55 protein-coding genes (1 of these 55 running past the window's edge) are annotated in these 57,671 nt (G+C 64.2%); 20 read left to right on the top strand and 35 right to left on the bottom strand.

Annotated elements, in window-relative coordinates; all coding sequences use genetic code 11:
- Positions 1 to 501: the 3' portion of a Clp protease N-terminal domain-containing protein gene (locus CLV47_RS06685; protein ID WP_106348254.1), read on the top strand. It extends 228 nt beyond the left edge of the window; the window shows 501 of its 729 coding nt (coding positions 229-729); the start codon falls outside the window, past its left edge; it ends in the stop codon at positions 499 to 501.
- Positions 502 to 661: 160 nt separating this feature from the next.
- Here CLV47_RS06685 and CLV47_RS06680 read toward each other — a convergent pair whose 3' ends face one another.
- The 6 genes from CLV47_RS06680 to CLV47_RS06655 form a co-directional block, all read right to left on the bottom strand.
- Entirely contained in the window at positions 662 to 1,276 is a 615-nt protein-coding gene (locus CLV47_RS06680; RefSeq protein ID WP_106348253.1) for a recombinase family protein, read from the bottom strand.
- Positions 1,277 to 1,456: 180 nt separating this feature from the next.
- A complete protein-coding gene (locus CLV47_RS06675; protein ID WP_106348252.1) occupies positions 1,457 to 1,885 on the bottom strand; it encodes a type II toxin-antitoxin system VapC family toxin in 429 nt (142 codons plus the stop codon).
- Positions 1,882 to 2,109, bottom strand: a complete 228-nt coding sequence (locus tag CLV47_RS06670; protein ID WP_106348251.1) for a FitA-like ribbon-helix-helix domain-containing protein — start codon at positions 2,107 to 2,109, stop codon at positions 1,882 to 1,884. Before CLV47_RS06670 ends, CLV47_RS06675 begins: the two co-directional genes overlap by 4 nt.
- Before the next feature lie 232 nt (positions 2,110 to 2,341).
- On the bottom strand, positions 2,342 to 3,244 hold the full coding sequence (locus tag CLV47_RS06665) for a hypothetical protein (RefSeq protein ID WP_106348250.1): 903 nt from the start codon (positions 3,242 to 3,244) through the stop codon (positions 2,342 to 2,344).
- Between the two features lie 318 nt (positions 3,245 to 3,562).
- Complete coding sequence (locus CLV47_RS06660) at positions 3,563 to 4,024, bottom strand: hypothetical protein (protein WP_106348249.1); 462 nt, start codon at positions 4,022 to 4,024, stop codon at positions 3,563 to 3,565.
- Positions 4,025 to 4,088: 64 nt separating this feature from the next.
- Positions 4,089 to 4,907: a MerR family transcriptional regulator gene (locus CLV47_RS06655; protein ID WP_106348248.1), complete on the bottom strand. Its 819-nt coding sequence runs from the start codon at positions 4,905 to 4,907 to the stop codon at positions 4,089 to 4,091.
- Positions 4,908 to 5,129: 222 nt separating this feature from the next.
- Between CLV47_RS06655 and CLV47_RS06650 the strand changes: the two genes are divergently transcribed.
- The gene (locus CLV47_RS06650) at positions 5,130 to 5,738 is read left to right on the top strand and encodes a hypothetical protein (RefSeq protein WP_106348247.1); all 609 of its coding nucleotides are present in this window, start codon (positions 5,130 to 5,132) and stop codon (positions 5,736 to 5,738) included.
- Positions 5,739 to 5,792: 54 nt separating this feature from the next.
- Here CLV47_RS06650 and CLV47_RS06645 read toward each other — a convergent pair whose 3' ends face one another.
- From CLV47_RS06645 to CLV47_RS06630, 4 genes are all read right to left on the bottom strand, one after another.
- Positions 5,793 to 6,413 (bottom strand): class I SAM-dependent methyltransferase, encoded by a 621-nt coding sequence (locus tag CLV47_RS06645; RefSeq protein ID WP_106348246.1) that lies wholly within the window; start codon positions 6,411 to 6,413, stop codon positions 5,793 to 5,795.
- Positions 6,414 to 6,474: 61 nt separating this feature from the next.
- Positions 6,475 to 7,626, bottom strand: coding sequence for an acyl-CoA dehydrogenase family protein (locus CLV47_RS06640; protein ID WP_106348245.1), 1,152 nt, complete (start codon positions 7,624 to 7,626; stop codon positions 6,475 to 6,477).
- A gap of 2 nt (positions 7,627 to 7,628) precedes the next feature.
- Positions 7,629 to 9,644 (bottom strand): acetyl/propionyl/methylcrotonyl-CoA carboxylase subunit alpha, encoded by a 2,016-nt coding sequence (locus CLV47_RS06635; RefSeq protein ID WP_238145260.1) that lies wholly within the window; start codon positions 9,642 to 9,644, stop codon positions 7,629 to 7,631.
- Positions 9,645 to 9,646: 2 nt separating this feature from the next.
- A complete protein-coding gene (locus CLV47_RS06630) occupies positions 9,647 to 11,251 on the bottom strand; it encodes a carboxyl transferase domain-containing protein (RefSeq protein WP_106348244.1) in 1,605 nt (534 codons plus the stop codon).
- Between the two features lie 202 nt (positions 11,252 to 11,453).
- Between CLV47_RS06630 and CLV47_RS06625 the strand changes: the two genes are divergently transcribed.
- Positions 11,454 to 12,098, top strand: a complete 645-nt coding sequence (locus CLV47_RS06625; RefSeq protein WP_106348243.1) for a TetR/AcrR family transcriptional regulator — start codon at positions 11,454 to 11,456, stop codon at positions 12,096 to 12,098.
- On the opposite strand, the gene CLV47_RS06620 is transcribed toward CLV47_RS06625, so the two are convergent.
- The 3 genes from CLV47_RS06620 to CLV47_RS06610 form a co-directional block, all read right to left on the bottom strand.
- The gene (locus CLV47_RS06620) at positions 12,095 to 12,715 is read right to left on the bottom strand and encodes a DUF4262 domain-containing protein (RefSeq protein WP_106348242.1); all 621 of its coding nucleotides are present in this window, start codon (positions 12,713 to 12,715) and stop codon (positions 12,095 to 12,097) included. The two genes, CLV47_RS06625 and CLV47_RS06620, sit on opposite strands and share 4 nt — an antisense overlap.
- 191 nt (positions 12,716 to 12,906) lie before the next feature.
- Positions 12,907 to 13,950, bottom strand: coding sequence for a methyltransferase (locus tag CLV47_RS06615; protein ID WP_106348241.1), 1,044 nt, complete (start codon positions 13,948 to 13,950; stop codon positions 12,907 to 12,909).
- Positions 13,951 to 13,982: 32 nt separating this feature from the next.
- Positions 13,983 to 14,480, bottom strand: coding sequence for a DUF5336 domain-containing protein (locus tag CLV47_RS06610; RefSeq protein ID WP_146135305.1), 498 nt, complete (start codon positions 14,478 to 14,480; stop codon positions 13,983 to 13,985).
- A gap of 230 nt (positions 14,481 to 14,710) precedes the next feature.
- Here CLV47_RS06610 and CLV47_RS06605 point away from each other — a divergent pair, with 230 nt between their 5' ends.
- Positions 14,711 to 15,757, top strand: a complete 1,047-nt coding sequence (locus tag CLV47_RS06605; protein ID WP_106348239.1) for an LLM class flavin-dependent oxidoreductase — start codon at positions 14,711 to 14,713, stop codon at positions 15,755 to 15,757.
- Positions 15,758 to 15,897: 140 nt separating this feature from the next.
- Positions 15,898 to 16,563 carry a DUF4232 domain-containing protein gene (locus CLV47_RS06600; RefSeq protein WP_170110985.1) on the top strand — a complete coding sequence of 222 codons (666 nt, stop codon included), beginning with the start codon at positions 15,898 to 15,900 and terminating at the stop codon, positions 16,561 to 16,563.
- 769 nt (positions 16,564 to 17,332) lie between these two features.
- Here CLV47_RS06600 and CLV47_RS06595 read toward each other — a convergent pair.
- The 6 genes from CLV47_RS06595 to dnaA all read right to left on the bottom strand — a co-directional run bounded on the left by CLV47_RS06595 (position 17,333) and on the right by dnaA (position 24,021).
- Positions 17,333 to 18,040, bottom strand: a complete 708-nt coding sequence (locus tag CLV47_RS06595; RefSeq protein WP_106348410.1) for a DUF3137 domain-containing protein — start codon at positions 18,038 to 18,040, stop codon at positions 17,333 to 17,335.
- A gap of 16 nt (positions 18,041 to 18,056) precedes the next feature.
- Entirely contained in the window at positions 18,057 to 18,971 is a 915-nt protein-coding gene (locus tag CLV47_RS06590; RefSeq protein WP_106348237.1) for a hypothetical protein, read from the bottom strand.
- 5 nt (positions 18,972 to 18,976) lie between these two features.
- Positions 18,977 to 19,534, bottom strand: coding sequence for a DciA family protein (locus tag CLV47_RS06585; protein ID WP_106348236.1), 558 nt, complete (start codon positions 19,532 to 19,534; stop codon positions 18,977 to 18,979).
- Between the two features lie 50 nt (positions 19,535 to 19,584).
- A complete protein-coding gene (gene recF / locus CLV47_RS06580) occupies positions 19,585 to 20,763 on the bottom strand; it encodes a DNA replication/repair protein RecF (RefSeq protein WP_106348235.1) in 1,179 nt (392 codons plus the stop codon).
- A 92-nt stretch (positions 20,764 to 20,855) separates the two neighbouring features.
- Positions 20,856 to 21,992 (bottom strand): DNA polymerase III subunit beta, encoded by a 1,137-nt coding sequence (gene dnaN / locus CLV47_RS06575; protein ID WP_106348234.1) that lies wholly within the window; start codon positions 21,990 to 21,992, stop codon positions 20,856 to 20,858.
- 376 nt (positions 21,993 to 22,368) lie between these two features.
- Positions 22,369 to 24,021, bottom strand: coding sequence for a chromosomal replication initiator protein DnaA (gene dnaA, locus CLV47_RS06570; protein ID WP_170110984.1), 1,653 nt, complete (start codon positions 24,019 to 24,021; stop codon positions 22,369 to 22,371).
- A 643-nt stretch (positions 24,022 to 24,664) separates the two neighbouring features.
- On the opposite strand from dnaA, the gene rpmH reads away from it, so the two are divergent.
- The 8 genes from rpmH (at position 24,665) to CLV47_RS06530 (ending at position 31,860) form a co-directional block, all read left to right on the top strand.
- On the top strand, positions 24,665 to 24,802 hold the full coding sequence (rpmH, locus tag CLV47_RS06565; RefSeq protein ID WP_106348233.1) for a 50S ribosomal protein L34: 138 nt from the start codon (positions 24,665 to 24,667) through the stop codon (positions 24,800 to 24,802).
- 24 nt (positions 24,803 to 24,826) lie between these two features.
- Entirely contained in the window at positions 24,827 to 25,183 is a 357-nt protein-coding gene (rnpA, locus tag CLV47_RS22755; protein ID WP_106348232.1) for a ribonuclease P protein component, read from the top strand.
- Entirely contained in the window at positions 25,173 to 25,466 is a 294-nt protein-coding gene (gene yidD, locus CLV47_RS06555; protein WP_106348231.1) for a membrane protein insertion efficiency factor YidD, read from the top strand. The genes rnpA and yidD overlap by 11 nt, the downstream gene beginning before the upstream one ends.
- A complete protein-coding gene (yidC, locus tag CLV47_RS06550; RefSeq protein ID WP_106348230.1) occupies positions 25,459 to 26,610 on the top strand; it encodes a membrane protein insertase YidC in 1,152 nt (383 codons plus the stop codon). The genes yidD and yidC overlap by 8 nt, the downstream gene beginning before the upstream one ends.
- 63 nt (positions 26,611 to 26,673) lie before the next feature.
- Entirely contained in the window at positions 26,674 to 27,339 is a 666-nt protein-coding gene (locus tag CLV47_RS22845; RefSeq protein WP_106348229.1) for a Jag family protein, read from the top strand.
- A gap of 17 nt (positions 27,340 to 27,356) precedes the next feature.
- A complete protein-coding gene (rsmG, locus tag CLV47_RS06540; RefSeq protein WP_106348228.1) occupies positions 27,357 to 28,088 on the top strand; it encodes a 16S rRNA (guanine(527)-N(7))-methyltransferase RsmG in 732 nt (243 codons plus the stop codon).
- Between the two features lie 1,193 nt (positions 28,089 to 29,281).
- Positions 29,282 to 30,439, top strand: a complete 1,158-nt coding sequence (locus tag CLV47_RS06535) for a ParA family protein (protein ID WP_337589560.1) — start codon at positions 29,282 to 29,284, stop codon at positions 30,437 to 30,439.
- 74 nt (positions 30,440 to 30,513) lie between these two features.
- Positions 30,514 to 31,860: a ParB/RepB/Spo0J family partition protein gene (locus tag CLV47_RS06530; RefSeq protein ID WP_106348227.1), complete on the top strand. Its 1,347-nt coding sequence runs from the start codon at positions 30,514 to 30,516 to the stop codon at positions 31,858 to 31,860.
- 12 nt (positions 31,861 to 31,872) lie between these two features.
- On the opposite strand, the gene CLV47_RS06525 is transcribed toward CLV47_RS06530, so the two are convergent.
- Positions 31,873 to 33,024, bottom strand: a complete 1,152-nt coding sequence (locus tag CLV47_RS06525) for an N-acetylmuramoyl-L-alanine amidase (RefSeq protein ID WP_106348226.1) — start codon at positions 33,022 to 33,024, stop codon at positions 31,873 to 31,875.
- Positions 33,025 to 33,263: 239 nt separating this feature from the next.
- Between CLV47_RS06525 and CLV47_RS06520 the strand changes: the two genes are divergently transcribed.
- Positions 33,264 to 33,539 (top strand): hypothetical protein, encoded by a 276-nt coding sequence (locus CLV47_RS06520; RefSeq protein WP_106348225.1) that lies wholly within the window; start codon positions 33,264 to 33,266, stop codon positions 33,537 to 33,539.
- Positions 33,540 to 34,030: 491 nt separating this feature from the next.
- Positions 34,031 to 34,759 (top strand): hypothetical protein, encoded by a 729-nt coding sequence (locus CLV47_RS06515; protein ID WP_106348224.1) that lies wholly within the window; start codon positions 34,031 to 34,033, stop codon positions 34,757 to 34,759.
- 111 nt (positions 34,760 to 34,870) lie between these two features.
- Here the strand turns inward: CLV47_RS06515 and CLV47_RS06510 are convergent, their stop codons facing one another.
- The gene (locus CLV47_RS06510) at positions 34,871 to 35,254 is read right to left on the bottom strand and encodes a hypothetical protein (RefSeq protein WP_106348223.1); all 384 of its coding nucleotides are present in this window, start codon (positions 35,252 to 35,254) and stop codon (positions 34,871 to 34,873) included.
- Between the two features lie 378 nt (positions 35,255 to 35,632).
- Positions 35,633 to 35,860, bottom strand: a complete 228-nt coding sequence (locus CLV47_RS06505; RefSeq protein WP_106348222.1) for a hypothetical protein — start codon at positions 35,858 to 35,860, stop codon at positions 35,633 to 35,635.
- 210 nt (positions 35,861 to 36,070) lie between these two features.
- On the opposite strand from CLV47_RS06505, the gene CLV47_RS22450 reads away from it, so the two are divergent.
- Positions 36,071 to 36,805, top strand: coding sequence for a GNAT family N-acetyltransferase (locus tag CLV47_RS22450; RefSeq protein ID WP_238145258.1), 735 nt, complete (start codon positions 36,071 to 36,073; stop codon positions 36,803 to 36,805).
- Between the two features lie 24 nt (positions 36,806 to 36,829).
- Here the strand turns inward: CLV47_RS22450 and CLV47_RS06495 are convergent, their stop codons facing one another.
- The 10 genes from CLV47_RS06495 to CLV47_RS22590 form a co-directional block, all read right to left on the bottom strand.
- Positions 36,830 to 37,522, bottom strand: a complete 693-nt coding sequence (locus CLV47_RS06495) for an HAD family hydrolase (RefSeq protein WP_106348221.1) — start codon at positions 37,520 to 37,522, stop codon at positions 36,830 to 36,832.
- Positions 37,523 to 37,946: 424 nt separating this feature from the next.
- On the bottom strand, positions 37,947 to 38,309 hold the full coding sequence (locus CLV47_RS06490) for a hypothetical protein (RefSeq protein ID WP_106348220.1): 363 nt from the start codon (positions 38,307 to 38,309) through the stop codon (positions 37,947 to 37,949).
- A gap of 125 nt (positions 38,310 to 38,434) precedes the next feature.
- Positions 38,435 to 38,764 carry a thioredoxin gene (trxA, locus tag CLV47_RS06485; RefSeq protein WP_106348219.1) on the bottom strand — a complete coding sequence of 110 codons (330 nt, stop codon included), beginning with the start codon at positions 38,762 to 38,764 and terminating at the stop codon, positions 38,435 to 38,437.
- Between the two features lie 180 nt (positions 38,765 to 38,944).
- Positions 38,945 to 39,898, bottom strand: a complete 954-nt coding sequence (gene trxB / locus CLV47_RS06480; protein WP_177557503.1) for a thioredoxin-disulfide reductase — start codon at positions 39,896 to 39,898, stop codon at positions 38,945 to 38,947.
- Positions 39,899 to 40,011: 113 nt separating this feature from the next.
- Entirely contained in the window at positions 40,012 to 40,983 is a 972-nt protein-coding gene (locus tag CLV47_RS06475; protein WP_106348217.1) for a hypothetical protein, read from the bottom strand.
- Positions 40,984 to 41,125: 142 nt separating this feature from the next.
- On the bottom strand, positions 41,126 to 41,695 hold the full coding sequence (gene sigM / locus CLV47_RS06470; RefSeq protein WP_238145257.1) for an RNA polymerase sigma factor SigM: 570 nt from the start codon (positions 41,693 to 41,695) through the stop codon (positions 41,126 to 41,128).
- Positions 41,696 to 41,789: 94 nt separating this feature from the next.
- Positions 41,790 to 43,472, bottom strand: coding sequence for a protein kinase family protein (locus CLV47_RS06465; RefSeq protein WP_146135304.1), 1,683 nt, complete (start codon positions 43,470 to 43,472; stop codon positions 41,790 to 41,792).
- A 213-nt stretch (positions 43,473 to 43,685) separates the two neighbouring features.
- On the bottom strand, positions 43,686 to 45,359 hold the full coding sequence (gene murJ / locus CLV47_RS06460) for a murein biosynthesis integral membrane protein MurJ (RefSeq protein ID WP_106348215.1): 1,674 nt from the start codon (positions 45,357 to 45,359) through the stop codon (positions 43,686 to 43,688).
- A gap of 2 nt (positions 45,360 to 45,361) precedes the next feature.
- Positions 45,362 to 47,836, bottom strand: coding sequence for a DUF6049 family protein (locus CLV47_RS06455; RefSeq protein ID WP_106348214.1), 2,475 nt, complete (start codon positions 47,834 to 47,836; stop codon positions 45,362 to 45,364).
- Positions 47,833 to 48,474, bottom strand: coding sequence for an NUDIX hydrolase (locus CLV47_RS22590; protein WP_202862430.1), 642 nt, complete (start codon positions 48,472 to 48,474; stop codon positions 47,833 to 47,835). The genes CLV47_RS06455 and CLV47_RS22590 overlap by 4 nt, the downstream gene beginning before the upstream one ends.
- Before the next feature lie 128 nt (positions 48,475 to 48,602).
- Between CLV47_RS22590 and CLV47_RS06445 the strand changes: the two genes are divergently transcribed.
- Positions 48,603 to 50,075 (top strand): CCA tRNA nucleotidyltransferase, encoded by a 1,473-nt coding sequence (locus CLV47_RS06445; RefSeq protein WP_106348213.1) that lies wholly within the window; start codon positions 48,603 to 48,605, stop codon positions 50,073 to 50,075.
- A gap of 293 nt (positions 50,076 to 50,368) precedes the next feature.
- Here the strand turns inward: CLV47_RS06445 and CLV47_RS06440 are convergent, their stop codons facing one another.
- The 3 genes from CLV47_RS06440 to CLV47_RS06430 all read right to left on the bottom strand — a co-directional run bounded on the left by CLV47_RS06440 (position 50,369) and on the right by CLV47_RS06430 (position 54,386).
- Positions 50,369 to 51,289 (bottom strand): hypothetical protein, encoded by a 921-nt coding sequence (locus CLV47_RS06440; protein ID WP_106348212.1) that lies wholly within the window; start codon positions 51,287 to 51,289, stop codon positions 50,369 to 50,371.
- Between the two features lie 242 nt (positions 51,290 to 51,531).
- Entirely contained in the window at positions 51,532 to 53,055 is a 1,524-nt protein-coding gene (locus tag CLV47_RS06435; protein ID WP_106348211.1) for an AMP-binding protein, read from the bottom strand.
- A 2-nt stretch (positions 53,056 to 53,057) separates the two neighbouring features.
- Positions 53,058 to 54,386: an MFS transporter gene (locus tag CLV47_RS06430; protein WP_146135302.1), complete on the bottom strand. Its 1,329-nt coding sequence runs from the start codon at positions 54,384 to 54,386 to the stop codon at positions 53,058 to 53,060.
- A 120-nt stretch (positions 54,387 to 54,506) separates the two neighbouring features.
- Here CLV47_RS06430 and CLV47_RS06425 point away from each other — a divergent pair, with 120 nt between their 5' ends.
- The 3 genes from CLV47_RS06425 (at position 54,507) to CLV47_RS06415 (ending at position 57,654) form a co-directional block, all read left to right on the top strand.
- A complete protein-coding gene (locus CLV47_RS06425) occupies positions 54,507 to 55,805 on the top strand; it encodes an AI-2E family transporter (RefSeq protein WP_106348209.1) in 1,299 nt (432 codons plus the stop codon).
- Between the two features lie 9 nt (positions 55,806 to 55,814).
- Positions 55,815 to 56,243, top strand: coding sequence for a PPOX class F420-dependent oxidoreductase (locus CLV47_RS06420; RefSeq protein ID WP_106348208.1), 429 nt, complete (start codon positions 55,815 to 55,817; stop codon positions 56,241 to 56,243).
- Positions 56,244 to 56,469: 226 nt separating this feature from the next.
- On the top strand, positions 56,470 to 57,654 hold the full coding sequence (locus CLV47_RS06415) for a DUF222 domain-containing protein (protein ID WP_170110982.1): 1,185 nt from the start codon (positions 56,470 to 56,472) through the stop codon (positions 57,652 to 57,654).
- The last annotated feature ends 17 nt before the right edge of the window (positions 57,655 to 57,671 follow it).

The raw sequence follows: 57,671 nt of genomic DNA, 5'->3' as shown, positions 1-57,671 counted from the left end.
CGCTACGCCGCCCCGGAGATCGATCGCGGCGGTAAGCACCCCGGGTACTTCGACCGGATGGTTCCCGCGGGGAAGCACACCATCGTGATCGCTCAAGAACAGGCGCGGCACCGCCACGCACGTCGCATCGACACCGAGCACCTGCTGCTTGGCCTGTGCGGCAAACCTGATGCCACCGGCGCACTAGCCCTTGCCCGCTGTGACGCGCCCCCGGACACGATCACCGCCGCCATCAACGGTCGGATCGGCCTACCTAGCGCCGAGAAGGAGACCGAGAAGCTGCCATTCAGCCCCGCCGGCCAGCGGGTCCTGCAACACGCACTACGGGAGGCCCTACGCCTCGACCACGACTATGTGGGCACCGGCCACCTAGCGCTGGGCTGCCTCACCGTTACCGAAGGAATCGCCTCCGAGGTCCTGGTCAACCTCGGCGTCACCTACGACGCACTACGCGACGCAATCAAAGACCTCTCTGCGACCGAACACCGCCCCGCCAGCTAGCAGCACCAACCGCGCCACTACCACGCTTCACGATGCGAAGGCCACAACGGACGTCCTGTAAGCCGAACCCCAATCGAACGTCACCAGCGAGCAGGCAGGCCGGGGAACGCCGACGTCCCGGAGGGGTGCCGGATACGGGACAGCCGGCGTCGTGGCCGGGTCAGCGCCTTGAAGACGCCTCAGCGGGGCCAGCCTTCGCCGCGACTCTTTGGCGTTCGATGGCTCGGTAGACCGTCGAGCGGCCAACGCTGAAGAGTTCCGCTACCTCGAGGGTGCTGTACTCGCCACTGTGCACCAGCGAGACCAGGTGAGCTTCCTGCTTCCGATTGAGCTTGGGCTGCTTGCCGCGCAGCCGACCCTTGGCCTTGGCGACCTTCATGCCCTCGACTGTGCGAAGCCTGATGAGGTCGGACTCGAACTCAGCGACCATCGCGAGAACGTTGAATAGCAGCCGTCCCACGGCGTCGGTTGGGTCGTAGACCGAGCCGCCGAGCGATAGGCTGATCTGTCGGGTGGTGAGCTCGTCGGCGATCGCCCGGGCGTCAGGCAGTGACCTGGCCAGACGGTCGAGCTTGGTGACCACCAGGGTGTCTCCGGCTCGGCATGCGGCGAGGGCTTCACGGAGTCCGGGTCGTTCCCGGTTGGTGCCGGTCAGCCCGTGGTCGACGTAGACGCGCTCCGGCGCCACGCCGAGCATGGTCAGTCCGTCGCGTTGGGCGGTCAGGTCTTGTTGGTCGGTGGAGCATCGGGCGTACCCGACAAGTAGCGCGCTCATGGCGCACCTCCAAGGGTGGGCCCGGTCGGGCCACGGCCTGTGGCCGGCTCGGGCGTCGGGCAACGCCCGACTGCACCAGCCAGCGCCGAGCTCGCCTCCTGGCGCAAGGCCAGGTACGCGACCTCATCGGCGTGGACCCCTCTCGTGGCCGCAATCGCCGCCCAACCCTCTGGGGATGGCTCAGTCTCTGGGCGTGGTCGTGTCCCATGGATTGAGGCAAGGGACGCCGAGGGGTTCGAAGTGTTTGGTGTTCCGCGTCGCGATGGTCATCTCTGCAGACTCCGCGACGGCGGCGATGAGGGCGTCGTCGAACGGTGCGTGCTCGGGGACCCGATAGGCTGCGAGGATCCGGGCCGCCGACAGGTCGAACGGCAGCACCCGGCCTGCGAACGTGGGCAAAACGTTCTCCTCGAACCAGCGACGCAGGACGACTCCTTGCTCAGCGTCGGATCGCTCCTTGGCAATCACTGCGCGCTCGATTTCCGCGATGGTGAATGCTGAGACGAACTGGTCACCGACGGAAACCGACGCTGCCCACAATTCGACAATCCGGTTGCGCCCTGTGACCCGCATTGCGGACACCACGTTGGTGTCCAAGAGGTACCTCACAGTTGCGCTGAGCGAGCCGTCAGGCCCAGGCGCTCGGGTTCGAACTCGATGTCGGCACCGTCGTCGGTGCCCAGGAGGTCAACGATAGTGACGGGCTCATCCGCCAGAGCCTTGGCGAGCATCTCGCGCGCCTCCGCCTCAACAGACCGGTGACGCTGCTTGGCACGCGCGCGCAGCGCGGCTTTGGTCCCCGCGGGAAGGTTGCGGATCAGGATCTGTTCCATAACGACCACCTTCGATATCACCCCAACGATATCACTATCAGATTCGAGCGTCACGGCAACCGCGGCGCGACCTCCCAGTGGCGACCGGACTCGGCAGCACCTGCCTCAGTTCCCGGGCGATCCCGTGTGCGGATCGATTTACGGGAACCTGACCGCGTCACTCGCGGCGGAATGACGCAGTCGCGGACTCGAGAGTTTGACGTCTCTATGCATTGGAGGCCACGCCTGTCGATCAGCGCGAGTGCTGCTGCGGGTGTGGTTTAGCGGTTATTTGTTGGTTCCGTCGGCGAGGGCGACTCCGAGCGTCCGGAGCGGGCCGGTAGCACCGGCGTAGGGGTCGGTAACAGTGGTGCGGGTCGGCCTTACGGAGGACCTCGCATGCAGTCTCCAGTGCGCCCGCACCGAGGTGGCCCGCCATCTCGAGCGTGCGGGCGATGGCGAAGACGCGTCTTGCCGCGTTGGCTTGTTCGGTCCCTGGGCTGGTGACCAGTTGTTCGAACAGGGGCGACTCGATGCCTACGTCACGTCCGTCAAGAGCGTCGGTAAGCGTGTGCGCGGCCATTGGGTCGTTGGTGATGCGGTGAATCAGGGGTTCGGTGAATTTCCACAGCGGCTCGCGCGCGACCTCCAGGCGCCGCAGATTGAAGATTCGCTCGACATACGCAGGCAGGTGATCGGCTGGTGCCACATTGAACGTTAGGACGATGGCTTCAATCCAGCTGGTCGGCGCGCCCGGGTAGCGGTCTTCCTCCAGTTGCTCGAACCAATCGGTGAGGTCTTGGAGGCGGTCCTTGGCCTTGGTGCTGTGTGGGAAGAGGAGGTCGTGGACTGCGTTGACGACGTCACTTTTCGGTTGTGGGCTGCTAGGTGCGGGGCGCTTGCGATTCATCGCTTCGCGGAAGATGGTCTCGAGGTCAGTGTCGGGTATGTCCCAGGGGGCGGTGAGCTTTCTGAATGCCCAGTGTTCGCAGATACCTTGGTGGTCACCGCTGGTGGAGGACGCGACTGACGCTGCGATGACTCGGTGGAGGTTCTCGATGGTCGCGCCGCCGGACTCGATGAGCTGCAGGGTTGCGCTCTCGCCAGCCTCGACCTCTTCGGTCGCGATGCGCTCGCGTGGCTCAACTCTATACAACGTTCGCGGCGAGGTAGGGCTCCTGCCGCACTGAGTAGTCCGCCCTTCTGTCGCGAGATCGGTCTCGGCCTCGGCATTGCGTCAATCTGGACGGTATGACGCGGGTGTCGCCGACAGCCGACCACTGGCCAGGCGCCAGGCGTTTCATCGCGGCGTCCCGCTTGTGGAAGCGCCTACGTCGAAAGAGCAGGTCAGACGGTCGTACGGTGCGCACGGAGGAGTTGCGTCACCCTTTAGCCCGTCCGGAGGTCCACCCGGGAAAGGGACGTCCTGACCCGTCGACGGGCTGGCACTGTCTTGTAAAACTGCGGTCCGGTATCAGTCCAGCTGGCCGGAGCCGGCGCTCACTTGACGCGAACCAGAGCTCAGCAGACGGCGCACACCAGTCCGGGCAAGCATCAGCACGACGATCAGCGCGGTGACTGACCAGAAGTTGCCCAGACTCACTGCATCTCCGAAGACCAGCGCTATCAACTCCAGGATGACGAACTTGCTCCCAACCATGAGAAGCCACAGTGACAGCGCGGCAAGGCTCTTGCCTGCGGCGCTCGCGGCTGCCTTGAATCGAGCCTTGACCCGATCCTTGATCGCGAGAACGACCTCGAGGACGACCTTCAGTAGTACAGCGCTGAGCAGCGATAGCGTGAAGGTTTCGGCGACGACCTTCGGCAGGTATTCCGCAGCCAGATTGAGTACGACCACATAGACGAACACGTCGACGACGTCCACCGAGGAAATTGCCCAACGGCGCTTCGCCGACGGTTCCGGGGCAGCTGGCACACAAGTCACCTTATGGCACCGCCCGCGCCCGCGGCTCGAGATACCTGGCCGGTCGTGCTGTTCCTTAGTTGCCGCTGATCGGCATCTGCAGTGCGGTCTGCCAGGTCTCCTCGGGATCGGGATGGCCAACGAGATAGACCTCGCGCGCCGTACCGTCGGTGCGGTAGCCGTTGTCCTCGATCCACGTCGCGAGGATCTGGTAGGCCTCGCCGATCGTCGCCATCGCGCCGTGGTGGACGTATACCGCCGCCTGGTCGATCGCCGGCAGTTCGATCACCTCGACCGCATCGCCGCTGACTCCCGGGCCGACGGTGATTCCCGCTCCGACAGCAAGCGCACCGTCGGGCGCCGGTTCGTAGGTCGCGATTGCCGGGCCGGCCATCTGGATGCCCTCGCTCTGAAGTACGCCGGTCAGTTCGCCGTACAAACCCTGTACGACGGGCCCGACATCGGCGCTGTCGTTGCTTTTCGCGACTCCAGACAGCCGCGCGACGAGGACTGGTTCGACGCTCTCGACGGTGACGTTGTTCGTGCTCATGGTGCCTTCTCTTTCGATCATTCGAAGTCTCGCCTCAACGCGACCGAGTCGATCGGTGTCTGCGGCGAGCTGTTCGGCCAGCTGCGCCTGACGAAGCCGCAGCATGCCGCGCAGTTCCGACGTATCGACCTTCTCGTCGAGGACCGCGCCGACCTGCTCGAGGCTGAAACCGAGATCCTTAAGCGCGACCAGCCGGTTGAGCCGTTTCAGCTGCGCCGCCTCGTACGAGCGGTAGCCGCTGAACGGATCCACGCGGGCCGGACGAAGTAGGCCGATGGCGTCGTAATGCCTCAGCATGCGGACCGAAACCCGGCCCATCCTGGCGAACTCTCCGATGTTGAACATGACGCCACCTAGCTTCCGGTCTCACACGATGTCAGAGTCAAGAGGATGCTTCAGCACATCTTGATCCACGACGGGTGTTGAAGCCACATGGCCCAAAGGCGCCCGAGCAGAGGAAATGGCGAACACGGATGAACCGAGGCAAATCGACCCGGCGTCAGCCTCCAGAGCCTGGTCGAGGCCAGCACACCGACGGTCCCGGACGGGCACAATGCCGGGCTCCGAGTGTCGGTCACGGTGTACGGCGCGTGGCAGCCCGGCGTCACGTTCGCGCTCGGCGAGCTGGACCCGAACTTCGGCAACAATCCCGCCGTCCTCACCACCGTGGCCGGCCATCTGGCGCTCGTCGTACCGGCTGACACGACGATCCTGCGCGACGTGTGGGACGTACGGCGTATCGACGTTTCGGTGTCCGCCGCGCAGCCCGTGACGGCGGCACCCGGCTCTCTCGTGGTCGACAACGGCTCCCGTACGGCGACACTATCCGCCCAGCAGTTGGCCAGCCTGCCGCAGCAGTCCCAGCAGGTCGCGTTCTCGGCGGGCGGCGCCCCCGAAACACATACCGAGGCAGGCCCGACGCTGCGTGACGTCTTGTCTGCCGCTGGGCTCTGGCCGCTGTCCACAACCTCCGTCACGGCCGTCGGATCTGATGGCTACGCCGCCGCGGTCACACCGGCCGAAGCGACACTCGGTGGCCGTCCACTGCTGATCTCCCTGCGCGAAGACGGCCAGCCACTCGCCCAACCGCGCCTCATCACCAAGGGCGACATCAAGGGCGGCCGCTACGTCAGCAACACCGTGGTCCTCGACGTCGCGACGAAGCCGCTGTTCTGAGTACTTCCGTCATCCAAGTTGGCTGCTACTGCAGCCGTAACGTATGACGTCCCACTAGTTCGGGGTCTTGGTCGCGACGCCCTCATACATGTAGCCGAGCGGTTTCGGTGATTCGACGTAGTAGTTGGTCAGGCTCGTCAGCTCAAGACTGGACGCTCCGATCAGGTCCTCGATCGCGCGGTTCAGATGGCAGCCACCGGCGATCCTGCGCTGGATAGGAGTCAGCCGGTCCTGCCAGCGGGCCACCTTTGAATCCGGCGATCGGCCATGCTCGGCGAAATGCAGCGCCCCGCCGGGCCGCAACACTCGGGCGATCTCGGCGAGCGCAAGGCCCGCATCGGGGATGGTGCACAGCGTCCAGGTAGTAAGCACATGATCGACACTCGCGTCAGGAACATCGAGTTTCTGTCCGTCGAGGCCGACGTACTCGACGGGCACCTTCCCGGCTGCTATCCGGCGTTCGGCAAGCTCTCGTCCCTTCATCGCCGGTTCGACGGCGAGGACGCGGTCGACCGCAGTCGGGTAATAACGGACGTTGAGTCCCGAACCGAAGCCGATCTCAAGCACCTGACCGCTAAGTCCGTCGGCCACCCGGGCGCGGATGCGGCCGAACTCCTCGTTGCGCATGACGCGGTCCATGAAACGCGGCAGTATTCGGTCGGTGTAGGTACCCATGCGCTTCAGTATGGCCGACCTGCCGGTGTAGTCGAACTACGAACCGAGAGATTTGAAGTTGTTAGGCGAGGCCGAGGTCGCGGGCGATCAGCATCAGCTGCACTTCCGACGTACCTTCGCCGATCTCGAGAATCTTGCTGTCCCGGTAATGCCGGGCCACCGCGTAATCGTTCATGAAGCCGTACCCGCCGTGAATCTGGGTCGCGTCTCGGGCGTTATCCATGGCCGCCTCGCTGGCCACGAGTTTTGCGATCGAGGCCTGTGTTTTGAACGGCTTGCCGGCGAGCATGCGGGCCGCCGCGTCGTAGTAGGCAAGCCGGGCGGTGTGCGCGCGTACCTGCATCCGGGCGAGCTTGAACTCGATCGCCTGGTAGCGGCCGATTGACTGGCCGAAAGCCTTGCGCTCATTGGCGTATTTCACGCTCTCATCCAGGCAGCCCTGCGCGGCGCCGACGGACACTGCGGCGATCGCGATCCGGCCCTCGTCGAGGATCCGCAGGAAGTTGGCGTAACCACGACCGCGTTCGCCGAGCAGGTTTTCCTCAGGTACGACGACGTCGTCGAAGGACAGCGGGTGCGTGTCCGAGGCGTTCCAGCCGACCTTGTTGTACGCCGGCTCCGCGGTGAACCCGGCCGTCGGCACCGGGATCATGATTGCGGAGATCTCCTTCTTGCCGCCGTCGCGTTCACCGGTGACCGCGGTGACGGTGACCAGTTTAGTGATGTCCGTGCCGGAGTTGGTGATGAACTGCTTGTTGCCGTTGATCCGCCAGTGTCCGTCCTCCAGGCGCGCCGTGGTCTTAGTGGCACCGGCATCGCTGCCGCCGTCGGCTTCAGTCAGCCCGAACGCGCCGAGCGCGGCACCCGATGTCAGCTGTGGCAGCCATTCCTGCTTCTGTTGCTCGTTGCCAAACCGATAGACCGGCATCGAGCCGAGCGAACAGCCGGCCTCCAGAGTCATCGCGACGCTCTGATCGACCCGGGCGAGCTCCTCCAGCGCGATGCACAGCGTGAAGTAGTCGCCGCCCATCCCGCCGTACTCCTCGGGGAACGGTAAACCGAACAGCCCGAGCGATCCCATCTTGGCGACCACGTCGTACGGGAAGGTCTTCGTCGCATCGTGGTGCGCGGCGACCGGTGCCACGACCTCGTCGGCGAACTCGGCGACGGTCTGCTTCAGCGCGCGCTGTTCCTCGGTGAGCTCGAACTCCATCGCTACTTCTCCTTCGCAGTGGGGGTGTCGTCAGTGGCGGCCTCGTCGGGATGGATGGTCAGCAGCAGCTGATCGACCGCTACCAGTTGGCCTACCTTGAGCGCGAAGTCGCTCGTCACTCCGTCGATCGGCGCCACCAGCACGTGCTCCATCTTCATCGCCTCGACGACCACCAGCGGTGTCGCCTTGGCGACCGACTGCTGCTGTTCGACGTGTACGGCGAGCACGGTGCCAGGCATCGGGCTGCGTACCTCGCCGTCTGTAACGGCGTCGTCCGCGGCGGCACGTTCGAGGGGTACGTCGCGCAGCGCGGCGGTCGCACCGTCAATGTGGATCCAGGTGGTGTCCCCGTCGTCGGCGATCAGCGCACGGCGCGAAACACCGTCGGTCGTGACGTGCAGGTGATCGTGCGCACGGAAGCCGTCGACCGGGAGCGGCTCGTTGTCGTTGATCGTCAAGGTCATCCGGGCGTCGCGAGTGACCCTTAACCGCACATCGATGGTCTCACCGAACGCGTTTTGAACCGTCCAATGAACCGGCGCATTGGGTCGGCCGGCACGCCACCCGGACCCGTCGTCCCACGGCGCCAATCCGTGGCGAGCGCCGGACAGATAATGGTGCAGCGCGAAGGCGGCGTACGCCGCTGTGGGCGCGGTGCCGGCGGTGAGTGACTCAATCTCCCGACCGACAAGACCGGTGTCGAGCTTGCCCGCGCGCACGTCGGGATGGTTGATCAACGCACGCAAGAATCGCAGGTTGGTGGTGACCCCGAGCACCACGGTCTCTCCGAGCGCACGATCCAACCGCGACAGCGCCGCCGCACGGTCCTCGCCCCAGGCGACGACCTTGGCGAGCATCGGGTCGTACGTCGTACCGACCTCGGCGTCCGGCAGTAACGAACTGTCGACACGTACGTCGACTCCGTCCGGTTCGCGTAGCTTGAGCACGCGACCTCCGGTGGGCAGGAAGTCACGGGCCGGGTTTTCGGCGTAGACCCGGGCCTCGACCGCGTGCCCGTTGAGGACGAGGTCGTCCTGCGTCATCGACAGCGGTTCGCCTGCTGCGACTCGGAGCTGCTGCTCGACCAGATCCAGGCCGGTGACCATTTCGGTGACCGGATGCTCCACCTGAAGGCGGGTGTTCATCTCCATGAAAAAGAACTCATCGGGCGCGTCGGCGGACACGATGAACTCCACCGTGCCGGCGCCCGCATAGTTAACGGCTGCGGCCGTATCGACGGCCGCCTTACCGATCCGGTCGCGAGTGGCCTGATCCAGCAGGGCGGACGGCGCCTCCTCGATGATCTTTTGGTGGCGCCGTTGCAGTGAACATTCGCGCTCGCCGAGGTGGATGGTGTGGCCGTGCGCGTCGGCGAGCACCTGGACCTCGATATGCCTGGGGTTGCTGACAAATCGCTCAAGGAAGAGGGTGTCATCGCCGAACGACGTTGCGGCTTCGCGGCGCGCGGTGACGATCGCCGAGGCTAACCCGGCCTCGCTTTCCACCAGGTGCATACCTTTTCCGCCACCACCGGCGGACGGCTTGATCAGCACCGGATAGCCGATCTCGGCGGCGTTGGCGATGAGGTCGTCATCGGTCATGCCCGGGTCGGTCCGCCCGGGAACGACCGGTACGCCGGCACGTCCTACCGCATTTTTGGCGCGGATCTTGTCGCCCATGACCTCGACAGCGGAGGCGGGCGGGCCGATGAAGACGATGCCTTCCTTGTCCAATGCGCGAGCGAAGTCGACATTCTCCGACAGGAATCCGTAGCCCGGGTGGATCGCCTGCGCCCCAGTGGCTTTCGCCGCGGCAATGACGTTGTCGATCGACAGATACGAGTCACGAGCTGCCGCCGGTCCGATCCGTACGGCGATGTCTGCCTCGCGGACGTGCTTCGCGTGCGCGTCCGCGTCGGAGTAGACCGCGACGCTGCGGATGCCCATGGCGCGCAGGGTCTTGATGACGCGGCAGGCGATCTCGCCGCGGTTAGCAATGAGGACGGTATCGAACATCATGGTCACATCCGGAAGACGCCGTAGGAAATTTCGGGCAAGGGTGTTCGTGACGCTGCGGCGAGCGCGAGGCCAAGGGTCATGCGGGTATCGACCGGATCGATGATCCCGTCGTCCCACAGCCGAGCGGTGGAGTAGTAGGCGTTGCCCTGCTCGTCGTACTGCTGGCGGATCGGCGCCTTGAACTTCTCCTCGTCCTCGGCGCTCCACTCGCCGCCCTTGGCTTCGATCCCGTCGCGGGTGACCGTCGACAGCACCGACGCCGCCTGTTCGCCACCCATCACGGAGATCTGCGCGCCGGGCCACATCCACAGGAATCGCGGCGAGTAGGCGCGCCCGCACATCCCGTAGTTACCGGCGCCGAACGACCCACCGATGACAACGGTGAATTTCGGGACCCGCGCGGTCGCGACGGCGTTGACCATCTTCGCGCCGTTCTTGGCGATGCCGCCGGCCTCGTATTCGCGACCGACCATGTAGCCGGTGATGTTCTGCAGGAACAGCAGCGGAATATTGCGTTTGTCGCACAGCTCGATGAAGTGCGCGGCCTTGAGCGCCGACTCGCTGAACAGGATGCCGTTGTTGCCGAGGATGCCGACCGGATGGCCGTGGATGTGCGCCGTACCAGTCACTAGCGTGGCGCCGTACTCGGACTTGAACTCGTCGAACTCGCTGCCATCGACCAGCCGCGCGATGATCTCACGGACGTCGTACGGCGTGCGCGAGTCGGCCGGGATGATTCCGTAGAGTTCCTCGGGGTCGTACGCCGGTGCACGCGGCGCCTCGACGTCCCAGACGGGCTGGTCCCGAGGCCCAAGTTTGCCGACGATCTGCCGCATGATGTGCAGCGCGTGGGTGTCGTTATCGGCCAGATGATCTGTTACGCCGGAGGTTTTTGAGTGCAACAGGCCGCCGCCGAGGTCTTCGGCTGTCACGATTTCGCCCGTCGCGGCCTTCACCAACGGCGGCCCGCCGAGGAAGATCGTGCCTTGGTTCTTGACGATGATCGCCTCGTCGGACATGGCCGGGACGTACGCGCCGCCTGCCGTACACGAGCCGAGTACGGCGGCGATCTGCGGAATGCCCCGCGCGCTCATCGTGGCCTGGTTGAAGAAGATCCGCCCGAAGTGTTCGCGGTCGGGGAAGACCTCATCCTGTTTGGGCAGAAACGCGCCTCCTGAGTCGACCAGGTAGAGGCAGGGCAGCCGGTCGTTGAGCGCTACTTCCTGGGCCCGGAGGTGTTTTTTGACCGTCATCGGGTAATAGGTGCCGCCCTTGACGGTCGCGTCATTAGCGACGATGACGCACTCGCGGCCACTGACTCGCCCGACACCGGTGATGATCCCGGCTCCGGGCGCGTCGCCGTCGTACATTCCGTGGGCCGCCAACGGCGAGAGCTCGAGAAACGGGCTACCCGGATCAAGTAGCGTGTCGACGCGTTCGCGGGGGAGGAGTTTGCCGCGGCTGACGTGCCGGTCCTTGGATTTTTGCGAACCACCGTCGGCGGCCTCGATCCGCGCGCGCAGGTCGTCGACCAGCGAGCGTTGCAGTGTCGCGTTGGTGGCGAACTGTTCTCCGCCGGTGTCGATGAGGGTGGACAGTCGTCCCATGTGCCCGTCCGTTCCGTTCTAGAAGCCAGTGGTGCGCAAGTAGTGCGATCAGGTCGTCGTACGCCGGTCGCACCCTCAGTGTGCGCCGTCGATGATCGCCGCCGTATCAGCAGGATACGAACGATGACGCGTAGCTAGACCGACGACAAATTTCAGTTAGTAACCATTAACTGAACTAGAAATCTAGCGTAAGGTGGGCGCTATGTCCACGCGAGCGGAGTCCTCGGCTGAGTCCAAACAGCGTGATGCTCCACTCGCACCAGTGAGTCGGCGTACCGCTAAGGCCGCGCGCACCGACTCATTGCTCAACGCCGCGAGTCGACTGTTTGCCGACCGCGGATTTCACGGCGTTTCCATCGAGCAGCTTGCCAAGGCGGTCGGCATCAGTGGACCGGCGCTCTATCGGCACTTTGCCAGCAAGGGCGCGCTACTCGCCGAGGTATTACGTGATATCAGTCAGCGTCTGCTGGACGGCGGGATGGCTCGGGTCGGTGACGCGGGGTCGCCGCAAGAGGCGCTGCACCTTCTGGTCGACTTCCATACGGACTTCTCATTGACCGAACCCGAGCGAATCCGGGTGCAGGACCGGGACTTCGCCAACTTGTCCGCCGACGCCGCCCACGACGTACGGCACCTGCAACGCGAGTACATCGAACTGTGGGTCGACGTACTACAGGACTGCGATCCGGCGCTGGACGCTCCGACCGCTCGGCTCAAGGTCCAGGCCTGCTTCGGGCTGCTCAACTCCACGCCACACAGTGCGCGCGGGGGTGACCGGGCCACCACCAAGGCGGTGCTGACCGAGATGGCGCTCGCCGCGCTCGCCGCACCCCCTCTAACCTCCTAGTGCGCCGCGACCTCAATTCGCGGCGTACGAACCGGTCGATAATCGCCTGCGAAACCGATGACTTTATTCAAAAGGTCCCCGCTGGTAGCCGAAATAGTTGTCTTCGTCCGGCGGAAAGTCACCGGGTAGCGGCTGTGCGTATCTCGGCAGTGCGTAGTCAGGTTCCCACGGGTATCGATCACCGGCACGCCAATACACGTGGAGGGCCGGAATGTCGCTCGCTTCCGCCGGACGGTAGAACCGATATGTCTCGAAAGGATCTCCTCAGGGTTGGGCACCGTCTGGAACTGCAGCGCGAACCCGAATCCGTCAATCGTGTAGTCGACGCCTTTGCGCGGCTGACCACCGCCGCGGATCCAACGGCCAAGAGTATTGAGCACCAGGGATGTCGTGCCGGGATCGCAGCCATACATCAACAGTTCCGGGTGGCCGAGCCCATGTAAGCCCACGGTGTATCCGAATACGGTGTCCTCGGCATCCCTCTCGTCGCCGCATTCGCACCCTGGATAGGTGCATCCATCACCGCCGACATACGTGATCGCCCACCCGTTCTTGCGCACGGTCTCTCGCATCCACGCGTCTTCCTGATCGAGCCAGGCTGTGTCTTTGGCGTTCATGATCTGTTCCTTTCGTTGATCTCCGTTGCCCAACGATAGAACTGTTGTACGACATCTGATTTTGTTATCCACAGCGGCGCACCCACTCAGGCGGGCACCCGACACCGACCAGCCATCCTTCGCTAGACGACGGGATGCTCCGGTTTCTGGGACACGGGTATCCGGGTGACGGACTTCTAGGTGAGCGACTTCTAGGTGAGCGGCTTCTGGGCGACCAACGCGCCACGATGAGCGACCGTGCGCCGATAGGAGACATTCTCGAATCCGGCGTCGGCGGCGAACAGGGCCAGCTCACCGATAGACCAGCATTTGCCGACAGTCGAGTGCATCAGCAGGACGGAGTATTCGGCGTTGGCGAGCGGTCCGCGCTTGTCTGCGTCGATGTGCGCGTCGTGATCGACCATCCAGCCGCCGGGTGGCAATGCGGCGTACGACGCTCCAAGCAGGTGGCGCACACGCGGTTCGTCCCAGTCGTGCAGCACCTGCGAATACAGATGTAAGTCGTGACCCTGAGGTAGCGGATCAGTGAAGATGTCGCCGCTTCGCACGTCGACTCGGGAGTCCCAGCCGCGCTCGGCCAGCAGCAGCCGCGCCGCCACATCCACCGGCGGGCGTTCGACGACGGTGCCGCGGGCCGCCGGGCGGCCCGCGAGCAAGGAGCACGCATAGATGCCCGAACTGCCACCGACGTCAAGGATCGAGGTAGCCGGAAGATCACTCACGGCCGCGGCCAGCGCCGGACCAAGGAAGACTCCGCGCGCATCCATCGCCGCGGTGATCCCGCGCGCAAACTCCACGTCATCGAGCCGTTGCGACCATCCGGCGCCAGAACCGCCGGTCCGCGCGCTCGCCCAGGCCGCAGGTCGATCGGTCCGAAGCACGTCTGTCAGTTCGCCTACGGCCGGCCGCTCGGCCAGGGAGGCGTAGTAGGCATGCAGGCTCAGTGGCGAATCGGCGACCAGTTGTTGCCGAGCCAAATCGGTGAGTGAGATGACCCCGGACGGCTGCCGCTCGATCAGCCCTAACGCCGCGCCGTACGTAAGAAGCACGTCCAACGGACGCGTCGCAACCTCAAGTCCCGCGCTGATCTGCGCCTCGGTGACCGGCCCCTGCCGCTCGATCCAGGTAAACAGGTCTAGATTCACAACCGCGGCGATCAGCAGGTCGGGTGCATAGACACCGTCGCGCACCTGGTACAGCGTAGTTGGATCGGCAATCTCTGACGGCGAGGACATGTTCCGATCCTGCCACCGCGGCGTACGACGTCCTACGCCTCTCGGCAGGCATCGTAGTAGTTTTCGCTCTGCTCGTCGTACATCTGCCACACGGCCATGACACCGATGGCGGTCTGAGCTATGCCAAGCAGCAGGCCGATCCAGCCGATTGAGGCGACATCAAAGAAGTCGAACATGAGCAGGATCAGCCCAAATCCGGCCATCACCACCGACACCGCACGAGCCCAGCCCTTGCCGCGGGCGGTCGCCTCGGCCATCCACACCCACATCGCGATCCCGGCCAATAGCCCGATGGTGCCACCGAAGAACAGCAGCGTGCCGACGGAGAACCCGGAAAGGTCAAAGCGGTTTTCGGTGATCGCGCGTACGACGTTGAGCAAGAGCCTCAGACCCGTGACGATTGCCCCGATCCGCAGCAGCTTGACCGCCTTGGTGATGGGCGGCGGCGGCGCGATCTTTCGATCGGCCTTCGGTTTCGTCGAGACCCCGCCGGAGCGCGAGCCGACGGATCGTGAGTTGTAGTCGGACATCCCCATCACGCTCCCCGCACGCGCAGTACTTACTGATGCCCGATATATACCAGAGCGACGCCCCGGGTTCGGGGCACCACGCCATCGGACGTTCAACTAAAGACCGACATCGTCGTACGCCGGGGTCCGCGATGGGAGTCGATCCTATTTCAAAGGCGTATAGCCCCGTGCACGCGAACCGAAAATCTACCGATCGGGAAGGTTTAGTGCGCCGTCGACGTTAGCCAAGCGTGACGTCACTCAAACTCTCTGCCCTTGACCTTGTGCCCGTGCGCACCGACCAGACGACCGGCGACGCGCTTGCCGCGAGTATCGGTGTCGCGCAAGCCGCGGACCGCGCCGGCTTCACCCGATATTGGGTGGCCGAGCACCACAACATGGCTTCCGTCGCCGCGACCTCGCCGCCTGTGGTGATCAGCCTGCTGGCAGCGCGTACCGAGCGGATCCGGGTCGGGTCCGGCGGAGTCATGCTGCCCAATCACGCGCCGCTTGCGGTGGCCGAACAGTTCGCGCTGCTTGAGGCGGCGTACCCCGGACGGATCGACCTCGGTATTGGGCGGGCGCCGGGCTCGGATCCGGTGACCTCGATGGCGCTGCGCGGGCCGGCCGGTCGTGGCGACGAGGACATCCAGAACTTCCCGCAGTATCTCGATGATGTCGCCGTACTGATGAGCAAGGAAGGTGCGATGGTTCGCCTTCGCTCCAGCGATTACGGGTTGAAGGCGACCCCTCATGCGGTCAGTACGCCACCGTTGTGGCTACTTGGCTCGTCGGCGTACTCCGCGCATCTGGCCGCCGAAAAGGGCATGCCCTACGTGTTCGCGCACCACTTCTCTGGGCAGGGAACCGAACAGGCCCTGCAGATGTATCGCGCTGAGTTCCAGCCGAGTGAGCTGACGCCGGCGCCACGGACGTTCCTGACCGTCAACGCCGTCGTCGCCGACACTGCTGCGGAGGCCGAGGCACTCGCCCTGCCGCAGGCCCAGAACATGGCACGACTGCGGACCGGTCAACCGATGGGGTTTGTCGACCTCGTCGAGGACGCGCAGGCAACCACCATGAGCCCTGGACAGAACGATCTGATCGCGAGCAACGTACGCCGCACCATCGTCGGTACGCCGGCCGAAGCCGCCACCGAAATCCGCGCACTCGCTGCGCGGTACGACGTCGACGAAGTCATGATCAATCCGATCGCCTCGGCGTACCGCGGCGCATCGCCGGACCGCGCCGTCGCCCGGGAACGCACCCTCGAGCTGCTGGCCAAGGAACTTCTATAGCGGGACTTCTGTAGCGATGCGACTTCGTTAACCGCTCTTCGCCAATTGCATGATCTGTCAACCTGAACCGGACCTAGCCCGTCTGGACGTGTAGGTGGCGCGCTGAACGCGCGTTCCTCAACATGAAACAGGTGAACAAAATGCGCACGACACGAGCGATACAAATAGCGTCCATTGCCATCCTCGGACTCGGAGCGGCCGGCTGCAGCACCGCCGGCTCCTCAGGGCACGCGGGAAGTCCGTCGGGCGGTTCGGGATCGCAGGCTACGGGGCAGTCAAATGCATCGCAGTCGAGCGTGTCGGGGGCGTCCGGCACGTCTACGTCTGCGAGTAAAGCGCCAACGGCCGGGTCGCAGGACCAATCGCAGGCTGCAGGGTCCACCGCCCCGATCTGCGCGGCGGTCAACCTGACATTCGCGGCGGGTCAGCCCGACGGCGCCGCAGGCAGCACATATCAACCCGTCGTACTCACCAACAAGGGCACGGCGACGTGCACGCTCACCGGCTTCCCCGGCGTCTCGTTCGTCGCCGGCGATGACGGGCATCAAGTGGGCAACGCCGCGGATAAGGACAAGTCCAAGTCCGTCACAGCGGTCACGCTCGCGCCGGGGGCTAAGGCGCAATTCGTCGTACGCATTGCGCAGGCTGGGAATTATGACCCGTCGTCCTGTCAGCCCGTCGCAGCGCGCGGCCTGCGCATCTACACGCCCGGCGAGACTCACTCCGCGTTCTTGCCGTTGGACGTTCAGGCGTGCAGTACTACGGCGCAGAACCAGCTCACCACCGGACCAGTGACCGCTAGCTAGCCCACAACCCGCATGTCACCGCTGTCTCATCTTTGTCGCGGCTGATGTCGCGGGACGGGGAAGAGAAACGCGGGACAAGGAGCGCGATGCTGGGTACGAAACCACGGACCGAAGAGTACGGCCTCACGGTTGGTCGGGGGAGAAGGCAGTGTGGCCGGGACGCCACCTAAGGCATCCCGGCCACACTGGTTACTCGTTCCCGTAACTGGCCAGCGGACCGTGCGGGTCAGTGGCAGGGGGATTTGCCACCGGTACCGCTGGTGGCGGGAACGTATTGGTGACGGCAACACTGAGGACGCCGTCGAGTAGCGGCGAGGCGCCGTGAAGTCGCATATTGATTACGAAATTCACCGGCGGGACCAGCCCTGGAGCCGCACTACCTAGGGCCACCAAGAGCCAGAAGCAATCGTCCGCACATTTTTGGCGCACCAAAAATAGGACCTTCTGCAGTTCAACAACATTTCCCCCCACGAGAAATCCCCGGCGTTAGCTACCCCCGTAGCTCGCCGATCCAGCCGTGCAACTCGGTCAACTGACCAGGTCGGTGGACTTGGTAACGCAGAACCTACCCCCGGATCGCACGCATCACGGTCGTTTTCGCACATTCAGTGAGGCAGATGACATCTTCAAAAATCGCATCACAAAACTCGGTCCTTGCACCTGTAGATACGCCGAACGTCCCGGCAATCGAGTGTTGGCGTGCAAGCGGAAATACGCGCACTGGCCACAGAAATTCGCCATTATTCAGACGTGTACGGCGACCGAGAAATTAGTGGTTACGCGGTTCCCACGCGCTGCTGGGCATATCGCCCGCGGCGTGCGTGAGAATGCGTAAGTGCGTATCAAGAGTTTCGATGTTGTGTTGGTCGATCCGCGCGAGGCAGAGGTTCGGTCCGGCGGTCCAGATCTCGTCCAGAGGTGGTAGCTCCAGCAACTGCTGCATCGTGCGCGGCGATAGGACCGAGTAGACCGTCTCTGGATTCTTGGAGAACACCGCGTAGCGGTCATTGAACTCGCCGTACTCCAGATTTACCTCGTGCATCACGGACGTCGCCGTGGCACGCCAGGTTTCCGGATATATATGGACGTACGGTAACGGTCCGGGCATAGTCATCAGCGTTACGGCGTACGCCTGCATGTTGCCGCCGCGGGTCTGCGCAGACACGGTGAACGCCAGGAATCCCCATCTGCCAGCGATCCCTGCGACGATCGGTGGGTACGCCGCCCACTTGCCTGGAGCAAACGGACCGCCGGCGATGTCGATCGGGCTACCGTCGGACATCGTCGGCAACGCATCGTAAATGGCCCAGTTGTTGCTCTGCGCCATGATCGCGATCGACCTCGGGTCGATGTCATCGCGTCCGCGGAACTCGGGGGTGTCGCCCCATCCCGATCGTCCGAAGCCGCGCCCGCGGCGGCGTCCGTACCCACCGCCGAAACCGCCGCCGAATCCACCACCGAAACCACTACCGAACATGTGTGGGCCCCTCTCGTCAGTCGTTCATCGACGAGGTCCGCAATGCGCGCAGCATCGCGCCCAGTATCAACAGATGCCGCGCCAGCACATTTTCGTCATGCGGTCCCTCGGTCGTGATCAGGATGTGGTTGCTATGTGTCCACAGTTCGTCGGTGTCGTGCCCGGAACAGAGCGCGTCACGGACATCTTCGTCGATCAAGGTCGACAGCGTGCGCAACTCTTCCTCGCCGTTGGCCGCCAGCAGTTTCCATCGGGCGTCGAAGATCGGGTCAACTGTCGGGTAGGCAACCATCCCGCGCGATGGCCCCATCCGGTAACGCGACGGAACGACGCGCACATCGGGCAGCGACAGCATTGTCGGTACGGCGGTGACGCACTGGCGTACGGTGCGCCCGAGCCGGCTGTCCTCGACCGCGTCGAACGCCACGAAATTCCACTCGCCGGGCGGCAACCCGTCGGCGGCACGATTGGTGAATGGGTCGAATCGGCCGCGTACGACGTTGCCGGCCCGGTAGCCGTGAATCGGCAACGGCAGCGTGCCAAGCATCGCGTCTGCCTCGTCGTCCGATTCGCTGATCTGCCAGCCGAACTCCGAGACCGCCTCAACTAGACGGCCGAGCTTCTCGTCTCCCGGCACCATGGCCAGTGGTACGCCGGCGGACGCAATGAACCTAGCGGTCTTGTTGGAGAGCAGCCGGTCTTTCAGCGATTTGCGTGGTTGGGCGTCATCCGGCGTGATCCGCGCATCGTCGTGGCTGGTCGCAGGCCGCCAGTCGGACGGTGGCTGGTTGGACGGCGCGTAACCGTCGGGCGTGCCTGAGGCGAGGGGATCCTGTCCGGAACCCCCGCGCACGAACGGATCGTCGATCGGTCGCTCGTCGAACCGTGGATCGTCCGCGGATCCGTCATCGGGTCGTGGTTTCTCAGCCATGATTTTCAGCCATATGTGTCCCTTGGTCCTCGTCCGCGCATAGACCGGCGGCCCTTCTTCCAACTCGGCGCGACCGGTCCTTGCACCCTGATACTGGTCACAACGTCTGGGCCGACGCTTTCGTTTATTTTCAGGTGCAGACGCCGTAGCTCGAGTCGCAGTTGGGTGGCCCAGGCCGTGGAGACGGCTCGAATCGTCAGTACGCCGGCCTCCAGCGACACCGGAGTCGTCTTCTCGGCGAGCATTTCTCCAACGATCAGGTCCCACTGGCCGAAGATCCGCCCGCGTTGCATGTCCTCGCCCCAGCCGTGCACCTGCGCGACCCGTGAAAACACCGAACCGAGCGCCTGCGGGTCGCGTGCGGACGGCCCGGCACCGGACCACCGGCGTCGTCGCGGGCTTTGGTCGGTCTGGCCGACGCGTCTCGGCGTACGACGGGCGCGTGGCAGGTATTTCCCGGCGTCGACGCTGCTGCCGGAGATATGCAGCATCGACGCGAAGGATCGCGCCGCAGGATCGACGGCGGGCGGCGTTGCCGCGTCGTCATCGTCCTCGTCAGTCATGGCTTCCACTCTAGGTCGCGGACCGGCTGCGTGTCGGGCCGACGTCGGGCTCAGTCGGCGGTCGTCTGTACGACTGTTCCGGCGTCGACGTAGTAACTACGGGCACCGAGCTCGTCCGGTACGTCGCTCTCGACGGCGGCGGTGATCAGCGTCTGTTCGGCGCCGATCGCGACCCGCGCCAAATGGTTGCGTCGCCTGGTGTCCAGTTCGGCGAACACGTCGTCCAGGATCAGGATCGGCTCGTTGCCCTCGGCTCGCAGCAGCTCGTACGACGCGAGCCGCATCGCGAGTGCGATCGACCAGGACTGCCCATGGCTGGCGTAGCCCTTAGCCGGGAAGTCGTCAAGGGTGAGCAGTAGCTCGTCGCGATGCGGGCCGACAAGAGTGACGCCGCGTTCGACTTCCTTTGGCCGGGCCGCCGCCAGCCGTTCGGCTAGCCGTGCGGCGATCTGGTCGACGGCCGGTACGGCGCCGTCTGCCGCGGCGGTGCCCTGTGCCGGCGTGGCGGTCGAGTCCGCGCCGTCGTCGCCGCTGGCTCGATAGGTCATGCCGACGGTGTCCGCCGCCCCTGAGATGTTGGCGTAGGCCTCCTCATAGAACGGTGACAGGTCGCGCACTAGGGTCAGCCGGCCGTGCAACAGCGCCGCGGCAGCACGCACCAGATGCCCGTCCCAGACATCGATCGTCCGCAGGTCGCCGGCCCCGCCGGCCCGACGCGCCATACCGGCCGTCTTCAACAGCGCGTTACGTTGCCGCAAAACCTTGTCGTAGTCCGAGCGCACACTGGCGTAACGCGGGTAGCGCACAGTCAGGAGGTCATCGAGAAACTTTCGTCGTACACCGGGGTCGCCGCGCACCAGCTCGAGATCTTCTGGAGCAAACAGCACGCTGCGCGAAATCCCGATAACGTCACGAGTCCGCGAGACCGGCGAGCGGTTCACCCGAGCGCGGTTGGCTTTCCCCGCGGTGATCTCGACTTCAATCAGCAGTTCACGGTCGTCGTTGACCACTGCTCCGCGGACGACTGCGCGCTCGGCGCCGCGGCGGATCAGCGGGAGGTCGCTGGCGACGCGATGCGAGCTGAGACTGCCCAAGTAGCCGACGGCCTCGACCAGGTTGGTCTTGCCCTGTCCGTTCGCGCCGATCAGCACGTTGGGTCCGCGCGCGAAATCCAGCTGCGCCTCGACGTAGTTACGAAAGTCGAGCACGTGGAGGCGGGAGATATACACGTCCCGAACCCTCCATCAATGTGCGTGCGCCCGAACCCGACACAGCCGGTAGCGCGATCAGCCGCGAGCCCGACAGTCGCTAGCCGAGCGGACTAGCCGGGCAGCCGCATCGGCATGATCAGGTAGCGGTACGAGTCCAGATCGGACTCCTCCGACGCGGCCTCGGATTCTGACGGGGTCGGGCTGAGGACCGCCGGCTTAGTGGACGTGACGAACTTCAGCCGGACGGACGGCACGTGAATCGCACCCAGACCATCGAGCAAGAACGTCGGGTTGAACCCGATCCGGATCGGGTCGCCATCGAACCCGCTGGCCAGCGACTCCTCGGCCGAACCCTCGTCCTCACCCGCGACGGTCAACGTGACGGTGCCGTTTTCGAACCCGAGCTGTACCGGCGTGCCGCGATCGGCGACCAACGCGACGCGGCGTACGGCCTCGACCAGTGGCGCCACCTCGACGTCGGCCTGGGCAAGGGTCTCAGATGGAAGCAACTTGCGAAACGGAGGGAAGTCCGGGTCGAGCAGCCGAGTCGTGGTGTGCCGGTCGCCGCCGGAGAAGCCAATGATCCCATCGGCTGCGTTAGCCAGGCCGATCGAGATCTTTCCGGCGCCGGCAAGAGTCTTGGCCGTGTCGCTGAGCATTTTCGCCGGAACGAGTACGGCGGTCGACGTGGACTCCTCTGGCTTCCAGGACATCTCGCGGACCGCGAGTCGATAACGATCGGTGGCGGCGAACGTCAAGGTGTCGCCCTCGATCTCGATCCGGACACCGGTCAGCATCGGCAGCGTCTCATCGCGGCCGGCGGCGACGGCGACCGTCGCGACGACCTGCGCGAACTCATCGGCATCGACCGTGCCGCTGACCGCTGGCATCGACGGCAGCGCTGGATAGTCCTCCACGGGCATGGTCGGCAAGGTGAATTTCGAGGAGCCGCACTTGATGGTGAGCCGCGCTCCATCGACCGCGAACTCGACCGGTTTGTTGGGCAGGGCTTTCGTGATATCGGCCAACAACCGGCCGCTGACCAGCGACTTGCCGGAGGTCTCGGTCGCGGCGTCGATGCGCATCTGAGTCGAAACTTCGTAATCGTAACTGGAGACGGTCAGGTGGTCTGCGTCGACCTCGAGCAGGATGCCGGACAGCACCGGCATGGGCGGGCGTTGCGGCAAGCTACGCGCAACCCACGCCACGGCGTCGGCCAGTGACGCGCGCTCGACCTGAAATTTCATCGAACCTCCACGGGGATCTGCGCCCTGATGCGCAGCGGACCAACACTGTCCCAGATCGACCGGTATCCACACACAGCGGGCACCCTAACTCGAAACGGATTCTTATATCTAACACTCTTCGTAGTCGTAGTAGGGCCTGTGAATTCTGTGGATAACCGTCGTTTGTCGAGGTCACCCGGTTTGGCAGGCTGGTGATGGACTGTGTTCGACACGGTTGATAACGGTGGCCGTGTGTGGATGACACGACTGGCGCGGTGCTCCTGCACATCGGGCTCAACAGGCTGTACACGTCTTTGCACACAGTTATCCACAACCGGTAATTCCATAGAATCCCAAGAATTCACTGAACCATGGGCGTGTCGATGTGCGGCGGCGCTCATCGACGTCCTTCGGACTTGATGAGGGTGGTCAGCTCGCTGACTTGGTTATAGATGTGCCGCTTCTCGACGAGTTCCTTGGTGACCTTCTTGACCGCGTGCATGACGGTCGTGTGGTCCTTGCCGCCGAACTCTTGACCGATCCGAGGCAGCGAGAGGTCGGTCAGCTCGCGGCAGAGGTACATGGCGATCTGGCGGGGCATCACGAGGATCTTGCTGCGGTTGCGTCCGCACAGGTCGTCGATCGTGACGTCGAAGTACGTCGAGACCACGTGCATGATCGTCTGCGCGCTGATCAAGGAGCTTTCGTCGTTGGGAACGAGATCCTTGATGACGTGTTCGGCGAGCGACAGATCAATGCCCTGGCCGGTGAGGTTGGCGAATGCCGATACCCGGATCAACGCGCCTTCGAGCTCGCGGATGTTGCTCTGGATCCGGTTAGCGATCAGCTCCAGGACCTCCGGCGCGATGTTGAGGCCCTCTTGCGCGGCCTTACGCCGGAGGATCGCGATGCGGGTCTCGAGATCGGGTCGCTGAATGTCCGGAGTCAGCCCGCCGGCGAACCGACTGCGCAACCGGTCCTCGAGAGTCGTGAGCTCGTTGGGCGTGCGGTCGGACGTAATCACGATCTGCTTGTTGGCGTTGTGCAGCGTGTTGAAGGTGTGGAAGAACTCTTCCTGGGTCTGCTCCGCGCGTTCGAGGAACTGGATGTCGTCGATCATCAGGATGTCGACCTCGCGGTAGCGGCGCCGGAACTGCTCGCGCTGATCGCCGCCGCCCTTGCCGACCCCGGCGATCGTGTTGATGAAGTCGTTGGTGAACTCTTCGGAGCTCACGTAAAGCACATTGATGTTGGGGTCCATCATGTAGGCGTAGTTGCCGATCGCGTGCAGCAGGTGGGTCTTACCCAGGCCCGAGTCGCCGTAGATGAACAGCGGGTTGTAGGCCTTCGCCGGGGTCTCTGCGACCGCATTCGCCGCGGCGTAGGCCAGTCTGTTGGACGGTCCACGCACGAAGTTCTCGAACGTGTAGCGCGGGTTGAGCCGTCCTGGCGTGATGCCTGCCTTGGTGACCGAATGGCCGCCGACATGCGGGCGGTCCGGCGTACCGTTGCGCGGTTCGTCGCTGAAGTCGGACCCGTTGTGCTGTGGTACCGGGACCGGCGAGCTGAACGGTGCACCGTCACCCGGACCTCGGTCGTACGGCGATTGATCGGCGCTTCGGCTCCGCCCGCTCCAGTCCGAGTCCTGCGGCTGCTGCTCGGGCCGCGTAGGTCGACTCGTGGCCTGCTCATCGTGGGTTGGCGCTTCGTGGGTTGGTACGTCGTGGGCTGCTATGTCGTGGTTGAGGGGCTGCTCGGGCTCGGCCGCGGGGGCCGGTTCGACCGGCGCGGAGTTATCCACGGTCACCGCGACTTGGATGTCGCGTCCGAGAGTCTTCGACAATGCCTGGGTGAGAATCGGTCGTAGCCGTGTCTCCAGCATGTTCTGGGTGTACGTGTTGGGCGCGGCCAAGAGGGCCGTGCTGCCCATTAGGCCCAACGGCCGGGTGACTCCGAGAATCGCCCGATTCTGCCCGGTCAGCTCGGAGTCGTCGATATTTCCGAGTGCGTCGTTCCACACCACTTCGAGTTCATGCGGAACCTCGGTCACTCGGAAGTCCTTCCACTGCGGTTGCCACCCCGGACGTCGGGGTTATCCACCATATCTGTGGATAAGCCTGTGTATTACATCAAGACAGGACAAGATGGCGCGGGGTTATTCACATAATTGTCCACAGGGTGTGCAAAGACAGACGTCCCGGTAGAGCGGCATCGGACGGTCGCGGATTCGGGGGGAGCGCGTGTCGTCGATGTCGGAGATCGACAACGTTACAACCGATCGACCGCGCCCCACAAGTTAATCAGGGGCGATATTTATCGATTCTCGGCGCGTCGCGAGTGTTAATTCGCGGGGTGGAGTGACAATGCAGCCCCAGCCAGCAGCTTCATGCGTCCGCGGCGCGCACGAGTGTCTCTGACTACACTTGTGGAGGTGCGTTTGACCTTCCTTGGTCCGATCCGTACCGTAGAAAGGTCGCATCTAGCGGCACCCGGCGCACTGATCTTCCCCATCACGCGCGATCTGTCCATGCATCGTGGGCTCGTCGTACGACGAGGGGTGCGGATCGGCGTTCCTGGGCACTGTCGGCTCTCGTGCCGACGATCTGAGATTTGTCATTGACCATTTGGTCGCCCGCTACAGAGGGCGACTGGCATGCCGTGAGGTATGCACGTAGTTCGAGGAGAGCCCGCCAGTGAGCAAGCGGACGTTCCAGCCCAATAACCGTCGTCGCGCTAAGACGCACGGTTTCCGTCTTCGCATGCGCACCCGCGCCGGTCGCGCGATTCTTTCCTCGCGGCGTCGCAAGGGTCGCAGCGGCATCTCGGCATAGCGCGCCGAGCGGTCTCACGGCGCGATGCTCGACCACGGGCAGCGGATACATCGCAGCGCCGACTTCGGGGCTGCTATTCGCCGTGGTCGTCGCGTCTCGCGCGGCGGGCTCGTGATGCACGTACAAGAACGCATCGGTCGGTCTGAGCCGACCCGGTGCGGTTTTGTCGTATCTAAATCCGTCGGCGGCTCCGTCGTACGACATCGAGTTACCCGCCAGTTGCGCCATCTGTGCCACGACCACTACGCCTCGTTTGCCCCCGGCAGTATCGTCGTAGTGCGAGCGCTGCCAAGCGCAGCTACGCACTCGTTCTCACAATTATCGGCAAACTTTGAATCTATACTTGAAAAGTTTCGCAACGGGAGGCCTCGTGGAAACTGACCCGAGCGCTTCGGTGGCGATCCGCGTCGTTCTTGCGCCGATAGAATTTTACCAACGGTGGATCTCGCCGGCACTCCCCGCGAGCTGCCGCTTCTACCCCACTTGCAGCGAGTACGCCGTACGTGCACTACGCGAGCACGGAGTGATCAAGGGCCTCGGCTACGCCGTGATCCGACTGCTCAAGTGCGGTCCGTGGCACCCTGGCGGGGTGGACCATGTGCCGCCGCGCCGGCGTGCACGATACGAGCACACAACATCACAGCTGACGGAGACACATGCTTGACTTTTTGTATTACCCCATCGCCTGGGTAATGAAGATGTGGCACGCGTTGTTTTCGACGTTCATCGATCCGGCCAGCGGTCTGGCGTGGGTGCTCAGCATCATGTTCCTCGTGTTCACGGTGCGTATCATCTTGTTCCCGCTGTTCGTGAAGATGATCAAGTCGCAGCGTGCGATGCAGGAGCTACAACCGGAGATCGCCAAGCTCAAGGCCGAATACGGCAAGGACCGGCAGGGCCTGTCCGAAGCGATGATGAAGCTCCAGAAGGAACGCAAGGTCAACCCGGTCGCGGGCTGCCTGCCGATGCTGCTCCAGGCGCCGGTGTTCATCGCGCTGCTGCATGTCTTGCGCCGACTGGGCCCGGGAGCCACCGGCCTGTATTCGTGGAGCAACGAGCTGACCCACCAGGCCTCGGTCGCGCAGGTATTCGGCGCCCCCATTTCATCAAACTTCCTGATGAAGGGCCCGAAACTGCAGCAGATGATCGACGTGACCGGCACGACGTCACACAACATCAAGATCGTCACCGGCATCCTCATCGTCGTCATGTGCACGACGCAGTTCATCTCGACCAAGCAGATCATGAAGCGGTCCGGCCCAACTGCGGCCGGCCAGATGCAGATGGTCCAAAAACTCATGCTGTACGGCGCACCGATCGGTCTGCTTGTTTCCGGTACCTTCTTCCCGCTGGGTGTACTCGTCTACTGGTTCACCAACAACTCGTGGACTATCGGCCAGCAGTTCTGGGTACTGAAGAAGATGCCGCCACCGAATACGACGCCCGGAGCGGCCGATAAGTCCGCTAACGTCGATCCGACCAAGCTTGTGCCGAAGCCTGGCGCCAAGCCCGTTCGTCGGCCGGCAAGTGCGGCCGTCATTGATGGCGAGTCGACCGTCGTCGAAAACCCGACGAAGGCAGTTGATGCGACGCCCGGGACGCCGACTAAGCCTGCGAAGGGCAAAAATGGCACGCCGGCAACTAATGGGGTACCGAGTGCGAAGCGCAAGGCCGCCGATGGTGCCAAGAGTGCGGCACCTAAGAACGGATCGCCGAAACCGGCATCGGGCGCGACCAACTCGGCGCCCAAGGCAGGCGCGAAACCAAAACCCGGTAACCGGCCGCAACAGCGACGCAAGAAGCGCTGAACCACTTATTTAGTTTTCAACAACCCGCTGACGCAGCGGTAGTCTTTTATAGAGGAGTAGTACATGTCATCGGACGTTGACCAGCAGGAAACGACCAATCAGGGCGACCAGGCCGAGGTAGCCGAGCCGACCGCTCGGCAGGCCGAAATCGGTGCGGACATCGACTCCGACGGGGCGGCTGATTCGACTCACGTCGGTAATTCGAGCGACTCCGACGACTCCAGTGACTCCGATGACGATAGCGGCGACGCTGATAATGACGATGACGACGTCGATCCGTTAGTCGAGGAAGGCGATATCGCCGGCGACTACCTGGAGCGCCTGCTAGACATCCTCGACGTCGACGGCGACATCGATCTAGACGTCGAAGGGTCGCGCGCTGTCGTGGCCGTGGAAGGCGGCGATCTCGCGCACCTCGTGGGCGCCAAGGGGCAGACACTTGACGCATTGCAGGAGCTCACACGCCTGGCGGTCGCCGCTCGCACCGGCAATCGCAGCCGGCTTATGCTCGATATCGACGGCTACCGCGCGGGGCGACGCACTTCGCTCACCGAGCTCGCCGAGCGCACGTCGCGCGAGGTGATTGAGTCCGGTGACTCGAAGCGTCTCGCACCGATGAACCCGTTCGAACGCAAGGTCGTGCATGACGCGGTCGCGAAAATCGAGGGCGTCAGCAGCGAATCCGACGGCGAAGAGCCATCACGCCGCGTCGTTATCAGCCCGGCGTAACCGCGTCATCACGCTCGTTGTCTGATCACTCTTCCCCACTACGCCCGACTGAATCCACTAAGACGGGCCCGCAGCCCGCGCCGCCGAATGCCAGTGCTATTTTCGGTTCTCGCTTGGAACTGGCGGTCGCTTACCATGACTCCTTAGTCACCGCTGGGCCGATTCGTGGGTTGAATGGTCCTCGCGAGATTCCGGTCCTATGGAGTCGGCACATCATCAACTCCGCGTTAGTCGGGTATCTTCCGTCGCGCGTACTGCCTGAGGGCGCGACGGTCTGTGACGTGGGGAGCGGCGCGGGGCTGCCTGGGATCCCACTCGCGATCGCGCGTCCGGACCTCCAGATAACCTTGCTTGACCCGCTCGAGCGGCGTACTAATTATTTGCGCGAGATAGTAGCCGAGCTCGAATTGACGAATGTGCGTGTCCTGCGTGGTCGCGCGGATCCAGGCCGTGATGCGACGGCGGGCGAATTCGCCATGGTTACCTCTCGTGCGGTGGCGCCGCTAGAGCGACTGTTGTCGATGTGCCTGCCGCTGATTGACACGGACGGCTGGTTTGCGGCGCTTAAAGGTAAGCGCGCGAACCAAGAGATCGACGAGCTTGCGCCCGCCGTACGCAAGAGAGTTCGTGATCTTGAGGTCTTGACGACGGTTGGCCCGGGCGACGTCGATGTCGCTACAGTAGTTGTGGCTCGCGCGGTGGTCCACGACTCGCCGCGAGGGATCCAAGGGAAACGGCGCAGCAGATGAGTGTTGATAGCAATGTGACAGATGGTGAAGGTGATTCGAACGTGAGCGCACCGGAAACCGGCCTCGGCTGGCCTGCCCTCCGCGATCAGAATCGTCCTTCCCAACCATCTGCGCCGCTAGGCTGGGGTCAAGATGCACGGGCCGCTTGGGATGTTGCGACCGACGTTTCACGTGAAACAAGCCCAGACATAGATGTCGGGGTCCCGCAATGCGGCTCTCAGGAGCACATTTCGCGTGACGTCGTCCACGGGGAGAACGCCACGCCCTCACCCGGCGGCTCGGACGACGTTTCCGCGGTCGCGAACGTCGACTCACCAAGGTCTGACGACGCAGCGTCAACTCCGATGAGTTCGGCGCGCCCAACGGCTCCGCTTCTGGAACGCTGGGACGGCGATTCAACGGCAGGAGTGGACACCACTTCGCCAGAAGTGCCCGACGCCGGCCAACCCGTCGCCGGTCTTGTTGGCGTGACGTCGGAGTCGCCGCCGGCCGAGGCGCCGCCTGCGACCAGTGATGTTTCACGTGAAACGCCTCTGGTGGATGACGCTCCGCGAGGTGAAGCGGCGACAGGCGTGGCTCTTGCGGGCGCACCCGCCGACATCGACTCGTCCGACGCGGATCGGCCGGGGTCCGCCGGGAACAACATCGGTGCGACACGCATAGCCGGACGGAATGAGTCCGCTGAGCGGCACGGAACGGGCGGACGGGCACCCGAGGAGTCGACCAACGCGCCTGACGTTCAGGCCGCCGACGCTGCCCACACCAACTCGACGGCCGATGTAGCCGGCTCCGCGAAGGCTCATGACGGGACTATGCAGTCTGTCGGTTCGCCCTCGAGTGGCGCTCCGCTTGTTTCACGTGAAACAGCGGCACTCACCTCTGGCGCCCACGAGCGCACTGCTACGTCTGCCGATGGGGCCGGCCCAGGTGGAGCAGGACCCCGCCCGCCGTCCAGTACGCCGCGCGCCGACCTGTCGACCGGCTTAGATGGCGACATGTCACGTAACGGGAATTCGTACGTGCCCGGCGACCAGCCGGGCGCCGGTGTATCCGCCGACTCGGACAGCGGTGTTTCACGTGAAATTGGTGCGATAGCTGACTCCGACGTGGAGCACGCGACAACGAACCGCGTCGAGGATGTTTCACGTGAAACGCCACGAGGCATCGGACCGAACCGGTCCGATGATCCGGCCGTGGCACCGCGCGCAGTCACCGACAGAGTCGGCGACGAGAATGCACCCGCGCGCGACGATGGGGCCGTCGCCCAAAGTCCACGTCGATCTGATCCGGTTGTTGATACCAGCGAAGAGCATTCCGCGATTCAAGAGTCGCCGACCGTGGCTGCCGCGGCGGCACTGGGCGGCGCGACGCACACTTCGGGCGCCGACCGCTCATCGGTCGATGCGCCAGGCGACGCGTCCGATGACGTACATCCTCCGACGCCTGAGATCGCGGCGCCGTCACCTGTTTCACGTGAAACGTCGCTACCAGCCGCGTCATCTGCACCGGCGTTAGAGGCGTTGGCCCGTCCGGCTAAGACGCGGATTATGACTGTTTCGAACCAAAAGGGCGGAGTCGGAAAAACCACCACTACGGTGAATATGGCCGTCGCGCTAGCGATGCGGGGAGCGCGCGTCCTGGTTATTGACCTCGACCCGCAGGGAAACGCGAGTACCGGCCTCGGGATTGACCATCCCAACGGCACTCCTTCGACCTACGACGTCATCGTCGACAATGCCGAGCTTGCTGTGGTGGGGGCGAACGTTGAGATCCCTGGTGTGCCTGCGGGCCAGCTGCTCTGTGTTCCCGCTACGAGTGATCTTGCTGGCGCCGAGGTCGAACTCGCGGGCGTCGTTGTAGGTCGCGAGTTTCGGTTGCGTAAGGCAATAGATGCGTACGTCCAGTCGCGCGAGGGTGAGGACCGCGTCGACTACGTGTTTATCGACTGCCCGCCGTCCCTGGGACTACTGACCGTCAACGCACTGGCGGCAGCCGGCGAGGTGCTCATCCCGATACAGTGCGAGTACTACGCGCTGGAGGGTCTCGGTCAGCTATTGGAGACAATCGAGCTTATCCGAGGCTACGTGAACCCGGCCATCGTGGTTTCCACAATGTTGCTGACGATGTACGACGCACGCACGAAACTTGCTGGTCAGGTGGCACAAGAGGTACGCGAGCATTTCGGCGATACCGTGATGGCCACGATTATTCCGCGCAGCGTCAAGGTCTCCGAGGCGCCGAGTTATCGCCAGTCAGTTATGACGTACGATCCTTCTTCACGTGGAGCACTGAGCTACTTGGATGCTGCGCGCGAGCTCGCGTCGCGCGATCCCAAGCCCAATACCGAGTAGCGTTCCGTAAGCCCGAGTGCGTGAGGCGGTTCGGGTAGTCATCATCGACAAACATTTTGATCTGAGGTCCGCGCATGAGCGATGAGAAGTCCCCCCAACCGTCACCATCGACCGCTCGCAAAGGCGGACTAGGACGCGGGCTGGGCGCGCTCATCCCGTCCAATCCGCTCGGAAACTCGGCCGGACGCGGACATTTCTGGAGCGCACTGGACAATCCGCCGAAGGGCGAGCCGGGTGATACGGAGCTGGTGAAGTCCACCGCGATCCCCGCTCTGACGAAGCCCGTGACTACTCCTGAGAAGGCGTCTGGCGCGGATACCGAGGGCGACGACAACGCGCCTGTTGATAACGTTTCCGCGGAACCTGCAGGTCACGATCGCGATAATGAAGTTGTCCACAACGGCGAACGGGCTGTGGATAACGATGTTTCACGTGAAACTGACGAGTCCTCCGGAGACTCCGTCGCGACTGAGGTCGATTCCACCGGGACCGAAAGCGTGGCCGACGGCGAACTGATTGAGCCGCCCGACAACGTCGAGGGCGTCAATGCTCCCGAGGGTGCCAACGCCTTCGAGGGTGTCGCGGTACTCCTTGAGCTCGACCCTGCAGTGGTGCTCCCGAACCCGAAGAACCCGCGGACGGTCTTTGACGAGGAAAACCTCTCGGAGCTTTCTGCATCGATCAAAGACTTCGGCCTACTGCAGCCGATCGTCGTACGTCGGGGGCCAGACGATGGAACCTATGAACTCATTATGGGAGAACGTCGTCTGCGGGCGGCAAAGCTCGCCGGCGTGGAAACCATTCCTGCGATCGTTCGGCAGACCGAAGATGACGCGATGCTGCGTGATGCCCTGCTGGAGAACATCCATCGCGTCCAGCTCAACCCCTTGGAGGAGGCTGCGGCCTACCAGCAGTTGATCGAGGAGTTCGACGTCACGCACGACGAACTCGCGCACCGGATCAAGCGAAGTCGGTCGCAGATCAGCAACATGCTCCGATTGATGAAGCTACCTCCGCGGGTACAACAGCGAGTCGCCGCAGGGGTGTTGTCGTACGGGCACGCGCGCGCGATCCTCGGTCTCGAGGATCCTGATAAGCAGGAGGCGCTCGCAACGCGAGTAGTCGCCGAAGGTATGTCGGTTCGTGCCACCGAAGAGGCAGTATCGCTGGCATCGGAGGATCAACCGAAAAAGCGCGCCACTCGACGCAAGCAAATCACCGCTCCTGCGCTGCGCACGCTCGCGGAGAATCTATCGGACCACTTCGATACTCGGGCGATCGTGCAGCTTGGCCGCAGCAAAGGCAAGATCGTCGTCGAATTCGGCTCGATCGATGATCTTGAGCGGATCGTCGCGCTCATGGCACCGAAGCTGGCGACACCACGTGAAAACGCCGCGGCGGATACCGACACCGCTGAGTGAAGCCGGGCTGGATTACGAGGGCAACGAGTTATAGAGCTCGGGCGGAAAGTGCCACGTGCCGGTCGGTACATCGTTGTCAGCGATGAGGTAAAAGCGCTGAATAGCAGCCAGGGCGCCTTCGGCGAGCGTGTCCCGGCCGTCGGGGTCCGAGAGTAGCGCGCGGTCCGCGGCGTTGGTTAGGTAACCGAGCTCGACCCGTACGGCCGGCATGGCGGTCAACCGCAACAACTCCGAGCTTTGCGGATGTGTCGCGAGGTCGACCACGTCGACGCGCGCGCACAGTTCACGATGAAGGAGCGCGGCGAACTCTTCCCCGACGTGCGACGTGCCGTTCGACGTGCCGTAGAAGAATGTCGCGAGTCCGCGGGCCTGCGGATTTCGATCCCTATTTATATGCAGGCTTATAAATAGATCCGCCTGGACGTCGTTGGCGATCTCGGCGCGTTGCGCCGGCGTACGTGACTCGTGTGGCGCATGGGTCAAGATGGCATTCGCACCCATGACCGACAGTCGGCCTTCGATACGGGCCGCGAGATCCCAAGCGATGTGTGCCTCGGTCAGGCCGTCTATCGCCTCAGCGTGCCCCTCGCTCACGCTGGGAGCGTCCAGGACGATTCGCTTACCCACCAGGGCGGGCCCCGAGGCCATCCGGTGGACTTGTGAGCGCAGCCGGATGGCGGACCCGCCAACCACCTTGGGTCCGAGCCGCTCAAGCGCTCTGAAGGTCTGTGGCCCGCAGGTGGCATCGGGCGTCAGGCCACAGTCGTTCTGGAACGCGGCCAAGCCGGCTGCGGTGTTTGCTCCGAAGATGCCATCGGCATTGCCTGCGTCGAAGCCGAGTTCGAGTAGGCGCTGCTGCAGGGAAACCACGTCGTCGCCGCGCAGCATGTGTCCAGGTGTGTAGAGAAGCAGCCGGTCACCGAGTTTGTATCGGGCTTCGTTGAGCTGGCGGTAGGTGTCTTCGTCGACCTCGCCGGTCGCGGGCAATCCGCGAGACTGCTGGAACTGCCGCACAGCCAGTGCGCACGCGCCATCGAAGATCTGCGCGTGTGGATCGTTGAGATGGAGCGCGGCTTCACCGGAGGGTATGAGTGCTAGTGCCTGTAGAGCCACGCGTACGTCGATCACGGCCGGGCCGCGGTCTCCGAGCCGAATGCTCTGCACGTAGAGGTCTCCTCACAGGTTGATGGTGTACGCCGGCCGGCGGCCCGCGCGCAATAAGCACAATACCGTCTGAGAACGGCCGTGCGCCTGGCCAACGAATGTGACGAGTCGCCAACAAGCCGTCCCGCTTCGCGGCAGACCGTCCGCAGCAGGCCGGGCACGCGCCGATTACCAGTGTCTCGGTCGGCGGCGGCTTCTGGTCCGGCGCGCATGTCACTGACTCCGGGCAGTGGCGCGAAGTGCTCACCGCGGCCGACCAGCAGCAGCTGCGCGATGGGGAGTCGGTGATCCGGATCGCCGGCAGGCCATTGATGTATGCCTACTCGCCGTCATTTCGGGAGGACCGCCGGCTGCGCAAGACCATCACGACCGAGGAGACCACGGTCCGCGACATCGTGGCGCGGGCCCGCGCCAACAGTCACGATCAGCGCACCAGGGACCGTGCGCGGCATGCGGCGCAGTACCGCGAACAGGTCACGCAGAACGCGATTCACACTGACGGAGGCACGTTTTGATCGGACCAAGTCCGGGACACGTCTGGAGTCGCGTCATGGCCACGACCTACTCGAAGGACACCAATCGCATACCCAACAACTTGTCCAGAAATGACCTCCGGCCGCCCTCTTTATCTGGACTTCGTCACTTAAGGTTTCGATGACCTTGACGTTTACCTCATGAACAGTGTTAGCGACGAGGCCTCAGCGCCGTGCTTTGCTAGCCGAGCCAACCCGCCGGCGATAGCAGTAGTCAGGTTCACCGAATTGTCCCGAATTGAGCCGATGACACCCCGGTCGGCAGGGTCTGCACTTCTCCGCGACGTGTCGCGGTAAAGGATCGCTTCTCGGAACGGCTGGTCGGGACTACGTATTTCGTTGAATCGCGCGACACGCCGACGACTTCGTCAAGCGCGAGCCTTCCCATGCGCGCCCTAGGAACGCCGATGGTTAAGTAGGGTATCGAAGCGCCGTTGTAATGGTTGACGTCGATATCGAGGAGTCCATTTCAGATGACTGAGGCAACGAATCCGTTCGCGATCGGTCGCCTCTTGGAGGAACTGTCCTGGGAGGGGCGGAACGTCCGTGGCTACCGAGCCGGTGGTCTAGGCCGGGAGAATGTTCTCACGACGCACGCTTTGTCCCTGCTGGATTATCTGCCTCGGAGCGAGTTTCTAGGGGGAGTCTTGCGAGGTGCGGCAGGCGCAGACGTGGCGCGCGAAACTCTAGTCGACGAGTGTGAGGATGCCTCGTTCATGGTTCTTCCGGACGAGTTGCTGTTGGCCTCGCGCATAAAGATTCAGCCGGACGCGCGGATTCTGTCCGCAAGTTGTTACATGATGGTTGAAGCCAAAGGCCCGAAACGCTCATCGTTCCAACCTGAACAGCTTGCGCGCGAGTACCTTGCGCTTTTGGATGTGACTGGCCCGCGACGCCCGCTGCTCTTGCTGATGCTAGGTGTCGCTCCACCCATTCGGGTACAAGGCAGTGGCCTGATGACGATCGAGGATGCGACTGGACATGGTCTGAGATTGCTGGCCGAAAGAGGCGTCCAGACGGAGACGCCTCACGAGGAGCTCCTGGAACGGCTGCCGGAGATTCTTTCTTGGACGACATGGAGCAAGATCAGCGACATTGTTGACGATCTGGTGAACCATCTTCCCGAGAGCTCATCCATTGATCGATCGATCCTGCGCGTTGCGAAGGAACTTGCCGAGACACTCAAATGGCACACGGCATGACTTGCCTCCGGCATAGTCCCTGCCGCGTACACCAGCGTTCCAGGCTGATTCGGCCCATTTACCAGCTGGCAGGCCGGGGTGGGCGCGCAGGCCGGCGGCGTGGTTGGTGAGTCAACCCAGGTCAATAGTTGCGACGTATCGGGCGGCGGTGTCCTCAACCTGCCGAGCGGGGACCGCTTCGAGCATGCCGGCGCCAATCGCGGCATACAGCCCGGCCGCGACCCGGCGGTGACGCCTGGCGGCGGGTGACTCGTAGCCTCGTGCGACGTACGAGCTCGGTGACCGTATCGAAATCCATACCGGGGTGACGAGCAGGCGCGTGTCCGCGCCGTCGGCGCGGTCCCTCGTTTGTACCGGTGGGGCCCGGTCGGGCAGATCCCCTGCCTCATCGTCGGTTGTGCCGATATACGTGCCATCTCCGCTATACAAGCCGCCGTCCGGGTGCCGTTCGAGGTGGGCAGCGACGCATTCGGCGGTAGCGGAGATATCCCCCAACGGAGCGCCGTGTGCCCGCTTTATCTGAACCTCATTGCCTCAAGAGCCCGACATGGGGGCACTACGTCATGAGCAGTGTCATCGACCGGCGTCGCCAGTGTCGATCTACTCATCGGGCGCTAGCAGTTGCCGGTCCACTGGTGTCAGGACAGGCCGTCCATCCGGGCGACCCGCGCGGTCTACGAAGCGAAGTCAGGTCGGTGGCATCAGGAGTAGCCCCGCGTCGTGGTCGATCCCTGACCTACGGACTAGACGTAGGCGAAACGTCCACAGAACCGGCGCCGACAATCGGGCCATCTCACCCCGCAGCAGCCCGCGAACGAGACCGAAAGAGACAAAGACGTCTCAGTGGTCGAAGATCCCGGCTCTCGGCATCAGCTAGTGATGCTCGGGATTGAACAGCGGTTCTCCGTCGTTTCCGCCGAGTAGGAAGCCGAACCGGTCAAGGTCAGCACGCAACTTGTCACTGCCGTAGGCAGAGTTGCCGACGAAATTCTGCAGTGAGGTGTTGATTGGATCGTGCTCGGCATCGAGCCACTCACGCAGGAACTGCAGTGGTTCGGCTAGTTCGGCCGCATCGGCGTGATCGAGCGTCGTGGTGCGCATACCACTAAATCCAGCTCCTTGCGCCGACCGTTGACATCGGTCGGCAGTGATCTGCGTCGGGAGGTGCACACCTCCTCCCTGCTCGCTTCTTCTAGGGGCGGGGTTCAGTGCGAGTACAACGCCGCAGAAGGTCCCTGGCCGGATAGTGCGACTGCGAAGATTGGATCGATTCGTATAAGCATGTGGGGAACCATGTGGGGAACATAGGGCATGCTCGGAGTTATGTACGTCTTCTATGTGCACCGGCAGGTCTCGCGCTGGCGTCTGGTGCTGCGCGACGGTGACGCTTTCCCGGATGTGACGACAGCCGAACAGTGGCAACGGACGCGGATACGCACTGCTGCGGACACCAACGTAGATGTCCGCGACGACATCGCCAGTCGCGGATACTGCCTGTTCGCGATAACGGCCACCTTCGAGGATCTGAATCGCGATATTTCCACCCACGGCAAGAGGAAAGAGCGACAACCACTGGCGTCATTAGCGATCCGCGGCCGCCGCTTTGACCTGATGCAGGCGACCGAGCACGACGTACCTGAGCTCGTCCAACTGCTCGCTGATGACGCTCTCGGTGCCGATCGGGAGAGCGATGACCTAGTCCCGTACCTGAAAGCATTCCGTCAGATTGACGCCATTACCGGGCACTTACTACTGACTGTGCGCGATGACTCCGCGAAAATGGTGGGGACTATCCAGCTGACCCTTCTCCCGAGCCTCGCGAGACAAGGCGCGTTGCGACTACACATCGAGGCCGTTCGTATAGTCGGCGGCGCCCGAGGGATTGGCCTCGGCTCCGCATTGTTCACGTGGGCACACGAGTACGGCCGCCAGCAAGGCGCCACTGTGGCTCAGTTGACCTCAGATAAATCTCGAACCAATGCACACCGCTTCTACGAGAGACTCGGGTACAACCCCAGCCACGTCGGCTACAAGTACTGGCTCTGACCCTCGGCCAGCGGATCGACAGCATTACTTGTCTCGTTGCTCTCGCACCGTGTCAATGCCCGGTCTGAGTTGTTCGGCGAGGAGGCCGTTAATGAGCATCGGCAGGTCTGCCATATCGGTAAAGACCCGCCCGCCGGCGGCGGCAAGTTCCTCACACGGAACATGCCCGGCGTAGGCCAGTACCGCCATACCGGCAGCAACGCCGGCCCGCACGCCGCTCGGAGAGTCTTCGACGACGATCGCGTGTTTCGGCTCGAAGCCCATGCGGGCGGCAGCGTGCAAGAACAAGTCAGGCGACGGTTTCCCGTGGGCGACTTCGGTCGCACTGAATATCCGACCTTCGAAATGCGCCAGCAAGCCGGTATGGCCAAGCGTGAAGCGGATCTTCTCGTGCGAACCGCTCGACGCAACACACGTAGGAGGCGTGATGCGACCAAGCGCCGCCTCAACGCCGGCAACGGCACGAAGTTCATGGGCGAAACATTCTTCGCAGCGGCTGGCGTACTCGTCCAGGAATGTCGGTGGTAACGCGTGGCCCAACCGTTGTTCCACGATGGCTGCGACTGCTGACGTGGAGCGGCCCATGAAGTCCCGCATCGCCGAATCGGCACTTGTCGGTAGTCCGATGTCGGTGAGCATTTGGGCGAAGACGCGGTTAGCGAGTGGCTCGCTATCGACCAGCACCCCGTCACAGTCGAAAATGATCCCTACCGCCATGCCAGAACCCTAACCTCGACCATTGTCATTGTGCCGCAGGGCGCGACCGGTCTCGATTCGCGAGCTGCCCGCTTGGCCATCTAAATTGAAGGCGTGCTACGGCAGCGGCACCAGACCGTCGCGTATGGCCAAATTGCAGTTCGGGTATGTCGCCGCGGCAGCGGGCAGTTCCGCGGTCCGCACCACCAGTCTGCTCAATTCGAACCTGCAGGATCGCCAGCTTCCGTGTTCCGGCGTGGAGGTGTCCATCCCTGGGGCGGTATGAGTTGTGGCCATTCCCAAACAGCCGGTGCGTTCCACGGCAACCGTTCGACGTTGTCACGGCCGCCGCCGCGGTAGCCCCACAGCGTTTTAACGACTCGGAACTCCCACGGTCGCCGGCGAGAACGTTTGGCGAGTTTGCGAGACATGCGTTGGGCTGAGGTCAACAGCCGCCGCCGATGATGCCGAACCCTCGCGCCACATGGATGGCCGCGAGTGCCAGCAGGACTACCGTCCCGCCGTATAGCCACGGACTGGATGGTCGAAGCCGTGGGTGCCTCTTGCGGCCGTCGGTAAAGCCGGTGAAGGCACAGACTACGACGACCAGCGCAACCGCGAGCGCGCCTAGGTTGTAGTAGCTACACGAGACGACCGCACCGTTGACCGAACTTGACCGAAAGACCGTCATCGACACGAAGAACCCGAGAATCGCTACGACCAGGCCGAACTTGAACGCCGTCGGAGTTCTGTCCCACAGCGAGCGTGCCGACGGTTGCGCATTGTCCGCTGATTGTTCCTTCGTCATGACGTCCCCTTAGTCCCACCCGCTCGACTGATCGGCTCACGTCTCACCGAAAACGGTTTCACTAAAAAGACGAGTGCCGCCGGAATGATTGGTCATTCCGACGGCACTACGACGTACGGCGAGGGTTAGCCGATCCACTCGGCGAGCTGCGACTGGATCTGCGCCTTCGGCTGGGCGCCGACAATCGACTTAACCGGCTTGCCACCGACGAATACGGTCATGGTCGGGATCGACATGATCTGGTAGTCGCGGGCGATCTGCGGGTTTTCGTCGATGTTGAGCTTGGCTATGGTGATCTTGTCGGTGTTTTCACCGGCGATCTCTTCGAGGACGGGTCCGACCTTCTTGCACGGACCGCACCACTCGGCCCAGAAGTCGACGAGCACCGGCTTGTCGCTCTGCAGCACGTCTTCGGTGAACGACTGGTCGGTGACGGTCTTGCTGTTTGCTCCCATGGATATCTCCTGTGTCATGTGATGGTCGGTCTGGTGTCAGCGGTACGGCGTACCACCGCGGTCGTGGTCTGCTCTATTGAACTACTCAAGCGCGTCACATATTCCGGGTCGCGCGTGCCTTCGGGTGTGACGCTAAGTCACGCACCCCGTAATACCTGTATTACAAGCCCGCGGGCCGCGTTATTCGTGCTCTGCCAGCCAGCGTTCGGCGTCGATCGCGGCCTGGCAGCCGGTGCCGGCGGCCGTGATGGCTTGACGGTACGTGTGGTCCACGACATCTCCCGCCGCGAACACGCCGTCGATCTTGGTGCGGGTGCTCGGCTGCTCGACCTGGATGTAGCCGGCGGGGTCGAGGTCGAGCTGGCCGGCGAACAGCTCACTGCGCGGATCATGCCCGATCGCGATAAACAACCCGCCCAGCGCGAGGCGGCTTTCCTCGCCGGTCACGTTGTCCTTGAGTAGTACGCCGGAGACCTTGTCCTGCCCTTCGACGGCAAGGACCTCCTTGTTAAGCGCCCACTTGATCTTCTCGTTGGCGCGGGCCCGGTCGAGCATGATCGCGCTGGCCCGGAACTCCCCGCGCCGGTGAATGATCGTCACCGACTTCGCAAAGCGGGTCAGGAACGTCGCTTCCTCCATCGCGCTGTCACCGCCGCCAACGACGGCGATGTCCATGTCCCGGAAAAAGAACCCGTCGCAGGTCGCGCACGCCGATACCCCGCGGCCGAGGAGTCGCTCCTCATCCGGCAGGCCCAGGTAGCGGTACTTCGAGCCGGTCGTGATGATCACCGACTTCGCGCGGTAGACCTTGTCGCCGACGGTCACAGTCTTGGGCGAGGAGTTGAGATCGACGGCCGTGACGTCGTCGGGGACAAGCTCGGCACCGAAACGTTGGGCCTGGCCACGGAGGTTTTCCATCAGTTCAGGTCCGTCGATGCCCTCAACGAAACCGGGAAAGTTTTCAACCTCGGTCGTGGTCATGAGGGCTCCGCCGTACTGACTGCCTTCGAATACGAGCGGCTTGAGCTCGGCCCGCGCGGTGTAGATCGCTGCGGTGTAGCCGGATGGTCCCGAACCGACGATGATGACGTTGCGTACGTCGTCCGTTGAGGGAGAAGCGTTAGCGGTAGTCACAGAAATGCTGGCTCACTTTCGATCTTTGACCTGACAGATGACTAACGCCCATCGTAGGGCGGACATTCCCAGGACACACCGAGATGTGAGCCAGCACTTCGACCCGCTGGAGGTTACGGGTTCTGTACGACGTCCTTGAGTACCGTCCCGCAGTCGTCCGCCTTGACCACAATCATCCGCAGCTGGTCGTTCTTTGCCGGGAATACGAACGCGTAGGCCTCAGTGCCGTCGTAGGTGCCTTTTTGTACGGCGGTAGGTCCGGCGATCGGGCGCTTCGGAATTTCGCTGATGCATTTCTGGCGGCTGTCCGGCTTGGACATCTCACCTGCGATGCCGTAGGTCGCCTTGTTGTTGTCAATTGATGCCGAGTCGGTCACCTCGCTGGCGGCAACGTTAGTCAAGTCTGTACCGGTGACCGAACTATTGTCAGCCTTCGATGAATGACCGGACGCGACGTTGCCATCGTTGGTGCCGCCGCTCTGAGAGAACGCGATCGCGCCGCCCCCGCCGATGACGATAACGGCCGCCGCGGCGCCGAGCAGCATCTTGGTGCGACTGGACCGTTTGGCCCTGGCCGACTGAAAGTCCACGACGTTGCCCGGTCCTGGAGGACCTGCTGGCCCTGGTGCACTGGTGTCCGGGCCTGAGTGCCGCGGGCCGCCCGGGCCAGCGGCCCTGGTGGGTGCGGGTGGTAGTACGGCGCCGGGCCGTGCCGGCGTCGCGTGGTGTCCAGCATGCGGAGTCGTTTCGGCAGGCTGACCGGCACCGGGCGCTGGGGGCGAAGCGCGCAAGTGTCGGACGGTGTCACGCACGGGTTCGCTGCGCCCGCCTTCGGCCGCCAACGCACGCTCGATCCGCGCCGCGACGTCCGCCGGAATCTCTACCGGTGGCAGCGCGGACAGCTGAGCCTGCGTGGCATCCAGCGCGGCGATAATCTCCTGAGCCTGCACGTTGGTCGCGACAATTTCCGCGATCCGTGCGTGGTCTGCTCGATTGAGTACGCCGGCGTGAAAGTCCGCCAATGTCTCCACATCTGGGCATGCCGACGGGTCGCCTGGTCCGGCGTTCCGGTCGTCAAATGTCATGACAACTCCTTGTTGTACGTGCCCCTGATGTGTGGCCAGAACCAGTCCCGAATCGGCGTAGCAAAATACGGCGCAGGTCAGCGCAGTATTTTGGAAAACCCTCCGAGTCGGTCGTAGTCATAACCGATGGTCGGACGCAGGACTAGTCTCGCGGGTTCCGAATGTGTCCCAGAATGACGGCCAGCTTAGCCCGCCCCCGCGCGCACCGACTCTTGATCGTGCCCTCGGGTACATCGAGTACTTTAGCCGCATCGGCGACCGAATATCCTTGTACGTCGACGAGCACGATCGCGGCCCGCTGGTCCTCGGGAATCTTCATCAAGGCGTCTTCGACGATCATCGACATATTGCGCTCTTCAACCGCGTCGCGCGGGTCGACCGGCTCGCCGGGCCCCTCCTCAGGTAGCGGGGCGGTCGGCCGGGCCTGCTTCCGGCGGATCCGATCCAGGCAGGCGTTGACGACGATACGGTGCAGCCACGTCGTCACCTGAGCTTCGGCACGGAATGAGGCGGCCGCTCGAAAGGCTGAGATCAGGGCGTCCTGTAGCGCATCGGAGGCCTCTTCCGGGTCGCGCATCGTGCGCAGTGCGACGGCATAGAGGCGGTTGCGGTGGCGTTGCACGATCTTCTCGAAGGCAAACCGATCGCCGGTCACGTGATCGGCGAGCAGCTCTTTATCGGAGCGCTCGTCCTCCAGTTGATCGAAAGTCACTCAAGCACTCTAACTGTTGCAGGGGCGCGGGCGAAGTCGTAACGGCCTGACGCGCGGGAGGTGAACTGCGGTTTTCGGCGGGCGCGACGAACGGCTACGACGTAAAAGCAACCTCGGAGAGCGAAGCCTGATAGTAGCTTTCTTGGGGGACGAGCTTGGTGATCCACACGACGACGTAGCGCGTCTTCGTGCCTTCGGGAAGCTTGATCTCTGTCTCGCCGTTGAGTTTGGTGTCTGGCACGACAACCGGATATGCATCCAAGCTGGACGCCTGCGGCTCGGTGCCCGTGCGGATCTCAACGGTCGCGCCGGGCAGCGTGGTCGTGATTTTGACCGCGCCTAGGGTCTGCTCACTGCCTAGGTCGTAGACGATCCCGACTCCCGGCTTGAGGTTGCCGAAGTTGGCCGAACCCTTGTACTGCAGCGTGGGCCAGGTGGTGCCGGTGTTGCCGTCGTACGAGAGGTTGAGCCGGTCCGGGTTTTCCTTGCCGTCACCGGGAGGCGGGTCGAGCAACTTGGCGCCGGCGACCGCGATCGGCTGTCCGGCCTGCGGTTTCGCTTGGGAGACCGGCGGTGCCGAGCTCGAACTGGCCGGCGTTTTTGCCGCAGTGGACTTGTTGGAATCGGAGTGGAAAACGCCGCCGATCAGTAGTCCGACGAACCAGCCGATAACCAACAGCGCACACAGCGATAGGAGCACGGCAACTGCGAGCACGAACTTGTTACGTTTCGGCTCGTCCTGCCCGTTACCCATACCCCCGCCGTTGCCATTGTTGCCGTCGTCGCCCGGATCGTCGTAAAAGTCGTCACTGAGCGGCGAGTCATCGTCGCTGAAGCGCGCGAGCGGCCCAGTATCGGCGGGATCGCCCTGTCCGGTCTCGCGTAACTCTGAGTCACTTAACTCTGAGTCGTGCAGTTCTGATTCGCGCATCGTGCCCTTCGCGTCGACGTCGACCGTTGCGGACGCTTGCGCGCGTGCAATCTCCGCCGGGTCGACACCGAGGCTATCGCATACCCCCGTCAGGTCCGTCGGGCCGATTTCGTCTACCGATCCGATGGCGGGCGCGGCGATCGCCGGACCGTCTTCGGTCATCACGATTTGGTCGGGCCGTAGGACGCCGAGACTGAGGCCCGCCTCGGCCAGTGCGCCGAGGCGGCCATGCAGGGAGTCAAGTAGTGCGTCCGGGTCGACCTGTGCGTCGTCGGCGATCAGTTCCTCGAGCGTCGGTCCTTCGAAATAACTGCTGACGATCAGCGCGTGTGTGAGGCCCCTGCCCGTGGACTGCTGGTCGGTCGCGCTCAGGGCCGTGTCGGAGTCTTGGACGACGGCGTCGTAGGTGCGACTGATCAGGTGTTCGTTGACGCTCGCCATGCCGCGGGCCCGATCGACCAGTTTGCTGACGGCGGCTACCTCGGCAGTGGTGCGGGCGGCGGCGAGTCGTACGACGACACTGCGACCAAGGAATTCATCCCGGGCATGGAACGCGTGCCACCCTGGCTGGTTTGCGCAGTTCGCGGCATCGCGGAGGGTCCCGTTGAGTTTGTAACGTCGTCCGCAGATGGCGTTGACGGTCGACTGCGTGTCCTCGATGTCGACCGGCTGTTCCGATCGGGCATCGCCACTTTGCTCGTTACCCGGTTGCTCGACGTCAGACTGTCCGGCTCCGGACGCCGACGCCGCGTCCGGTGGGGCCTCGCTCGAGTGCGGCGTATCCGTCGGTGCCGCGGCTGCGGATTGCTTACGGTCGTGCGCGAGAGAAGTGGTCACATTAGTCAAGACGCGCAACTCCTCCCTCGGGTGACGCGAGTTTCGAGGTGATTCTCAAAAGCAGTGTGTCAAGCGTCTCATCGAGCGGGCCGATCCGCCTACCAAACACACCGTTTCTCTCATAGTTATGAATCGGTGACCATGCGGCTGACGACGACATAACGCAAGGTGAGCGCACTTCCAGAGATTACGCCGGATCTGCGAAACGCGCCGTTTTGATGCCTAGAACGGGAGGCGGCGGCGTACGACGCTAAACACGCGCTGCACCTCGGGCACCCGCATGGCGTACGACTCGATCAAGTACACCACGAGACCGACGAGACTTGAGACTCCGAGTACGACGATGAGCACACCTTTTGACGCGCCGACCAGAGGTATGCCGGTGAGTCCCGCAAGATTCCACGCGGAGGTGCCGGTGAGGGTCGTGGTCAGCCAGAGGTAAACCGGCACGGTCACCGCGACCGCGACGACGGACGCGATCCCCATGCGGACGAGCTGCCGGAGGGTGTGTTTGGTGCCGAGATTGCCGAAACGGTGGCGCAGTACGACGTCGCCGATGATCGCCCCGACGATGAAGGCGACGCTGTTGACGACGGCCAGCCCGATCACGATGTAGCGCGGCGACAGGCCGAGGCAGGCGAGGCTGAGCACGACGCGGACCGCGACGACGCCGACCATGACGAGCGTGGGGGTACGCGAGTCCTTGGCGGCGAAGAACACCCGCAGCTGCAGCAGGGTCAGGGCGTAGGGCAGCAGTCCGATGCTGGCCGCGGCCAGGGTCAGCCCGGTGTAGCGGGCGCCTTCCGCGGTGAAGTTGCCCGCGCCGAAGAACAGCAAGGTCAGGGGTACGGCGAGCAACCAGAACGCCGCCGAGATCGGGATGAGCGCAATTCCGGTCAGCCGGGTGCCGTCGCTGAGATAGCCCTTGACGGCGGCCCAGTCCTCGGCGGCGGCCGCGTGCGACATCTTCGGCATGATGGCGGTGAGTAGTGAGACGCCGAGGATGCCGTAGGGCAGCTGGAACAGGAGGGCGGCGTACGTCCACTGGCTGTAGAGCCCGAACGAGCCGTTGCCGTACTGTTTCGCCGCGTAGTTGGCGACGTTGGACGCGACGATGAAGCCGACCTGCCCGACGAGGACATAGCCGACGACCCAGGCAGCGAGCCTGCGCAGCTCTCCGAGTCCCACGCCGCGCCAGTCGAAGCGCCATTTCCAGCGGAAACCGACCTTGCGCCACGCGGGGATGAGGATGAGTGCCTGTACGACGATGCCCAGCGTCGTACCGATACACAGGAAGACCAGCTGGCCGGTGCTGAAGGTGGTCAGCGTGGGTTTGCCGCCCGCGGTCATTGTGAGCAGCCCGAGGCCGACGATGATGACGAGCACGTTGTTGGCGACCGGTGCCCAGGCCGGCGCGCTGTAGGAGTCGCGGGTGTTGAGTACGGCGCCGGCAAGCGCACCGATCCCGTAGAAGACCATTTGCGGCAGCAGCATCACGGCCATCAGTGCGGCCATGTTGTGGTTGCGCGCGCTCGGCCCGAGCCCTTGCACGGTGACGAGCAACGGCGCGAGAACCATGCCGATGATCGATGCGCCGGTTAGCCCGATGACCGCGATCGTAAACAGCCGCTGCGCGTAGGCGTTGGGATCACCTCCGCGCTCGGCCGCGTCGCGTTGCGCGCGCACGAGCAGCGGCACGATGACGCTGGTCAGTACGCCGCCGAGCAGCAGTTCGAAGACCAGGTTGGGCAGCACGTTGGCGTTGTTGTAGGCATCGTTGACCAGGGTGTTGCCGAGGACCGCGGCCAACACGATGGTGCGTACGAAGCCGGTCAGCCGCGACATGAGCGTCCCGACCGCGACCTTTCCAGCCGACCGCAAGATCCCGCCGGACATGCTCACTCGGGTTTACCTATCTGTTCGTCGAGCCAGGACTTGTCGTCAGGGTCATCGGGGTCATCGGGTGGGTTGGGCTCATGAGCCGGGTCGGGCCTACGCGGCGGATCGGTCGAGTCGGGCCGATCCGCGCCGTCGGCTGGACCTACGCGTTCGGGTCGGTTTGCGGGATCGGGTGGTAGGACGATGCTGGCCGTCGTACCACCCTCGTCGACGCGATAGCTGTAGTCACCGAACGGTACCGGCTCGTCCGGCTGCTCGAGCAGCGCCGCGTCGGCCGCTCGCGCGTCGGCCTCACGTTGGCGGCGTTTGTTGCGGCGCCGGATGACGTAACGGCGGGCGATCAGCAACAGCAGAATCGCGAACGCCGCACCGGTGACCCCCAGCGCGACCCCGCCGTACACCGAGCTGCGCACGGACACGACGACGTCGGTGCCCAAGCTCAGCCCATCCGGCGTATGGATCTGAGCAACGACCGAAAAGACTCCGGACCGTTCGACGACGGTCGGTACCTTGACCGTGGCGCGCGAGTTCGGTGCTATCTGCAGCACTTGGGTACCGCCGACCTTCACACCGGACGAGCGCGCCTCATCGAGCCCGAGGACATACTTGACCGGCACGCCGAGCTTGTTTTGGACGGTGAACGGCAGTGGCGCGGTGGAAGAGGACAGCGTGTAGGTCCCGTCGGACGGCGGCACGATCTGTACGTCGTTGCGGATCTGCGCGAGGGCGCTGTCGACGTCGTCGGCGCGGGCCTCAACGGCGGCGGGATCGCCACGGTACGCGGAGCTGACCATGCGAAACAGCGCCCTGTTGTACGGCTCGAGCATCGTGTCGGCGTCGGCTTCGGTAAACATCGACCGCATGGCGTTGATGTTGGCCGCGGACTGGACGACATGCGTGAGCGCGGTGCCCGGGATCTCGGCTGTAGACGCGGAGGCCGGATAGTCGAGCGCGCCCCGGGCGACGGGTGTGTCGGCGGCCAGCGTGTCGAAGCTGAGCGGCGCGACCCATGGTGTTGTCGTGGTCTCGGTGAAGACGGCGTCGAGCAATTTTTGGCTCGGGTCCCAGCGTCGCGGAGGTACGACGAGCATCCCGCGTGAGACGGCCGGTTGCTGCATCGAGATCGCGGCGAGCTCGGCGCCGAAGCGTTGCGCCCCCGCGACCGGGCCGGCGGCGTACGTGCTGCCTTCGCCGAGGATGCGGGTCAGCGCGGGATCGGCGACCACTGCCTCGATCGACGCGCCGGGCACATTGAGGACGGTTGCCGCGTTCTCGGTTACGCCGTCGCTGGACTCGAGGTAGTCGCTCTGCCCGTACGCTGCGCCGCTGAGGATCAGCTTGCGCACGCCGGCCTGCTGGTCGGCCGCGATGACCTGGTCGGTGGTGACGCCGCCGGCCGGCATGTCCACGTCGTGCACGGTTTGGGTCTTGAGGATGCTGTCGACGACGCTCGTGCCGGTTTTGCGCGCTGAGATGATCATGTCGGCGAGGTTGTTGCGAGCCAGGGCTGCCGTGTCCACATCGGCGTACGGCGTGGTCATGATCGGCACGGTCTTGGCGAGTGCGGTGAGTCGGTCCAGCCAGCTGGCCGCCTTGTCGCCACCCTCGCCGGTGACGACCTCGCCTTTGTGACTTCCGCTCTGCGCGACGTACTGGTAGCCGCCGGTCATCACACTGAGCGCGCTGATCAGCTCAGGATCGACGATGAGCGAGAGCTGCGACTTGCCGGCGTATTTCTCGGCAGCCGCGAGCAGCCGGTTGAGTCGCCCGCCCGGCGAGACCAGCGTATTGAGTTCGTCGTCGAGGAAGACATTGGTCTGGGCCGAGCGGTGCGGCCGGTCAATCAGCGGCAGTACCCACCCGACGCGAGTCGGCGCGGTCGGCGCGGTCTCGAAATAGGGGACGCTGATCGCGGCCTGGCCGACGCGTATCGGCCCCGAGTTCGTCTCGCCGTTGATGTTGATCAGGACGGGATAGATGCCCTGGTCGTTGATCTTGAGCTCAGCCGTCGTCGCCGTGACCTTGATCTGCTGGGATGCGCCGGGACCCAGCGACGCGGTCAGGTCGTGGATCGGGCCGATCGCCTGCGTGTAGCCGGGCTGGGACTTGTCCAGCTTGAGCAGCTGGGACCGGTTGGTCACGTCATCGTCTCGCTGGAGGCGGACCCACGGATTGTCAATCGTCTCCTTGCCCGTGTTGGTGACGGTCGCGGTGATGGTGAGCGTGCCGTCCGGTCCGAGCGAAGTGGGCGTGACACTGTCGATGACAATCGTGACCGGGAGCGGGTTCTTGTGCGCCGGGCCCGTGGTGGGGTCGTCGGCCAGCGCGCCGGGTGCGGCGAGCGTCAGCGCGAGGAGTGCACAGACGAGTGCAGCGAGCAGATTCCCGATCCTCCTGGCATGGGGATGAATATGTTGGCGGTGGTCGTAACCGTGCCGCCCGGTCGGGTGATGCACGTAGAGATCGCCGCTCACGCGGTGTCGGCCAGGATGCGCACGGCGGCGTCGGCGATCTTGCGTTCGTCGGCGTACGCGAGGCGAGCGCCGAGCTCGCTCAGTGGCACCCACGCTACCGCGACGACCTCGGCGTCCTCATCCGAAAGCTCACCGCCGGTGGCCTGCATCAGGTAGTGGTGCACGGTCTTGTGCACGCGGCGTCCTTCGGCGACGAACCAATACCGGATTGTGCCGAGCGGCGCGACCACGCTGCCCCGGATGCCGGTCTCCTCCTCGACCTCGCGGATCGCCGCTTGTTCCCGGGTTTCACCGGCTTCGAGATGTCCCTTCGGAAGGGACCACAGCAGGCGACCGCGCCGGTCAAACCGACCGATCAGCGCCGCGGCCGGTTCGGCAAGGGACCGGTCTACGACGAGTCCGCCGGCGCTGATCTCGTCCGAACGGGGCAGCTGAGAGGCCGGCCGGCGGCGCCCATCCTTGGCGGAAGACGGAACGGGGGCGGACTCGGGCCGGTGCGGCGCGATATCCAGCGGCGTCGGCGGCGCGGTGCGCAGCGTCTTACGCCGCTCGCCCGGGCCGGGCGCCTGCTCTTGCGGGGTGCGTGCGCTGTCGCCCTGGCGGCGCGGCGTACCGGAGTGACGCGACGTGCCAGACATATGCCTACGGTATCGCGGCAGCGCGTGATAGCTCCGTCACCGCACGCCAAGTACGCTGGCGAGGCTATGCACGAATCTCCCGTACCCGCCCCCTCGCCCGTCACATCCGCACGCTCGCTGGTTGAGCGATGACGGCGGCGCGCGAAATGATCACCGACGAGTCGGCACGGCGTACGGCGGGCCTCGTCGTCGCGGCGCTGCAGCCGATCCTCGGCGAGCTAGTCAACCGGTTCACGAACGCCGGTCACGAGCTCGCGCTCGTCGGAGGTCCGGTACGCGATGCGCTGCTCGACCGTCTCGACCTGTCCGATGCCACCCGCACGGATCTGGACCTGACGACATCGGCGCGACCGGACGAGGTACTGCGGCTGGTCGACGGGTACGCCGAGGCGCTGTGGACGACCGGCATCGACTTCGGCACGATCGCGTTGAGCTACCACGGCTTCCAGATCGAGATCACGACCTACCGCGCGGACCGTTACGACCGCGTCTCGCGTAACCCCGAGGTCGTGTACGGCGACAACTTGGCCGACGACCTCGTCCGCCGCGACTTCGCGGTCAACGCGATGGCGATCCGGCTGCGCGACGGGTCGTTCGTCGACCCGCACGGCGGGCTGCGAGATCTCGCCGCCGGCGTACTGCGGACTCCGGCGTATCCACAGGAGTCGTTCGCCGACGACCCGTTGCGGATCCTGCGCGCGATCCGATTCGTCGCGCAGCTCGGGTTCACGCTCGAGGACAAGACCGCGCTCGCGATCCGCGACATGGCCGATCAGCTCGACCGCATCACCCCCGAACGTATTCAGGCCGAGCTGTCGAAGCTGCTACTGGCGCCGGCCCCCCGCGCTGCGCTCGAGCTCATGGTCGCCAGCGGTGTCGCAGACGTCGTACTCCCGGAGCTGCCAGGGCTGAAGATGGAGATCGACGAGCATCACCAGCACAAAGACGTCTACTCGCACTCCTTGACAGTGCTCGACCAGGCGATCGCGTTGGAGGATCGGCTGCCGGAGGGCGGACCGGACCTGGTCGTGCGACTCGCCGCGCTCCTGCACGACATCGGCAAACCCGCGACCCGCCGGCACGAGTCCGGTGGCGGTGTGAGCTTCCACCACCATGAGGTCGTCGGCGCCAAAATGGTCCGTAAACGGCTACGCGCGTTGCGCTACTCGAAGGCGATAGTCGAAGCCGTCTCGGACTTGACGTTTCTGCACCTGCGTTTCCACGGTTTCTCGGGCGGGCAGTGGACCGACTCGGCGGTACGACGCTACGTCACCGATGCCGGCGACCTGCTGCCGCGGCTGCACATACTCGTCCGGTCGGACTGCACCACGCGCAACAAGCGACGGGCCGCGGCGCTGTCGGCGGCGTACGACAGGCTCGAAGAGCGGATCGTCAAGATCCAAGCCGAGGAAGACCTCAACGCCGTACGGCCGGACCTTGACGGCAACGAGATCATGCAGATTCTCGGGATTCCCGGCGGCCCAATGGTCGGCAAGGCGTGGAACTACCTCAAGGAACTGCGCCTGGACCGCGGCCCGATGCCCCGCGACGAGGCCGTCGCCGAACTCAAAGAATGGGCCCGCGACAACCTCGGTAGCTGACCTGAATCCACCCCGGTAGCTGACCCGCGACAACCTCGGCAGCTGACCCTCAGCCGCCCCGGTAGCTGACCCGCGACAACGCCGACGACCGACCTGAATCCACCCCGGTAGCTGACCCGCGACTCCCCGGCGACCGACCTGAATCGGGTGTTCCAATACAAATGTGCCGGGTCGCAGCAGTCCGGACTCTGTGGCGCTGCGTCTTGGCACATTTGTATCGATGTCCTCCTGCGATCGCCGTTCCCGACCGCGTTATCGAGCCGAATCCGCGCTTGAGTGCGGCGTCGTGCGCGTCACCGGGGCGGGAAGAATCGGCGCCATTCGGCCGAAAACCGCCGGGGCAAACCGGTGACACCGCGCGCTACGAGCGCGTCGCGCACCCGGGTCAAGGTCTGTAGCGGATCTCGGTAGATGCCGGGTGAGGTTATAACCACCAGCCGCCACCCGTCGGACTCAAGTTCCTCGCGACGAAGAATGTCGCGGTGCCACTGCCTCGAGTCGTCGGCGTGTTGGCGACCGTCGTACTCGGTTGCCAACTTGATGTCGGGGTATCCCATGTCGAGGCGGTAGACGACTACGCCGGAGTCGTCGCGCAGCATCACATTGACAGTTGGCTCGGGAAGGCCGGCCAGAACGATGAGCATCCGAAGCAGTGACTCGGTTGGCGAGTCGACCTCGGCCCGGACGTAGGCCGCAGCGCGCCGAGCCGCCGCCGCGTGATCGCCGCTGCAGGCGGCGCAATAAGCGACAATTTGTTCGCGAGTGAGCCCGAGCTGTCGGATCATCGCGTCGCCCACAACAACGAGTTCGACTAAATTGAGGATCCCGGCGAGCTCGATGAACTGCTGTAGCGGCGGCGACACGCGTAGCCCTTGGTAGATCATGTAGTCGGATCCAGGCAGGGTATGGCAGGCGAGCCCCGCGCGTGGGCGCCGGTCGCGTTGGTTGAGGACCGTCACATGCACGTCTGCTGTTGCCGCGACCGGCAGGCCCATGAGTTGAGCGGCGGTGGTGTGGCTTATATGCGCCGTACCCGGGTGTACGGCGAGAGCTGCCGCGGCTCGTGTCCATGGGCTGTCTGGGGTGCCCGCCTCGACGTAGACACCGCTAACGACCCGTCGAAACTTCGGCCCGGCAAGCAGTCCACGGCTGAGGCCCGCTTCGCGCGCCTGCGCTGACGTGAATGGGCGGCGAAGGTTGAGTGAGACTTGCATCCGTCGAGCCTGCCAACTCCTGCGGGCGCGTGCATAAGATATCCACAGGCGCGTACGGCGTAACCTCCCCAGCTGTGTTGCCCAGCCGGGCACAAATGTGACGATCCTCAGCGGTCACGGCCGCTCGGTGCTGCGAGTGGGCACATTTGTGCTTGGATGCGGGGCGGCGACCGGGGTTTCCGCGGCTGGTGGTTACGTGGGTTTGGATGCGGGGCGGCGACTGTGGTTCTTGCGGCTGGTGCTTACGTGGGTTTCTTGCGGGCGGCGACCAGCGCGGCGCGGCGTACCTTTCCGGCGTCGTCGCGAAGCGGTTCGGTGACGCGTTCGAACGACCGCGGGATCTTATAGCGCGCCAGGTGCTCCGCCAGGTGGTCGCGAAGGTCGTCATCGGTCAGCGGCGTCTCGAGCTGCACGAGCGCGTGCGGCACGTGGCCTAGGTCCTCATGTTCCAGCCCGATCACGACCGCCGAGCTGACTTGTGGGTGTTCGAGCAGTGCCGCTTCGACCTCGGCGGGATAGACGTTCGCGCCGCCGACGACGATCATGTCGGACTTGCGATCGGCGAGGTAGAGATAACCCTCGGCGTCCATGGAACCCATGTCGCCGACGGTCTCCCAGCCGTCGCCTATGGTCTGCGCCTCGGCACCGATGTAGCGGTACGGCGCAGCCTGGCCTTCGCCGCGGCGCATCCAGATCTCCCCGACCTCGCCGGCCGGTAGCGGTGACCCGTCGGGTCCGAGCACGATCATCTCCCCGACGACCGGCCGCCCGACGGTGCCGGGATGGGCGAGCCATTCGACGCCGTTGACGACGGTCACCGACTGCACCTCGGTGCCGGCGTACAGCTCGAGGACGGCCTCGGCGCCAAGCCAGTCGATCCAAGCGTGTTTGAGCCACGCCGGGCACGGCGCGGCCATGTGCATGACGTTGCGCAACGAGCTCACGTCGTACGACGTCCGCTCGGATTCGGGAAGACGCCAGATGCGGTTCATCATCGTAGGTACGGCGTACATCCAGGTCACGTCGTACGTCTCGATCAGCCGCAACGACTCGGCGGCGTCGAAGCGCGGCATCAGGACGATGTGGCCACCGAGGGACAGCCCGCAGAAGGACAGCGTGAACGGCGCATTGTGATACAGCGGACCGGTGATCAGAATTGTGTCGTCGTCCTGCATGCCTTGGACCCGCGCGAAGGGTGTGAGGTTGTCCGCCTCGGCGCGGTCACCAGCCACGATGAGCTTCGGCCGACCGGTGCTGCCACCGGAGGTCGGCGCCTTCAGGGACGCCGCCGCGCCCATGTCGAACGCCGAGTCCGACAGATCGGCCGACGGTTCGAAGCCAGGCGGTACGACGGTAAATCCGGGCGCGTCCTGCTCGCTGATCCCGACAACCAGGGTCGGCTCGGCCAGCGCAATGATGGCCGCCGTCTCGCGCCCCGGCAGTCGCGACGAGATCGGCTGCGGAGTGGCACCGCATTTCCAGGCCGCGATGGCGGCGGCCAGGAACTCGATGCTGTTGGGAAGCCCGATCGTCACGAACGAATCTTTCGTGACGCCGAGTTCTTGGTAGGCGCGCGCGAGCCGGTTGGTACGCCGATCCAGCTCGATTCTGGTGATCGTGTCCGCGCCGCAGGTGATGGCCGGCCGGTCCGGCGCTGCCTGCGCGAGCTCGGCGAACCTCGCAACCAGAGTCTGCGGTGGCGCTTCAGAGAGTGTTTCGCTGTTCAACCGGCGTACCTCTTCCTTGTGTGGACCGACGTGCGTCATTCTTACCCGTGCTTGTTCTTCTTGCTGACGTAGCGGTAAACGGCGCCGGTGATCACGTACAGCACCGCGCAACCGGTGTAGAAGCCGAAGGACCGCCCGTCATGCGGCAGCGTAAATGCGGCGATCACGATGCCGATCACGAACGCTGCGTTGAACAGCGTGTCGTAGACGGTAAAGACGCGGCCGCGGTACGACGAGAGCACCGACTCTTGGATGATCGTGTCGCTGCAGACCTTGGCACCTTGACCGGCGAAGCCCATCACGAACCCCGCGATCAGCACCAGCCATCCGTTTGCCGGCAACAGCAGCAGCATCGAAATCGTGCCGCCGACGCCGATGGTCAGCGCCACCCACGCGCTTTTGCCAATGTCTCGGGTGATCGCGGGCGTGACTAGTGCGGCGAGTCCTGCGCCGAGCCCACCGAGGGCCAGCGCCTGGGCGACGCCACCGAGGTCGTTACGCAGCAGCCCGGACGCGTGGACATGCCACTTGAACAACAGCAGGATGCCAACGGTCATAGCGCCGAAAACAAACCGGTGCATCGCAACCGCGATCATCGCGCCGGCGCATGCGGGTCGTTCGCGGAGGTGCGCCACACCCTGGGCCATGCCTCGCACCACGTGGAGGAAGCCGGAGCGATTCGCGCGGTCCTGCGCGGAGGGGCCGAGCGTGTCCTTGCCGAACCTGGACATCACTGCCGCGGCAAGGAAACTGCCGATGGTGGCCGCGACACACGTGATCGCGTAGCCATGGTCATCCTTGCCGGTGAAGAAGAGGATGGCGATAGCCGCGCCGCCGCCGATAATGGTCGTCACCGTGCCACTCGTCGTGGTGAAGGCGTTGGCGCTGACCAGCACGCGTCGCTCGACGACGTACGGCAGGCATGCGGAGAGAGCGGAGAGAAAGAATCTGCTCAGCGATAGCGCGAGCAGCGCCAGCACATAGAGGCTCATCTGTTGCGCGCCAAACCAGATGGTCGCGGCGACACACAGTCCGAGTACGCCGCGGGTGATGTTGGAGGCGACCATCAAGTTGCGTCTGCTCAGCCGGTCGAGGAAGACGCCCACGAACGGCCCGATGAGTGAGTAGGGCAGCAGCAGGACCGCGAAACCAGCGGCGAGGTCCGCGGGGGTTGACGCGTGCTGGGGGTTGAAGAACACCGACCCGGCGAGACTGGCCTGAAACATGCCGTCGGCGAACTGCGCGAGAAGTCGAGCGAAGTAGATGCGCCGAAAATCGCGTTCTTTGAACATCTTTTTCAGCGCGTGTGAGCCGCGCATAGCGTGCAGATGCTCCTCTAGATGAGGAGCGTGCGTCGGTGGCGTGGTCACATGCGTCAGCCTACGGGTTTGCTGCCTTCCCTACCTATCGCGATCTGTAAGTTCAATCCCATGCCGAGGTGTCGGTATGGCGGTGCATAGAAGTTGGCGCATACGGGTAATTTCTCCCGTATGACGAGCACCGATGATCCAGACGGCGACGGCTCCGGGCCACGCAACGCCGACGTACCCGGCCCCGACCGCGCCAATCCGGGTGGTGACCCGCCTAAATCCAGTGAGTCAACGCCATCGGGCGAGACAGAGCGTGCCGCCACCGAGCGACGTCGGTTGGCGCGGATTACCGGAAGAATGACCGCGCTACGTCATCAACGTGCCGCAGAATTAGGCGCCGCTCACGCCGATGCGATGGTCACGGGCGAATATGCCGCGGAAGGTAGCGACGAGCCTGTGCACTTCCGGCCGTTTCGGACCGGGTTCTTCGGCGCGATCGGCGTAATACTCGCCTACATCACGTACCTTGCACTCGAGTCAATTCGAGACACGCTGGTCGTGATAGCGATCGCCGCCGTGGTCGCGATCGGGCTGGAGCCTGCCGTCCAGTTCTTCATCCGACGCAAGTTTCGTCGGGCCTGGGCGGTGACGACGGTCTTCTTCATTTTGCTCGGAGTGCTCGCGGCCGCGGTGTATGCCATCGTGCCGCCGATCGTCACCGAAGTAATCGCGTTCGCGCAGTCGATCCCTTCACTCGTGAAAAATCTGCAGAACAACTCGACGATCAAGGACATCGACAACAAGTTCCACATCATCGATCAGATCCAGAGCTCCGGGATGCTACAGAAGATCGGCGGCGGCGCGGCCGACAGCATCCTGACCGCGGGAGTTACGGCCGCGGGCGTCGCGCTTGACCTGCTCATCATCCTCATCCTCGCGCTGTTCTTCCTCGCGGGCTTCCCGAAGATCAAGGAAGCGGCGTACCGCTTGGCGCCGGCCTCGAAACGGATCCGGGTCGGCGAGCTCGGCGACAAGGTCCTTAAGCAGATGGGCGGTTATCTATCCGGCGCGACGATCGTCGCCGTGCAGGCTGGCGTGGTCGCAGGAGTCTTCTCGGCGATCGTGGGGCTTCCGTATCCCTGGGCCATCGCCCTTGCCGCAGCCATCCTCGACTTCATCCCGGTCGTCGGTCCGGTCATCATCGGCGTGGCAATGACGTTGCTCGGTTTTACCCAGTCGTTGCTGATCGGCATCATCGCGGGACTGTTCTATCTTGCCCAGCACCTGTTCGAGGCTTACTGGCTCTACCCGCGCGTGATGCGCCGCCAGGTTGACATCTCGACCGCGACGGTGGTGGTGGCGATCCTGATCGGCAGCGCACTGCTCGGCGTCACCGGCGCACTGCTCGCAGTGCCAGTCGCGGCGGCCGTGCAACTGATCGTCCGCGAGGTCGTCGTACCGATCCAGGATCGCTCGTAACATGAGTGCATGGCACTTGATCGCGCACTGTTGGTGACTTTGAAGTCGACCACCCTCGGCATACTCGTGACGTTGAAGCGTGATGGCCGTCCGCAGCTGTCCAACATCAACTTCCATTACGACGAGGCGCGCGCGCTCATCAAGGTTTCAGTGACCGACGATCGTGCCAAAACCCGCAACCTGCGCCGCGATCCGCGAGTGTCACGGCACGTCAGCAGCAAGGACGGATGGTCGTACACGGTGGTCGAGGGTACGGCGCAACTCTCCGAGGTCGCTCGCGAACCAGACGATGCCGCGGTCGAGGAGCTTGTCGAGCTTTACCGTTCGCTCGTCGGTGAGCATCCCGATTGGGACGACTACCGTCGCGCGATGGTCGCCGACAAACGAGTGGTGCTACGAATCCCCATCGACCGGGTATACGGCGCCCCCGCTCGCTAGTAGTTCGGCGCCCTGGTCCGGCCCGCGCCAACGCGCTCTGTCGGGTGGTTTCGCGCTTCCGACCCGGCCGAGTCCGCTTTCGCGGGTCGTTCCTCGCGCCACCAACAATCCCCGAAAAACACGGCATGACCACTAGACAAGCAGCGCGATAAAGATTAAAATCGAACATATGTACATCGATCATACGTACTAGTAGTGCACTGGGTCGGAAGGGTGGTGAGTGCTTGTGAGCGTGGCGTACCTGCCCGTACGGGACCTGCTCACCGAGGGCCAGCGCGCCCTTGCCGATGCGGCCCGCGAACTGATCGCCACTGCTACCCGGGGCGCGCTCAGTGGGCTGGGGCCGAGAGATTTGCTCGCGTTCACCGGTGACCTCGAGAAGATCCGGAACAGTCTCGCCGCCCTGGACCACGCGATCGTCGGGGCGCTGGAGGACACCCGCGCGGCGGAGGTCCTGACCACGCGGAACGCGGTCACTCTGCTCACCGAAACGCTGCGGATTACTCGTTCCGACGCGTATGCGCGGGTCGAGGCCGCGAAGAGACTCGGAGAGAGGGTCACTCTCGGTGGGCAGGCGATGCCGCCGGAACGGGCCTACCTCGCCGACCGGCAACGAGCGGGCCGGGTCACGCCCGCCCAGGCTCGGGTCATCCACAAGATGCTGCACCGCCTCCACGGCCGTCCCGACATCGACCCCGCGGACCTGGACGAGGCAGAGACCATCCTGACCAACCACACCGACACTCTCGGGCCCCGCGACCTCGAGCACCTCGCGGCGGAGATCATCGACCGGCTCGACCCGGACGGCAACGAGCCGGTCGACGACGAACGCCAGCGGCAGCGTGCCCTGCACTTACACGACAACGGGAAGGTCACCGGATTTGTGACCGCGGAACTGCTCGCGAAACTCCGCGCCGCTCTGAACCCGCTCGCCGCGCCGAGGCCCGCCGACGAGTCCGGGCGGGACACGCGGACCGCCGGGCAGCGGATGCATGACGCACTGCTGGACGCGCTCAACCGGCTCCTGGACACGAACCCCAGTACCGCTCGTGGCGGTACGCGGGGGACCGTGATCACCACGATCCGTCTTGAGGACTTGATGAGTGGCTGCGGGTACGCGAGTAGCACGCACGGCGTGCAGGTCCCGGTCCGTGATCTGATCGCGGAGGCCGCGCACTTGCGGTTCCTGCCGGCGGTCCTGGACGCGCACGGCGTCGTGCTCTACCTGGGCCGGGCGACCAGGCTCGCGACTGGTAGTCAGTACATCGCCCTGGTCACGCGGGACGGCGGCTGTTCGTTTCCGGGCTGTGATGTGCCGCCGGAGTGGTGCCAAATCCACGAGCGCCGTGAGGCGCTGATCGATCGAGTGGAGGTGAGAGACCACCACCATTGCCCTGTCGTAGCAGGGTGATTGAAGCTAAGGGGCAG

Origin of the sequence: Antricoccus suffuscus, assembly GCF_003003235.1 — a bacterium.
GTDB lineage: Bacteria > Actinomycetota > Actinomycetes > Mycobacteriales > Antricoccaceae > Antricoccus > Antricoccus suffuscus.
This window is presented reverse-complemented; position numbering and strand designations above follow the sequence as displayed.

Coding starts and splice junctions, on each gene's coding strand:
- CLV47_RS06680 (WP_106348253.1), bottom strand. CDS start 1,276: ATGAGCGCGCTACTTGTCGGGTACGCCCGATGCTCCACCGACCAACAA.
- CLV47_RS06670 (WP_106348251.1), bottom strand. CDS start 2,109: ATGGAACAGATCCTGATCCGCAACCTTCCCGCGGGGACCAAAGCCGCG.
- CLV47_RS06655 (WP_106348248.1), bottom strand. CDS start 4,907: ATGTTCAACATCGGAGAGTTCGCCAGGATGGGCCGGGTTTCGGTCCGC.
- CLV47_RS06645 (WP_106348246.1), bottom strand. CDS start 6,413: ATGGGTACCTACACCGACCGAATACTGCCGCGTTTCATGGACCGCGTC.
- CLV47_RS06640 (WP_106348245.1), bottom strand. CDS start 7,626: ATGGAGTTCGAGCTCACCGAGGAACAGCGCGCGCTGAAGCAGACCGTC.
- CLV47_RS06635 (WP_238145260.1), bottom strand. CDS start 9,644: ATGATGTTCGATACCGTCCTCATTGCTAACCGCGGCGAGATCGCCTGC.
- CLV47_RS06630 (WP_106348244.1), bottom strand. CDS start 11,251: ATGGGACGACTGTCCACCCTCATCGACACCGGCGGAGAACAGTTCGCC.
- CLV47_RS06625 (WP_106348243.1), top strand. CDS start 11,454: ATGTCCACGCGAGCGGAGTCCTCGGCTGAGTCCAAACAGCGTGATGCT.
- CLV47_RS06620 (WP_106348242.1), bottom strand. CDS start 12,715: ATGAACGCCAAAGACACAGCCTGGCTCGATCAGGAAGACGCGTGGATG.
- CLV47_RS06615 (WP_106348241.1), bottom strand. CDS start 13,950: ATGTCCTCGCCGTCAGAGATTGCCGATCCAACTACGCTGTACCAGGTG.
- CLV47_RS06610 (WP_146135305.1), bottom strand. CDS start 14,480: ATGTCCGACTACAACTCACGATCCGTCGGCTCGCGCTCCGGCGGGGTC.
- CLV47_RS06600 (WP_170110985.1), top strand. CDS start 15,898: ATGCGCACGACACGAGCGATACAAATAGCGTCCATTGCCATCCTCGGA.
- CLV47_RS06595 (WP_106348410.1), bottom strand. CDS start 18,040: ATGTTCGGTAGTGGTTTCGGTGGTGGATTCGGCGGCGGTTTCGGCGGT.
- CLV47_RS06590 (WP_106348237.1), bottom strand. CDS start 18,971: ATGGCTGAGAAACCACGACCCGATGACGGATCCGCGGACGATCCACGG.
- CLV47_RS06585 (WP_106348236.1), bottom strand. CDS start 19,534: ATGACTGACGAGGACGATGACGACGCGGCAACGCCGCCCGCCGTCGAT.
- dnaN (WP_106348234.1), bottom strand. CDS start 21,992: ATGAAATTTCAGGTCGAGCGCGCGTCACTGGCCGACGCCGTGGCGTGG.
- rnpA (WP_106348232.1), top strand. CDS start 24,827: ATGCTCGACCACGGGCAGCGGATACATCGCAGCGCCGACTTCGGGGCT.
- yidC (WP_106348230.1), top strand. CDS start 25,459: ATGCTTGACTTTTTGTATTACCCCATCGCCTGGGTAATGAAGATGTGG.
- CLV47_RS22845 (WP_106348229.1), top strand. CDS start 26,674: ATGTCATCGGACGTTGACCAGCAGGAAACGACCAATCAGGGCGACCAG.
- CLV47_RS06530 (WP_106348227.1), top strand. CDS start 30,514: ATGAGCGATGAGAAGTCCCCCCAACCGTCACCATCGACCGCTCGCAAA.
- CLV47_RS06515 (WP_106348224.1), top strand. CDS start 34,031: ATGACTGAGGCAACGAATCCGTTCGCGATCGGTCGCCTCTTGGAGGAA.
- CLV47_RS06505 (WP_106348222.1), bottom strand. CDS start 35,860: ATGCGCACCACGACGCTCGATCACGCCGATGCGGCCGAACTAGCCGAA.
- CLV47_RS22450 (WP_238145258.1), top strand. CDS start 36,071: ATGCTCGGAGTTATGTACGTCTTCTATGTGCACCGGCAGGTCTCGCGC.
- CLV47_RS06495 (WP_106348221.1), bottom strand. CDS start 37,522: ATGGCGGTAGGGATCATTTTCGACTGTGACGGGGTGCTGGTCGATAGC.
- CLV47_RS06490 (WP_106348220.1), bottom strand. CDS start 38,309: ATGACGAAGGAACAATCAGCGGACAATGCGCAACCGTCGGCACGCTCG.
- trxA (WP_106348219.1), bottom strand. CDS start 38,764: ATGGGAGCAAACAGCAAGACCGTCACCGACCAGTCGTTCACCGAAGAC.
- CLV47_RS06475 (WP_106348217.1), bottom strand. CDS start 40,983: ATGACATTTGACGACCGGAACGCCGGACCAGGCGACCCGTCGGCATGC.
- murJ (WP_106348215.1), bottom strand. CDS start 45,359: ATGTCCGGCGGGATCTTGCGGTCGGCTGGAAAGGTCGCGGTCGGGACG.
- CLV47_RS22590 (WP_202862430.1), bottom strand. CDS start 48,474: ATGTCTGGCACGTCGCGTCACTCCGGTACGCCGCGCCGCCAGGGCGAC.
- CLV47_RS06445 (WP_106348213.1), top strand. CDS start 48,603: ATGACGGCGGCGCGCGAAATGATCACCGACGAGTCGGCACGGCGTACG.
- CLV47_RS06440 (WP_106348212.1), bottom strand. CDS start 51,289: ATGCAAGTCTCACTCAACCTTCGCCGCCCATTCACGTCAGCGCAGGCG.
- CLV47_RS06435 (WP_106348211.1), bottom strand. CDS start 53,055: ATGACGCACGTCGGTCCACACAAGGAAGAGGTACGCCGGTTGAACAGC.
- CLV47_RS06425 (WP_106348209.1), top strand. CDS start 54,507: ATGACGAGCACCGATGATCCAGACGGCGACGGCTCCGGGCCACGCAAC.
- CLV47_RS06420 (WP_106348208.1), top strand. CDS start 55,815: ATGGCACTTGATCGCGCACTGTTGGTGACTTTGAAGTCGACCACCCTC.